Origin of the sequence: Natrinema altunense (assembly GCF_000731985.1) — an archaeon.
Lineage (GTDB): Archaea > Halobacteriota > Halobacteria > Halobacteriales > Natrialbaceae > Natrinema > Natrinema altunense.
Genome location: NZ_JNCS01000013.1, coordinates 1 through 55716, shown reverse-complemented (window position 1 = coordinate 55716; position 55716 = coordinate 1). Strand labels below are relative to the sequence as shown.

The window sequence follows — 55716 nt, the reverse complement described above, 5'->3', positions numbered from 1 at the left end:
CAGACGAACGCCGTAAATACCATCGTCAGTGCGTACGCCGTCACTGCGGGAGCGCCAGCGAGCGTGTAGAACATCAGCGCGAGGACGACGACCGTGGTGACGGCTCCGGTGCCGCCGATCAGTCCGAGCATCGGCCGATCGACGATGCCCCGATCGGGATCGCGCGGCGGTCGCTCCATCACGTCGTCGCTCACCGGATCGGCGCCCAGCGCCAGCGCCGGCAACCCGTCGGTCAGGAGGTTGATCCACAGCAACTGTACGGCCGGCAGGATGAGGTAGCCGGACAGCGAGGCGAGGAAGACGATCGCAACCTCGGCGACGTTCGCGCTCAGGAGGTAGGCGACGAACTTCCAGATGTTGTCGAAGATCCCTCGCCCGCGTTCGACGGCGCGTTCGATCGTCGCGTAGTCGTCGTCCAGCAGGACGATGTCCGACGCCTGTCTGGCGACCTCCGTTCCGCGAACCCCCATCGCCACACCGACGTCGGCGTTTTTCAGCGCCGGCGCGTCGTTGACGCCGTCGCCCGTCATCGCGACGTCGTTTCCCCGCTTCTGTAACGCCTGCAGGATTCGAACCTTGTGCTCCGGCGACGTTCGCGCGAACACGTCGACGGAGTCGACCCGATCCCGGAGCGTTTCGTCGTCCAGTCGTTCGATCTCCCCGCCCTCGAGGACGGCGGTCCCGAGCCCCAGCGAGTCGGCGATCGCCCGCGCGGTCCGGACGTTGTCGCCGGTGACCATCTTCACGCCGATCCCCGCGTGCGTCGTCCGGGCGATCGCGTCGGCGACCTCCTCGCGGGGCGGATCGATCATCCCGGTCAGTCCCACGAACGTCAGCCCGTCGGCGAGGTCGTCGGCGTCGGCGACCGCCTTGCGGTAGGCCATCGCCAGCACCCGGAGCGCGTCGTCGCCGAACGCCCGAACCGTCGCCTCGACGCGCTCGCGGCGCTCGTCGGTCAGTGGTTTCGGCCCGTCCGCGGTCAGAATCCGATCGCAGTGCTCGACGAGGACTTCCGGCGCGCCCTTGACGTAGCCGATGTCGTCGTGGACGGTCCCCATCCACTTCCGTTCCGAGGAGAACGGCACCTCGCCGGTCCGCGGGTTCGAGTCCCGAAGCCCGTCGATGTCGAGTCCGCGGCGGTCCGCGGCCGCGAGCAGCGCCTGCTCGGTCGGGTCGCCGTCCTCGAGCGTCGAGTCGTTACAGAGCACGCTGATCTCGAGGAGGAGTGCCTCGCGGTCGCCGATGTCCTCTCTCTCGACCGCGTCCCCGTCGGTCTCCCTCGAGTCGAGGGCGATGACCGCATCGTTGACCCACAGTCTGCTGACGGTCATCTGCCCCTGGGTGAGCGTGCCCGTCTTGTCGGTACAGATGACGTCGACGGCACCCAATGCTTCGACCGCGGGGAGCCGCCGGACGAGCGCGTTCTCTGCGGACATCTTCCGGACGCCGAGCGCGAGCGTGAGCGTGACCACGGCCGGCAGCCCCTCCGGAATCGCCGCGACGGCGAGTGAGACCGCGGTCAGTGCGGCCTGGACTGCGGCCGTTCCGCGGAGGAGCAAGAGCGGCGCGACCAGCGCCGAGAGGACGATGACCCCGAGTCCGAGGGTCCGACCCAATTCGTCGAGTTCGTCCTGCAACGGCGTCCGCGTCGCCTCGGTCGCGGCGAGTTCCCGAGCGATTCCGCCGACTTCGGTTTCCATTCCCGTCCCGGTAACGACCGCGACACCCTTCCCGCGGGTGACGCTCGTCCCCTTGTAGACCATACTGGCCCGCTCCGCGAGCGGGGTCGCCGACTCGACCGGCGATGGCGACTTCGAAACCGGAACGCTCTCACCCGTCAACGACGCCTCGTCGACCTCGAGATCGGCCGTCTCGAGGAGTCGCCCATCCGCGGGGACGACGTCGCCGCCGCGTAGGACGACGATATCGCCCGGGACGAGCCCCGTCGCATCGATCGGGCGCTCCTCGCCGTCGCGTCGAACCGTCGCCGTCGGCGCGGCCAGTTCCCTGAGCGACTCGAGGCTCCGTTCGGCCCGGTAGTCCTGGACGAAGCCGAAGACCCCGTTCGCCACGACGATGATCGCGATCAGGATCGCGTCGACGGCGTGACCCGCCCAGATCGAGAGGCCGGCCGCGGCCAGCAACACCCAGATCAGGGCGCTGTTGAACTGCGCGACGAGGATGTCGACCGGCGACCGGCCGCCGCCCCGAACGATGTCGTTCTCGCCGTACGCCTCGCGCCGCCGCCGCACCTCGTCGCCGGTCAGTCCGTCGGTTCGGGATTCGAGGGACGACACGACGCGCTCGGCTGGGAGTTCGTGTGGCTTCTCGGACACTACTCGCGGGTTCGCTCCGAGCCCCTATAGCTGTACACGCCGGACCGAGCCGCTGAGACGCGGACGACCCGCGACGACGGCGGTGGCCGCATTTCCCTCCCGGTGGGACGTAACAGCGTTTTTATACGACTCGCCGGCGAACCGTCGCTCGAATGGAGTCGCTCGAAATCGGAGTCCGGTTGCTCGCCGGCATCGGACTCATCCTGGCGAACGCCTTCTTCGTCGCGATCGAGTTCGCGCTCACCCGGGTCCGTCAGTACCCCGAGTCAGCGTTCGACGAACCGGGACTGCGGCGGGCGTGGGAGATGACCAACGAACTCGAGATCTACCTGACCAGCTGTCAGGTGGGCATCAGTGGGACGAGCATCGCCGTCGGCATCGTCGCCGAACCGGCCCTCGCGACGATCATCCGTCCCGTCTTCGAGAACACCGCACTCGCCTCCGCGGGTGCCGGTGCCGTCCTCGCGTTCGTCATCATCAACCTCCTGCATCTCACCCACGGCGAACAGACGCCGACCTACCTCGGCGTCGAGCGAACGAAGTTCGTCGCGAGGTACGGAGCCACCCCGCTGTACTGGTTCGCAAAACTCCTCTCGCCCGTGATCTGGTTCGGAGACGCCGTCGCGAAGTGGACGCTGCGCCGGTTCGGGGTCGAGATGACCGGTGCGTGGCTCGAGACCGAAACCGAAATCATCGAGACGCGGGCCGAACTCCGGACCCGACTCGCGTCGGTCCTCGAACGGGGCGACGTCCCCGACGACCGCCGGGAGGAGATCATCAACGCGTTGACCGTCGGCGACCGGCCGGTCACTGACGAGATGACCCCCGTCGAGGACGTCACGTTTCTCTCGACGACCGCGTCGGTCGAGGAGAACGTCGACCGGATCGGCTCGAGTCCCCATACCCGGTTTCCGCTGATCGAGGGGACGCCCGCGGCGTTCGTCGGGATCGTCTACGCGCCGACCGTCGTCGACCGAATCGACGACCTGCGGACCGGCGACGTGTCGTTCGCGGACATCGCGACCCCGCCGATGACGATTCCGGCCGAGATGCACGTCAGCGACGCGATCGACGAACTGCAGGCGGCTCAGCAGGAACTCGCGCTCGTCGAAGCCGACGGCGACGTCGTCGGCCTGCTGACGGCGACCGATGCCCTCGAGGCACTGGTCGGTGATTTCGACGATCCGCTCGACGGGAACGGCATCCTATCGGAGGGACGATAGTGACGCCGCCACAGTCACCGGCCTCGTCCGGCGGACGCGTCGAGCGCCGTTCGACTCGCGGTCGCGTCCGCCGGGTCACCGCCATATTTGTGGTCGGTGTTCGAAGGCGAGGTATGGACGAGCAATCGATCGCGTGTCGCGTCGCCGATACATGACGGGCTACTATCGCCGCTACCTGCAGGTTCTCCTTCGGTTCCTTCCCGTCGCGATCGCGTTTCTCAGGGATCGGCGGCGGTTCCTGCTGTTCGGCCCGTCCCGGCACGTGTCGGCTGCTGTCCACCGCGACCGCGCCGAACGGCTCACCGAGACGATGCTCGAGCTCGGTCCCGCGTTCATCAAAGTCGGGCAGGTGCTGTCGACGCGGCCCGATATCGTGCCCCCGACGTACGTCGAGGCGTTCGCCACGTTACAGGACGAGGTCCCGGAGGACGCGGGCGGGGACCCGCTGACGGTCGTCGAATCGGAACTCGGCGACGACCTCGATCTCGACACCCTCGAGCCGGTCGCCGGCGGGTCGCTCGCGTTCGTCTACACCGTCGACTACGAGGGCGAGCGGATCGCCCTGAAGGTCCAGCGTCCCGGTCTCGCCGCGGTGATCGAGCGCGATCTGCGGGTCATCAGGGGTCTCGTGCCGTTGCTGGTGACGTTCGCCGACGAGCGCCAGCGGTATTCGATCGAGAACGTCGCCGACGACTTCGAGGAGATCATCCTCGAGGAACTGGACTTCGAGCGCGAGGCGTCGATCATGGCGACGATCGAGGACAACTTCGCGGACGACGAGCGGATCGTCGTCCCCACGACGTACCCCGAACTCTGCTCGGAGCGCATCGTCGCGATGGAGCACGTCGACGGCGAGAAGATCACCGACGAGGACGTGCTCGCCGATGTCGGTATCGAACCGACCGAGATGGCGACGCTGATCGCCCGCACGTACCTGCAGATGGGCCTCGTCGACGGCGTCTTCCACGCGGACCCACACCCGGGCAACCTCGCAGTGACCGACGACGGCCGGCTCGTCATCTACGATTACGGGATGAGCCAGCGTCTCACGCAGCAGGAACAGGACGATATCACGAGTCTCTACCGGACCCTCGTCCGTCGCGACGTCGACGGCCTGTTGAACACGCTGATCGCACTCGACGTGCTCGACCGGTCGGTCGATCGGGTCGCCGTCCGGCGGGTTCTCGAGTTGGTCATCGAGAACCTCGAAGGAAAGTCGGACGTCTCCTGGCGGGAGATCATCACCGAACTCTTCGCGACGCTTCACGAGTTCCCGTTTCGGATTCCGCCGAACGTCATGTTACTCGTGCGAGTCGGGACGGTCGGCGAAGGCGTCTGCCGAACCCTCGACCCGGAGTTCGATTTCATCGCCGTCACGCGGTCGTTCCTCGTCGAACAGGGCGTCATCGAGAGCGAAGTCGAAGCGCTGCTCGCGGACGTCCGGACCGATCTGCAAGACTCAGCACCGGCCTTGGCACGTGCCCCGGCGCGGTTCGATACCGTCTTCGGCCAACTCGAGCGGGGCGAACTCGTCGTCAGGACCGATCCCGTCGAGCCGACGACCGGTGGAGTCGCCGCGGCCGGGGACGCGATCATCGCCGGTGCCCTGATCGTTGCGACGGCCCTCCTGACGTTTCACCACCAGCCGCTCGAGGTCGCGAGCGCGGTGCTGGCGGTCGCGTTCCTCGGCCGATACGTCCGTCGGTAGCGTCACCGACGGTCGTCCGTCCGCTCACCGAACGGCGCTACGGGCTGTCTCCGCTCCGACGCGACGACGGCCCCGCGACTCCCGCCTCGCGTTCTCCGAGCCCGATGGCTCGGAGGATGGACGGTAACAGCGTCCCCTGGACGAGCGCACCGATGATCGCGACGCCGAAGACGACCGCCTGAACGAACTCGCGGTGGGGGACCCACGGCGGAAGCCCGAGCGCCAGCGCGATCGGGACCACGGTGTGTAAACCGCCCGAGACGAGGACGTGCTGGTAGCTGCGGGGCAGCGGCTTCGAGACGATCTCGTTGACCGCCCCGACGAGGACGTAGACGACCACGGCTCGGACGAGCAACACGAACGCGGCGACGAGCAACGCCGCCGGCAGATAGACGGTGAGCGTGTCGATCGGCACCTGGACCCCGATGAGTACGTAGACGACGGTCGACAGCAGGAACGCGCCACCCGCCCAGATATCGCGTACGAACTCGAGCGCGTCGCGGCCGATACCGTCGTCGGCGTCCAGTTCCACGAACGCTCCCGCTCCGACCGTCGCGAGGATGCCGCTCACGCCGACGCTCTCGGCGAGGACGTAGCTTCCGTACGCGACCAACACCGTGACCAGCAGGATCGCCATTCGCTCGGGGAGTCGGTGGACGAACCGCGTGGCCCCGTATCCGAGGCCGCACCCGAGGAGGAACCCGCCGAGACTGACGACGAGGAGGTCCGTGACAACGAACTCGGTAATCTCGAGCCCCGACATCGGCTCCGTCCCCGCGGCGAGGAGCGCGAGTATCACGTCGACGATGACGATCGCGACGCCGTCGTTGAACAGGCTCTCACTGTCGATGACGATCGTCAGCCGCTCGGGGACGTCCAACTCCTCGAACACGGAGAGGACGGCGACCGGATCGGTCGGGACGAGGATCGCAGCGAGCAACAGCGATACCCCGATCGACAGTCCGAACGCGAAGTCGATGACCGGTCCCAGGAGCACGACCGCCAGCGGAATTCCGAGAACGACCAGCGTGAGCGGCACGGCGACGTTCTCGCGCAGCGCCGCTCGATCGAGTTCGACGACCCCGTCGAACAGGATCGTCGGCAGGACGAGCCCCATGATGACGTCCGTCGAGAGCCGGATACCGACGTCGATGCGTAGCAGCGAGATCACGACCCCGACCAGAACGAGGAGCACCGCGTACGGGACGTCGAGCCAGACGTCGACGACGACTCTGACCGCCAGCGCGATCGCGAGCAGACCACACACCCGGACGAGGGTCTCGAGAACGGCAGTCATGGGTTCGCACTCGAAAAACGGGCCGGTAGCTTCTGACGCGGCGCGGAGCGAGTCGCGGCGCTGTCTCCCCGGCTCGGTACCAGTCGCCGTCTCACGGTCGCATCTCGGCTGCTCACGCTGTACTGCGAACTGTCGGCCCGGGCACACATTGTTTTATCTCCATCTCTCGTACCGTGTCCCGATGACGGTACGCTCTGGTCGAGTGTCGTTTCGATCGGTTCGCGTCGCGGTTCTGGTTTGCGTCGCGGTGGTCTCGTTTTTCGTCGCCATCCAGTTGTTGAGCGCGTCGCTGCAGACGCTCTCGTCGGTCGTCCGGCCGATCCTCTCCCGACAAACGGGCCCGCTCTCGTACGTCGGGACCAGTTGGCTCTCCGCGTACGTGATGTTGAACGGATCGATCGTCGCAGCGATCGCCCTTTCGCTGTTCTCGGCCGACCTGATTACCGTCCTCGAGCTGTTTCTGCTCGTTTCGGGCTCCCGCCTCGGCGCTCCGGGGATCGTCCTGTTGATCGGTGCGCTGGAGTTCCTTCGCGCCCCGTCGTATTCGCTCCCCGAAGCGATGCGGCTCGGGACGTTGACGTTTCTCGTCGGTCTGACGGTCTACGCCCCGGCGACGGTGATCGGGGCGGTCGTGATCTGGGTGACCGAGCGGAGCACGTGGGCACGCGACGTGCCCGTCGACGGTCGCGCGGGCGGTGTCAGTCTCTTCGAACCGCTCACAACCGCGATAATCGACCAGTTGGGCGCGGCCCCCAGCGCCCTGGTGGCGATGCTCGTTCTCGTCGGGAGTTTTCACCTGTTAGATACCCTGTTAAACCGCATCTCCGTCGATTGGCTTAGAGAGCACATGTTCGTCTTCCTCCAGCACCGCTGGCTGTCGCTCGGTCTCGGATTCGCCGTCACCGCCGTAACGACGAGCGTGGCGTTCTCGATGGGCGTGATCGTCCCGATCTACAATCGGGGATACATCCGTCGAGACGAGATCGTCCCGTACGTCATGGGTGCCAGTCTCGGAACGCTCACGGATACCCTGTTGGTTGCTCTCATCCTCGAGTCCGGGACGGGGATCGCGATCGTCCTGCTCCTCTTCGGCGCGGCGGCCGTCAGTACGATCGCCGCACTCTCGGTCTACGACGCCTACTACGCGTTTCTCGAGGCGGTTCAGAACGCCCTCCTCGAAAACAATCGTACGTTTGCAGTGTTCGTCGCGATGCTTGTCGCCGTTCCGTTCGCGTTGGTGGTCGGTCCCGGTTGAGATGCACGCGACTACGAGTCCGTCGCGATCGGCTCGCGCACCGTTAGCACCGGGACCGGGGCCGTTCGGACGAGATGCTCGGTGATGCTGCCGAGTACGTACCGATCGAAGCCCGTCCGGCCGTGTGTCCCGACGACAACGAGGTCGATGTCGTGGGCCTCGATATGCGAGCGGATCTCGTCGGTGACCGACGACCCGTACGCGACCGTTTCGGCGGCCGGCGCGACGCCGCGGGTTTCCGCGATCGACGACGCCTCGTCGATGATCTCGTCCGCGGCCGCTTCCAGCATCGCCGTCTTGATCTCCGAGCGGACGTCAACGCCGACGCTGACGGTGTCGACGACCGTAAGGAGGTGCAACGCCGCGCCAGTCGTGTCCGCGATGTCGACGCTCAGCTCGACCGCGTCTCGCGCACACTCGCTGCCGTCGGTCGGGGCCAGCACGCGTCGGTAGGGATACGTGGCCGGGGTCTCAGCGTCCGGCCGAATCGTCAGCACGGGGCCGTCCGCGCGTCTGACGACTCGTTCGGTGGTACTGCCCAGCAGGAACCGCTCGAGTCCGCGGCGTCCGTGCGTCGGCATGACAGTGAGATCGATATCGTGTGCCGCTGCGTAGTCGAGAATTTCCCGATATGGGTCCCCCGACCGGACCTCGGTGACCGTCTCGACTCCGTGGTCCGCCGCGCGGTCAGCGGCCTCGCGGACGATCCGATCACCCTCCTGCTCGAGGGCGTCGACGACGGCCCCCTCCCGCTGAAACGGGCTGTACAGCGCCATATCGATCACCGTGAGGACGTGAACCGTCGACCCGTGTTCGGCGGCGATCTCGAGGACGTGATCGAGCGCGACGGCCGCCCCCTCGCTGCCGTCGGTGGGAAAGAGGAGGTGATCGAACGCCGTGTCCGTTGCGGCAGCGGTCATGCTCGGCCGTCCTCCGTCCGGTTCCGGGGACCGCGTTCGATTCCTGTCCGTCCCGATCGCCCGTCAGTCTCACAGCGTCCCATACCTGTCCGATACGTGGGAGACCGGAATAAACGGACGGGAAGGCCCCGATAACACGGAACGACCGATCGACGGGTGCGTTCCGGCCGTTCTGGCTCCTGCTGACGACGTCCCGGTGAGCTACGTCGACCGGCTGCAGGATCTCAATCGTCGTCAGTGGTCGCTCGAGCGGGTCCACGAGGATCGCGCGGTCGGGACCCGTTGACTGTTCTCGACGGCGGAGCCGATGTCGTCAGCCGGGGCGATCAGTATGACGAGTACTAAGTAACCGACTCGAGTCCGTCCGAACAGAATGCCGCCGGAGTGGTTTGCCGAGGTCCGTCCGCTAGTCGAAGACGGCGTGCGGACCGTCATCGAACGTAATCGCGCTGTTATCGAGGACCCCCCAACGAAGACGTTCCACCGCCTTCGCTCGGATGGCGTCTTCGATAACACGACGGAATTCACAGTGCCAGTCCCGGGTCGCGCGTTCGCGGACACGGATGCCTTCGATACGCTCTATACCCACGAATTCGAGGATGCCGCTCGTCGCATCTACACGCGGCTTCCCGATCCGTTGGCGGATACCGACTCCGCTGACGCAGCACGCATCGAATCTATCGAACGCGGATTGTTCGAATTCGTCGGCGTCGTGTTGAATTATGCCGGGACCACGCGGTTCGACGGGGCCGCATTCGACGCCGCGTTCGCCGACCAGTTCGACCCACGATTCACGGACCGGGAATACGCCCGGTATCTCCTCTGCCTGAAAAACACGACTCTCGAACCCGACGTCACTATCGACCTCGAGACAGCGATTCACGGCGAGCCGGACTATCTCGGCCCGTACGACCTGGACACGCTACGGCTTCGGCCGCTTGACGAATTGGAGGAAGTCGGCATCACGACTTACGAGGCACCGAGTACGGGTGTCCTCGAGCCGGTCGAACCGGTCACTGCGAGCGGACCAACCGCCGCGGTCGAGATCGTCCTCCGCCGTCGCCGCCCGTACAGCGAGATCGCTCGAGAGATCGACGACAATATCGTCACCCCGTGGAATCAACCCGAGTTCGATGTGACACCGAACGACGTTCACCCGTGGCAGCAACTCATCGACGTTATTCGATACATCGCGACGACCGTTCGCCGGTGTCTCCGTCTCTGCCGTCCGGCAGGCACCGTCGGATTCGACACGGGGTATCACGTCGTCCCCGGCTGGGAAACGTACCGCGGCATCGCTACACCCGTCACGTTCCCGCTCGAGTTCGATTGTCCGGCAGCGACGGTCGGAACACACATCGCTGCGAATCGCGCGGCGGACATCCGGCGGTTCTGGAGCGCACACCGAGATCGCCTGTCAACTGACGATGCCACGTTCCAGAACCTGCTCGCTCGGTTCGAGCGGATGTTCAGTCGAGACGCCCTCGAGGATCAAGTAGTCGACTGTGCCGTCGGCTGCGAAACGACGCTGTTGAAAGGCGGGTCTCCGGGCGGCAACAAGTATCGACTCGGCGTTCGCGCAGCAGTCCTCCTCGGCGAGCAGAACTCGCAGGAGTGGCCGCCGGAGCAGGTCGGGGAGTTCTTCAGGGCGATATACGACGCCCGGAATACGGTCGTCCACGAGGACAACTCCTTGCCGGACGCACCGAGCGACGCCGATCGAATGACCGTTGGCGACGACGAATTCCTGGCACCGTCGTTTCTCGTTCGCGCCCGTGAGCTCTATGCCGATGTCATTCGGGGCTATCTCGACCTCGTTGCTACCCACGACGACTCGATCGACGATATCAATCAGCGGATCGACGAGACCGTCCTCGCCTCCGGAAACGACTTGCGCGACCGACTCTCCTAGTTAGCCGATTCGTCGTTTCTTCGACTCCGGACCCGTCTGCCGACCAGGGTCGAACGCCGCCCGTGCGTTGTCCGGGTGTTCGATCGCCGTCCCACGCAGCGGCGATCACCGCCTTTCGGGGCGCTTGGCGGCGGTCACTGCCGGACGCCGTCGACGACGAACGGATCGATGTCGCGCTGCCGATCGGCGTCACCTCGAGCGACGCTTCCGGACACGCCGATGTCGGTGGCTACAGCCCGCACGACCGACGATTGGGACGTAGCGTCGGCCGTCTCGATGCCCATGATCCGGTCCGGTGAGCAATATTGTCTTATTGAGTCATAGGTATACAATCGGGGTAAGCGGTTCTCGAACTCCGCGTTTCGGGGTGCGACCCGGACCCGCCCGTCAGTTCTGGGGACGGCGGCTGAATCGTCGTGACGCATACTGCCACCATTGGCGCGTCCGACGGGCACCCAGTCGACGGCGAGTCGCTTCGCGAGCGAGTCCCGGAGCGGCCCGACCGCAACAGGTAGTCATGCGTTCGGACGGGAGCCCCAGCCCGCCGTTGCGATCGTGCGACTGCATCGTGTCGTGGCTGTTGCCTCACGCTGTGCGTATGCCGATCGGGGCCGGCGAACCGCCGGTCAACCGCGGCCCGTTGTGGGTCCCCTCTCGAGATGTCGCGAATCCGGGTCGTCGACCGTGGCTCGAGACCGACCGGGACCTCGTCACCGCGTGCCAGTGACGAAATCCGGAAGCTCTTTTCGTTGTGGGCACAATACTGGACACGAATGACGTTGCCTATCGACCCCGCTCAAATCGATCCGGACGACATCGGTACGACACAGACGACCCTCGAGATGGCCCACGAGGAGGCGATCGAACACGTTCGCGAGGTGTTCACCGACGCCGGCTTCGGCGTTCCCGTCGAGTTCTCCCCGTCGGAGTTGCTCAACGAGAAGGTCGACGCCGACCGCGATCCGTATTACGTGCTCGGCGCGTGTAACCCGGCGGTCGCGGACCGAGCGCTCGAGGCCAGCGACGGGAAACTCGGTGCGCTCTTCCCGTGCAACGTCGTCGTCTGGGAGGAAGAACCCGGCCGCCAGCGCGTCTATCACGTCTCGATCATGCGGATCGCGCGGCTCGTCGGGGTCGCGCCGGACGACGAGGAGATGGCGGATATCGTCGCCGAGACGGGCGACCTCGTCGACGCCGCGTTCGAGGAGCTGTAGCCATGGGCTACCATACGTTCGACGCCGAGCGAGCGGACAAGCTGGAACGGGCGGGTCAGCGATACCGCTTCGTCTCGGCCGAGGAACTGCTGTGGGCGCTCTCGCTCTCGCCGGCCGACACCGTCGCCGACCTCGGCAGCGGAACCGGCTTTTTCACCGACGACGTCGCGCCCCACGCCGGCACGGTGCACGCGGTCGACGTTCAGGAGGCGATGCACGAGTACTACCGCCAGAAAGGCGTTCCGGAGAACGTCGATCTCGTGACCAGCGACGTGAGCGACCTCCCGTTCGACGACGACGCACTCGAGGCCGCGTTTTCGACAATGACCTACCACGAGTTCGCGAGCGACGACGCGCTCGCGGAGGTTCGACGGGTCCTCGCGCCCGACGGCCGACTGGTCGTCGTCGACTGGGCGGCGACCGGTACCGGCGCGGACGGGCCGCCGGTCGACGAGCGCTACAGCGCCGCCGAAGCGGTAGCGGCGCTCCGCGATGCCGGCTTCGCGATCGACCACGAGGCCGTCCGCCCCGAGACCTTCCTGGTGATCGCGACGCTCGAGTGAGGGCCTGCCGCTCAGCCTCGAGTGCAACGCTGCTATCGTGCCAGTAATGTAATCAGTCCCCGCGAATGAACGGCCGATACACGATGGGAACCGAGACGACGACTCCGCTCGAGGCGATCACGTTCGATCTCGACGGAACGCTGCTTCGATACGAGCGGTCCCCTGGAACGGTACTCGAGGCGGCGTTCGAGCGGGCGGGTGTCGAGCCGCTCTTTGCCGTCGATGAATACTACGCTCGATACGACGACTTCGCCGAGCGGTGCGATTCGATGGCGGCCCTCCGGTCGGAGTGCTTTGCCGCCCTCGCCGCGGCGAACGGCTACGATCGACGGCTCGGACGGGATGTCGCGGCGGCCTTCAACGACGAGCGCGACCAGTCGAACGTCGAACTGGTGCCGCCGGCCGCTCGCGTGCTGGATGAACTCAGCCGAGAGTACCGGCTGGCCGTCATCACCAACGGTGCGCGGGACGCCCAACGGCAGAAGATCGATGCCGTGAACCTCGAGCGGTGGCTCGACGAGGTCGTCGTCGCCGGGCATGATACCCCGCCGAAACCGGACCCGGAGCCCTTCGAGCAGGCGATGCGACTCCTCGACGCGACGCCGGCGACCGCGGTACACGTCGGCGATTCGCTCGAGACAGACATCGTCGGCTCGGCCGCCGCCGGACTCGAGTCCGTCTGGGTTTCTGACCGCTCCGACGGTTCGGGGGCCGAGCCGACGTACCGCGTGGCGTCGATCGGCGACCTCCTGACGCCGCCGTGGCTCTCGCAGTCGGAGACGGAAGGGCAGTGAGCCGGTCCGAACCGTCGCCCGACGGAGTCGAGCGGACTCTTCCGACTCGAGAAATCACCCGCCGCTACGTTCGCAGTTCGGGCCGCCGGGTATCGCCAAGGCGACAGCGCCAAAAAATCACAGCGCCCCGCCCTGCTTTCGTACGCAGAGTTGCAGTTGAAGCACATGAAACAGGGGTTGCTGAAGTGTTGGAAACTAATCGCTTTCGCCTAACTCAATACTGTCTCTCTATTCTACGTTTCTACCTCTCTTCCACGGTTTGATCGCTTCTGATGCAGTATGATACTCAGTTCTGCTGCTTCCTCCTTCTCATAACTCCTGTCTTGCTACTGATGACAAAGACTAAGTTTGCAAGTCTCTAAGTCAGATTCAGGTTGAAGACAATGGGACAGCTAGCTCGGCAGTTAATGAGGTCGGATGAACAGGAGAACTATGATGCTTATGTTGCTATGGGAGAAGTCCAGTTGGACGAAGATCGTTCTCAAGACTAATCATCTTCATTCTAGCTGTTCTATTGCCTGATCTAGCCTTTCGTAATCTGGCGAGTGGTGGCTAAAGTCAGAAATGTCGTAGAAACGATCAACGAAGTATCGATGCCATAAGAAGTACAGTTCATCCTTGCTCCAGAGATTATCAAACCGGACATCAATAATGTGTTTTCGGATTAATTTTGATTTGAAGATTGTTTCCTTATATTGATCATCACTCCATCTGAATTTCTCAATACCGTTCAACGGCAGAAGAGTGTTGAGGGTAGCCATTGCCGTTCTATGATTAGCATCAGGAAAAAAATGCAACCCAATAATTGCCCTTACCCAGTGTGCACATTGCTGCGTCAGCGGCTCTCTTTTTGGGAATTCATTCATAACGCGATTGAGGTCCCCGTTCCGAACTACTGATATCTTGTGTTTAACCTGGTGGTACGAAAGTACATCTCCATGATCATACCTGTGATCTGAATTATTGAAATACTCTCTATTTCGCCACTTAATGTCCTCTGGATCTAATTCAGTAAAGTCGGTAATCCGATCAACCTCCGGATCAGGAAAGCTCTCACGGAACTCATTCAACTGATTGTCAGAAGATACATATTCTTCGCCTTTGTCAGAGAGATCATAGAGGTCATGAGTAACCTCTGCTATCAAATTTTCACGGATCAATTGCTGACAGCGGAGACGAATAACATTCTCTCGGAACCTATCTTTGCTTATGTCTTTAGGGGTAGATGGCGAACTTTTCTTGAGAGATGTAAGAATATGTCTATCGACATCTTCAATAGAGCGTTTAGTACGCATTTGTATAATAGCTAGTACAGTGTAGATGACGTTAAATGTAGGGTAGGAGTGTATTCCGGGGGATGTATATTAAGAAAGCCTGTTGATTGTTTTTGCCCTAGTTGAACTCGCCCGAGAGCATAAGCGAACTCTAACGGAGGCTCGCGCAAGCGACCTTGCTGCCGAGATCGCTAACCAGCATGGGCTGACTACAACTGATGTAATTCAGCAACTCGAAGAAAGGAGTAGGTACCGCTGTTGAGACGGAATCGTGGCTAAGGCTAAGATCCCAAACTAATCACCCGACCTCCACACTGCAGGTTTCGTCAATTTTGTACTTGGAACGGTCAAGATGTCATTAAGATAAATACGATGGAGACGAATCTCAGTCTATGACTGACGAGAGAGGTCCGCTCCCCCATTGATCGGGTTGATGAACAATATCTAGTCGAAGAAGGAGACGTAATTGAATATGACTCTGAGGGAAGTGAAGCAGTAGAATTAGCGTATAAGATGAGTGTGCTATCGATGCAAGACGATGAAGAACTCTCTGAAAATCACCAGGAGATAGTCGATGAAAGTTGGGGAATAGAGATGATGACGTTGGGAAGGGTGCATAATGATATCATGGATGAATTACAGGAGATAGACGAAATTCGAAGTGAAATCATTGAGGACCATTCAGATGCAGACATCAAAGAAATTGATAAGAAAGTTGAAAATCTCATTAGTATTGAAACATCAGACTCTGTGGTTTTATTCTTCACACTTGCCCACGAAGTTCTCCGAGGTTTATCTGGAGACATAATATGGCAGAAAGTATTTGATGATGACATCTCTAAAGACAACGCTAGAGAATATGCTAGAAACATCGATAGCGAAGACCAAGAGAATATATTATACTATATGGGGATTATTGATTCGGGCGAAAAAGGAGAGATAGCAAATGTTAGAAAAACTAGGAATAAATTAGTTCATGATATGAGATCTAGACAATACCTTGATGGGATCGGCAATATTGAATCACGAGTCAGACGTGCAGTAAAGACTGTCGATAAAATGCATGTAGAAGCACATAACCTTTCTCTTCTAGATTAGACCCATCATGGGGCTTTATTCTCTTCCTCTCTCTCTCTCTTTTGCTCAAACATAGCTCTCCCCCTGGGATTGCACGCTGACAAAATTCGTTTTCCGAATATGCACACGAACGCCGCCTGATCGTGTGTATAACCGAAATCCACCGTAGAGACCTTCATAGTATTGCCAAGTTCTATCTTTCTCAAGGACTGTAGCTCAAAGTAATTGTCCGACAGCACAAGATCCAAAGATTGTGTTCACCAACAGGGTAACCGCGTCCTGAGTAGGGAACTCAAACAGAGATCTTTACTCGGTGTCTTGGACTGGCTCGAGTTCGCTCGCATCGAGTTCTTCAGTGAGATATGCTTCACCGGCTTCAGTAATCCCGTAGAGGCCACGCGAGATTCGGTCGAGCAGCCCGTACTCGGCAAGCACAGGACACCGGTTTCGGGCGTGGCCGGCACTGGGGCCGCCGAGATCTTCGATCGCTGTTGGAGTCAGGTTCCCGTACTCGCGGATAAGCTCGAGAATTTTGTCGTCTGATGGAACCATCCACTCGGCTTCCTGGCGCATCTCATTCGAGGAATCGGGAGCAATAGACATACGCATACTGGTTGTGGGTGTTTTCTGGCTATAAGTCCATAAGTGATTGTATTAGACAACTGCCTACTGACGACTCGTCAGTAAATTATATTAGCAGCCGGTGACAATTAGCTGTTGATCCGACCCTTCTGGGCCGCAAAGGTCCAGCGTGCTGGAGACACGCCGGGGTCGGGTCATCCTCTGCACGAGGGTTCCGACCATGCGAACCGAACGCTCGAGGGGCAATGAATATTGCTCCACAGACGACGGTATAGCCGGCCAGTCGACTGGCCGCGAGAACACCCCAGCCGCCACCGGTCGCGCCGACCGCACCGCGATCGGCGTCGATCTCGGGGAGCACAACCTCTACACCGCGTGTCCGTCGCCCATGCCGGACTGGAAGGGTGCCTACGCGATCCCCGGCGACGACCTCTGCGCTCGCCTCGACGCGCTTCGCGACCGCGTCGCCGCGTTGCTCGCCGGCGACGCCGATCGCGAGACGATCGTCGCACACGTCCGCCACCGTCGGGCGGCCCTGCTCGCGGCCCTCGACGACGCGGCGCGGGAGATCTGCGACTACGCGAGCGCGTACGACCACCCCGTGCTGGTCACCGAAGACAGCCACTACGAGCCGGACCTGTGGGCGTGGCTGACCGATCCGAACGCCCACCGCGGCACGGCGTGGCTCCTCCCGACGGCCCATCTGCGCCTGCGCGCGGTCGCCGCCGAGTACGGCCTCGAGGCCGCGACGGTGCCCGTCGCCTACTCCTCCCAGGAGTGTCACGGCTGCGGGACCATCGGCGACCGACGGCTCCACCAGACGTTCCGCTGTACCAACCCGGACTGTCGCGTCGACACCGTCTACGCCGATTACAACGCCGCGAAGGTCCTCGCACAGCGGTACTACCCCAACCAGCGGTGTGCGTACCGCCCCCCGCGCTCGCTCGCGACGGACGAGCGGGCGGCGTTCGTCGCCCCCCGTTCGGACGCCGTGGACCGCTGACTGCACCGGCTTGCCAACCACTCCGTCTCACCCCACAGCCCCCACCGATATGAGCACGAACGCCGACCACTCCGAACCGACCGCATCGACCGTCCGGACGCTCGCAACCGAACTCGAGTCGCTTCGCGAACGGGTCGACGCGCTCGAAGCCAGCCTCGCGCGGAAGACCGATCGCATCGACCGCCTCGAGTCCGCACTCGAACGGGAGCGGGCGACGAACGAGCGTCTCGAAGCCCGGGTCGCGGAACTCGAGCGAACGCGACCGCCGCTCGAAGCGCGGCTCGACGCCCACGAAAAGAAACTGAACGCGAACAAGGACCGCATCGGCGAACTCCAGGCCCGCGAACTCGAGAAGGGAGCCCACCTGCTCGCGGCGAACGTCGACGAGAGCGAGCTCGACGTCGCCGGCGGTCGCCTCGAACGGGTCAGCAAGGACGACGGCGGACAGTACTTCCGACTGCCCGACAGCGACGACCCGCTCGAGCGCGGCGGCGACGTCGCGTTAGCACACGGCGACCTCCTGCCGATTCAGCAACTCGCGAGGATGGACGACGACGGCCTCCGTGCAACCACGTCCTCGCTCCCCTCGCGGCTCGCTGCGACGCTCTGGAAGGCCCGCACCGATCCGGCCGTCGGAGACGACCCGTGGCAGAACGGGTCCAAAACCGTCCGGGAGTACGTTACGGCGAGCGATATGAAACACTGGATTCGCCGTCAGGAGACGGGGATCAGCGACGGCTATGCGAAGAAACTCGTCTCGAGGACGATCGACGCGTTGCTCGACCTCTCGAAGAACCGACTGGCGATCGAACGACACCGGCAGCGCAAGAACGGCCTCGAGTACACCGAGCGCCGCGTCCTGCTGATGGCGGATGCGGACCTCCCCGGCGACCGACCGAGTGCAACTGAACGGGACGGTCCGGAGACAGGTGACGTCGACGGCTGACGCTGTCCCCGGGTCTCCCACCCCGCCCTGAGAAGGGAGTCACTCTCCACGACTACCAAAACTCCCGCGCGAGTGCGGTCGTGAACGCGTCCGCGTACTCGTTCGTCCGTCCCTCGATCGGTCGTCGACGGTCGACGCCCACCGACTGCTCGAGCCGGGTCACCGAAGACGTCAGCTGTCACCGGAACGAGTGGTGGTCCACCCGTGAACGCGGTCCCGGATCGATTCGGCAGTCGTCCGGCGACGCGTCGGATCGTCTCCCCCATCTCGGCCTCGGGAGCGAGCGCCTCGAGCGTGCGGACACTACCGCGGAGCGTGCGATCGACACTGCTCTGGAGGAGTGCCCTGCCGTTCCCCAGGAGTCGCCACCGATCGATGTCGATCTCGGTGTGCGCGACGAAACGGTCGTGGGGCGGTCGACTGCGGACGGTCGAACGGTGGCCGAATCCGAGACTGGAACTGTACGGTCAGGGGTGGCTCGGAGCCCGATGCACGCCGCTTCGATCTCGCGGGCTCGCGCCAGCCGTGTGCGCGGTGCCGTCCCGGCGGTTCGGCGACGGACTGGACGCGCGACCTCGAGACGTATCCCGTGTCGGACTGACGAGCGGCCGGACGATCGTCGACGTGAGGCGAGCGTGGCTCACATTGGACACACGACAACCGCTAAGTGGACTGGCTCACAATGTACACATAATGAGCAGCGACAAAAAGCGCGTTCAGTTCCGGGCACCCCACCGACTCATCGACCGGACCGATGCACTCGCGGCTGTCCTCGGGGAGGACCGAACGGCTGTCCTCGTGACTGCGCTGCGAGAGTACCTCCAGGAGGCGACGCACGACGACGCGCTCATGCAGGAAATCGCGGCTGCCTACTACGACGATGAGATCGCTTTCGAGCAACTCAAGGCGCTCGTCGGTGCCGAAGAGGCGGCGAACCTCCGAGTGTTGAAACAGCAACTGGACGAGGACTTCATCGACGAGGTCGCCGACGCATAAATGTCGACGCTCGTCGCTGACGCCTCCGCCCTCGTGAGTCTCGGGGTCGTTGCTGACGACGACCCCGATCCGCTCGCGCTCTGTCTGTCCTGCTACGAGGTCGTCGTCCCCACAGTGGTCATCGAGGAACTCCGAGAGATCGCCTCGTACGATGACGTACACGGTCGGGCTGCAACGACCGCCCTCGACCGAACTGAGACGCTCGAGACCCGATCGGTCGATCTCGATGCCGAATTTCCGCTCGATGACGGCGACAACGCGGCTGTCACCCTCGCGAATGACCTCGACGCCGCACTGTTGCTCTGTGATGAATTCAATCAACTCGGTCTGGTCCACGCCTCGCTCGCCGATACGCGTCTCGTGACGACGCCGACGCTGCTTTCGGTACTCGTTCGCACCGACCAGCTGTCAGCTGCCGATGCTCGCGCTATTCTCGACGAGGTCAGCGACGCCCGTAGCTGGGACGCAAACAGCTACGTACAACGGGCTCGGTCGTTGCTCGAAGCATCCTGATACCGACGCTGTCGCCCATCGGTTATCGTGTACGTGACCGCCGGCCAGAGCGACCCACACCGTCTCGCGATCGAAGCTGTTCGTCCAGCCGTTCCTCGAGCGTCGAGGCGAAGCGAGCCGCTACCCCACCCTCGTCGAGACGCCGACCGAGACCCGCCGAGCGGAAATTAGTATTGCTCAGTAGACCTACGTCACGGCGATAGCGCTACGTTCGGCGGTCAGGTGCACGTCCAGTCGATGTGGACGGTCTCGACAACGAATACGGAACCAGGACGGGAGAGGGCGATGGTCGACCCGAAGTCCGGCGGTCGTGTGTGTAAACGAGGGGGAGCCGAGGGACGATCTCCTAGCTCTGCGCGGGGATTTCGGTGTCGGCCTCGGCGTGTTCGTACTTGTCCTCGAACTCCTGGATGAGTTGTCCCATCTTCGCGTACCAGTCGTTGAGCATCCGCTGCATGTCGTTCGCGATCTGGGTCGGATCCGTCGGGTAGTAGACGTGGTAGTAGCCGCCCTGATCGTAGTTGATCTGCTCTTTCTGGATGAACCCGCTCTGGAGCAGTCGCTGAATCGATCGGTACGCGGTCGAGCGCTCGCGGTCGACCCGCTCGGCGACTTCGTCGATCGTCAGTGCGTCCTCGCTGTCGACCAGCACGCGGAAACACTCCTTGTCGAGTTGCTTGAGTCCGTGGATGCACTCCAGGAGTCCCTCGCATTCCATGTCCTGTTGCAGTTGTTCCGCCATCGAGTTGGCCATGTTACTATCTCGAGGTAGGGACCGCGGCGGTATAAGGGTTGTGTGGATATTGTACAATGTCGATGAGCCGAGGCCGGAACGGGGTGAGCGGCGTCGCCGGTGTCAGTCCGCGGCCGTCGCGGACGCGTTCGACCGCGCTCGCATCGTCGTGATCGTGTTGTAGATCACGGCCCCGCTGACCATGAACGCTGAGAGCATGATCAGGACGAACCCGATCGTGTCGAGTACGGGCACGCCGAGGTAGCCGGCCGACTGCTGGAAGGCGACGGCGACCGAGCCACCCAGGAGCATCAGCCCGAAGTAGATCTTGATGTCGTCCTCGTTGACGACGCTGGTCGCTGCCGAGCCGATACGGGCACCGAGTGCGCTCCCGGCCAGCAGCGGGACGACGATCGAGAGATCGACGCCGCCGTTGAGTCCGTAGGTGTACGCACCGAACCCACCCGAGATGACGATCTCGAACAGGTCGGTCCCGACCGCGATCGGCACCGGGACGCCGATCAGGTAGAACAGGGCGGGCATGCGGATGAAGCCGCCGCCGACGCCGAGGAACCCCGAGAGGAGCCCCGTGGCGAACGCGACGCCGAGGATCATCCACAGCGACACCTGAATGCCCCCGGAGAGGGTCATCATCGGCGGGACCCGGTAGGACTGGATCCGCTTTGCGATGTCCGGGATGTCGTCCGGATCGATGTCCTGGTTTGCGGCCTCGTGGTGGCCTCCGCCGCTGTCGTCGGCCCCGTCGGACCGCAACGCGTTGTAGCTGACGAACACCCCGATACCGCCCAGCAGAAAGACGTATGTGACGCCGATGACGCCGCCTGCGAGCCCGAGTTCTTCGAGGGAGTACACGAGGTGACTGCCGACTTCGATACCCGCGGTCGTTCCGACGACCATCAGGCCGCCGAGTTTGTAGTCGACCTGCCCGAGGTCGCGGTGTTTCAGCGTCGCGATCACGGCCGTCCCGAAGACGAAGGCCATACCGCTCCCGACGGCGACGCGGGTGGGGTACCCCATCACGAGTAACGCGGGCGTGACGAGGAACGACCCACCCATGCCGAAGAAGCCGAACAACACCCCGACCATGAAGCCGAAGCTCACGAACAACGCGAGCATCGTCAGCGCGAGTCCGAAGAACTCCATCTATGTGTGAGTGATCCGCTCGACGAGTGGTTTTGCGACCTGCTCTACGGCGCCGTACCCCACGTAGAGTGCGACCGCCTCGAGGAGGACGGCGCCGACGAGTGCGCCTGCCTGTACCGCCGGTGAATACGCTGCGAGGTCGATCATCGGGATCGACCTCCGCCGTGCAGTTGTGTTCGAGTCATGGATTTCTGTTCAGTATCGTCTATCCGGAGGATAGCTATAACGCTTTTGGGGATATTGAACAATATTACTGTCGTCTATCTCACGGCTATCCAACGGGAATATTCGAATACGTTATACCGATACAGAGGGGGCTCGGCTATCGGGCGCTACCTCTGGCGCGCGGCTGGAACGAATGGATTGCACTCTTGCCACGACATACCAGGGGCGATATAACTATCGCACCGACCGTCGTCCTCGTTGAACGGCTCACCCGCAACCGATAATTCGATGTTAGTATTGACTCACCCAAACAACATTATGGTGTCGCGTCCTCCGTTCGGTATGAAAGCGATCTGTGCGACCGATCTCTCCGCCGCCAGCGAGGCGACGATCGAGAACGAGACCTGCCTCGAGTGTCTCGGGCGAATCGGCGTCGCGGAGATCCATCTCGTGACCGTGATCCCGTCGAACGTACACGCCGGCATGCCCGGCATCGACTTCGAGGAACGTCGCGAGCAGGCGCTGGCTCGCTACAAGCGCGTCATCGAAAACGCCGGCTTCGACGCCGAGGCACACGTCGTCCGCGGCACGCCGCATCGACGGATCAACGGTATCGCCGACACGATCGGTGCCGGCCTCACGGTCGTCGGCTCGCGCGGGAAGAGCCCGCTCGAGAACCGCGTCATCGGCTCGACCGCGCGTAACCTCGCGCGGACGACCGTGACGCCGCTGCTCGTCAATCGGATCGAACGCGAGGTCGATGAGCCAGATGTCGTCCGGGAACACCTGTTCCAGCGGATGCTATATGCGACGGACTTCTCCGAGAACGCCGACCGGGCGTTCGCGGCGTTCTCATACCTGCGCCACGCCACCCAGGAGGCGACGCTCGTCCACGTCGAGACGCCGACGGATCCAGGGCTCCCCGAGGAAGACGAGGACCCGAAAGCGCGACTCGAAGAGCTGGCCTCCCAGCTCGAGGACTGGGCGATCGAGACGCGAACCGCGGTCCGGCAGGGCGATCCCGCCGCCGAGATACTCGCCGCGGAAGCCGAGTACGAGCCGACCACGATCCTGCTCGGCTCGCGCGGGCACAGCCGACTTCGACGATTGTTGCTCGGGAGCGTCTCCGAAGACATCGTCGCACGGGCGGACGGCAACGTCATGCTCGTCCCACCGGACCGAATGGCCTGACACTGACGGCGACCGGACTCAGCCGACGTGTTGCAGGCCCGAATCGGCCGGATCAGTGGTCGTCACGTGTTCGTCTGCGAACCAATGTGCGATCGTACTCTCAGCACGGTGGAGCACGTCGCTACACGTCGACTTGGTTACTCCGAGCGTCGACGCGACGTCCGTCAGCGTCGCTTCGCGGGGAACGTCGTAGTACCCCGCGTCGAGCGCAGTCAGGAATACCTCGAGTTGCCGATCAGTCACGGGAGTCTCCTCACGCCTCGCGTCGACGGCGTGGACGGACTCGATGTGGTATTCGATCCCGTGTTCATCGAACGTGTCGCCGAGCGTTGAGAGCCGGTCCGCGCTCGTCGTCAGTTCCCAGGTCACCACGCCGTCGTCGACCGTGAACGGCGTCTCCATCGGAACGCCGGCCTGCTGCATGGGAACGAGCAGCGCCGCGTTCGCCGTCTCGACCTGCAGGAGCGCCGTCTCGTCGTGTTTCCAGAGTAACTCGAGATCCCGGATATCGGACCGGTCGTCGATCGCGGCAAGTATCGGGACCGGATTCGGTGCTGTCAGTTCGATGATGCCGATCGCGACGTCCGATCCCGGCAGCACCGAGGTAACTCGAAACGTGGTGTCGGGATAGGCGGTCGAGACCTCGTAGATCCAGAGCGGTTCGGGGAGGTGAACGGTGAGTTTCGCCCGTGGCATCGGTATCGATAGATGGCGATCGAACACCGTAGCAAGAACTTCGAACATGTTCGAACTATACCCCGATGTTCGCGATAACCGATACACGGCGGCCGAGCGAACGAACGTGTATGGCCGATACGAATCCAGGTGACTCACGTCCGAACGACTCCGAGCGGCGATCCGCTCGGGCCGACATCGAACGGCAGTCCGCTCGCCGATCGATGGACGGGCCGCCGCTCTCGATGACGCCGTTTCACGTCGCCGGCATCGGCTTCCTGTTCGTCGGCTTCGCGCTCGCCTGCTACCAGGGCCTCCAGGGGTTGGAACTCGTCCCGCAGGTGTCGTGGATCACGTGGACGCACATCCACTTCGTCACGATCGGTGCGTTCACACAGTTGCTCTTTGGCACACTGCCACAGCTGACGGCGTGGAAACTCGAGCGCCCGGGGCCGTCGGCGCGGGCGTTCGGAGCCGTCTTCCTCGGACTGAACGGCGCTTTGCTGCTCGCCTGGTACGGGCGCGCCTACGGCGAGCCGCTCTTGTTCGACGTCGGTCTCGGGACGATCTGGCTGCTCACGGGTTGGCTGTTCGCCGTCGTTCTCGTGATGGCGATCAGAAGCGACAGCGGGCGAGCGCGCGACCCGACCGTCGGCTTCTCCCTCCTCTCGCCGTTCGTCTACCTGGTCGGGCTCACGCTCGCCTTCGGCCTGTACAGCCACGGCTGGGACGTCCCCGGCGGCTGGTACGGACTCCGGGAAGCACACGTCCACGCCAACGCGTGGGGCTTTCTGGGCCTCGCGGCGATCGGCACGCTGTACGATCTCGTTCCGCGGCTCGTGGACGCGGAGCTGTACAGCGACCGCCTGAAACGCTACTCGTTCCCGCTGTTCACGCTCGGTATCGTCCCGCTCGTCGTCGGACCGGTCCTCGGCATGGGAACGACGGTGACTGCGACCGGACTGGCCCTGTACGCCGCCGGCTACGTCCTGTACGTCTACACGCTCGCCCGGACCTACCGGGCTGGCACGTCGAACGGGACGGCGCTCTCGATACTCGTCGCCCAGCTGTGGATCCTCGGCCCGGCGAGCTTCGCGCCGTTCATCCTGTTTGGCGTCCCGCTGGGCATCCCCGACCCGTGGATCGAGACCGGCGCGTTGCACTTCTTCTTCCTCGGCTGGGCGCTGCCGGTCGCGCTCGCGGGTTCGTTGCTCGTCGCCCGCTCGCTCAAGTGGGCTCCCGGAACCGACGGCGGCGACGCAGGCGACGATCGGGCCGCGGGACTCGTTCCCACCACGGATCTCCCGTCGCCTCTCGGCCCGCGGTCAGTCCTCGCCTGGAACCTCGCGGTGCTCGCCGTCGGGATCGGCTTCTTCTATCAGGACCAGTCGTGGTCGGTGCTACTGCACGGTCCGGGATACGCCGTTGTGCTCTCGATCTGGGGGTACTATCTGGTCACGATCGTCGATCGACGGTGGTCGGTACGCGCGTCGAAGCGTGTTTCGTAGCCGCCATTCGGTGCCCGCTCGAGCTACTCGGACTCCCTGCGAGTCGGTTCCGATCCGTCGAATTCCATCCTCGCGTTCCTCCTGGGTGTGGCGAGGGGTTCCCTGTCGTCACCGGTCGGTCGAATCCGACGCTCGGGAGTGGCTGTCGACGGAACTGGCGTGGACGGATGATCGATTCCCGGCGATCGGTATCCCCCACACCGTTCAAGACTCCGGCGATCGAAGGACGACGTATGGCAACCGATGAGTCACTGATTCGGACACTGGTGGTCGTTATCGCCGTGATCCTCCTGCTGCCGGTTCTCATGATGGTGCTCGTGATGCCCATGATGGGCGTCTGGGGCGGCGGTCACATGTGGCGGGGCGGGATGTGGGGCGGCACCGGAGCTACGTGGATGTGGCTGCTCATGTCGATCGTGCCGTTACTGGTGCTGCTCGGCCTCGGATATCTCCTGTACCGCGCCGTTCGCGGAGCCAGCGGCCGACGGACTGACCCCGCCCTCGAGGAACTGCGAACCGCCTACGCTCGCGGTGACCTCACCGACGAGGAGTTCGAAAACCGGCGTGAACGCCTGCAGCGGGAGGAGAAGCGGTAGGCGTGGTCCACCGCCCGTGAGCATCGTCACTCGGCACTCACTCGATCGCGCTCCCGTTTTGCGAGGCTCGGAGCCATGCTTTGACGAGTTCGTTTACGTTGTGGAAGACGACACCGACGGTGAGCAGGGTCGTCGCTAGGTAGATCACGAACCCGGGCGGGCCGCCGACCGTCGCACCGAGGAGGCCGCCGGTGATGCCGACGATCGTGAGTTCCAGCCACGTCACCAGGATTCGGGAACCCAGTCGCGGCGGCGACGGCTCGGTCCCCGACCCGCTCGTCGCTCGAGCGTCGTTGCGAGCGGCGGCGTCACCGTCGCTGCCCGTCGGGAACCCCTCGGTGTCACCGTCGTCGATGGCCGGCCGCTCGCCGCGATCGTCGTCGGAGCCCATTAGTACGACTCACCTGCCTCGATCGGGCCGCTGAACGCGGAGTAGAGGACCACGAAGTAGACGAACACGAGCGGAAGCAGGATCGCCGCCCCGATCGACATGAGGTTGAGCGGCAGCGTCGAGACGATGGCCGTCTCGACCGTCAGCCCGCCGGCGCGGTCGATGATCGGATACATCAGACCCGCGACGATACCGACCAGCGCGAAGACGAGGCCCGCGACGGCACCGAACGCCACGTAGTAGCGGTCGGCCCACGTTGCCGCGGCGTACACCCCGGCGAGGACGAGCGTGGCGAGGACGAGCGCGGCGACCGGCGCGGAGAACAGGGCCGATCGCAGGGCGGGGGCCGCTCCGTAGACGTATCCCAGCGTCACCACGATCAGGAGGAGATACGCCACGAGCGCGCGGTAGCCGTCCGTCCGGAGACCCTCGCGAAGGTCGCCGCGCGTCTTCAGTCGCAGGAACGCCACGCCATCGACGATGGTCAGCGCGACGACGGCTAGGCCGACGACGACTCCCGGGAGCGTGACGATCGTCGTCGCGCCGAGCAGCCAGTTCGCGGTGAACAGCCCGAGAAAGAACGGTGCCGTGAGGCTGCCGACGACGAACGCGCGCCCCCACCACCGTTGCCACGCCTCGTCGTGGCGCTGTTCGTACATCTCGGGGGCGAGCCCACGAAGAATGAGCGCACCCAGGATCGCGAACAGCAGCAGGTAGTGGCGACTGAACAGGTTGGCGTAGACGGCCGGGAACGCCGCGAACATGGCACCGCCGAAGACGACGAGCCACACCTCGTTGCCGTCCCAGAACGGCCCGATCGCGGACAGTAACTGCTCGCGTTCGTCGGTGTCCTCGCGCGTCGCGAACAGTACGCCGACCCCGAAGTCGAAGCCATCGAGGAACAGGAACGTCGCGAAGATGAAGAACAACAGTCCGAACCAGAGGTCCGCGAGGGGGAGCCCGAACAGGGGGTCGGTCGCGAGCGAGGCCAGGTCAGTCATCGGCCTGCACCTCCGACGCGGGCGTCCCCGTCCCGTCCAGTTCGGGACCGTCCACCTTCGGCGGGCCGGCACGGACGATTCGGACGACGACGTACGCATAGAGCGCGAGCAGTCCGAGGTAGACGACGGCGAACCCGGCAAGCGTCGTCGTCGCTTCGACAGCCGTCAGTCCCGTCGAGACGCCCTCGCTCGTTCGCAAGACGTCCTGGATGAGCCACGGCTGGCGACCGACTTCGGTGACGACCCAGCCGAGTTCGACCGCGAGAAGTCCCAGCGGCGTCGAGATCATCAGGGCCTTCTGGAGGAGGTCGTCCTCGAGGAGTTCGCCCCGCCACCAGCGGTAGCCGCCCCAGACGGCGAGCAGGACGAACCAGAAGCCGAGCGCGACCATGATCCGGAACGCCCAGAAGACGATCGCGACGGGCGGCTGTGGGCCACTGAACTCCTCGAGTCCCTGGATGGTCGCCTGCGGATCGCCGCCGCTGGCGAGCCACGACGCCCCGCCGGGGATGCCGATGCCGAAGATGTCCTTGGCCCGCGGATCGAAGAGGTCCTGGATGCTCGTCGGGAACGCGACGATGTACTCGGGGACGTAGGAGTCGGTCTCCCAGACCGCTTCCATCGCGGCGAACTTCTGTGGCTGCGTTTCGACGACGTGTCGCGCGTACAGGTCGCCGTGGAGCACCTGCAACGGCGCGGTGATGAGTAGCGCGAGGAGGCCGAACTTGAGCGTCGTCTCCCAGAAGCCGATGCGCTCGACCGGATACCCCCAGACGTGGTGTCTGAAGACGAAGTACGCGCCGAGGCCGGCCATGAACAGCGCGACGGACTCGACGGCGGCGTTTTGCATGTGAACGAACATCCAGGGAAACCGCGGGTTCGCGTAGGCGGCCACGGGATCGACCAACTGCACGATCGTCTGGCCGTTCTCCGTGGCCAGTTCGTAGCCCCGCGGGGTTTGCATCCACGAGTTGGCGATCAGGATCCAGAGCGCCGAGAGCCACGTTCCGAGCCCGACGGCGATCGCCGAACACATGTACAGCACGTTTCCGACGCGCTCGCGGCCGAAGACGAAGATCCCGAGAAACGTCGCCTCCAGCATGAACGCCATCATCCCCTCGAGCGCGAGCGGGCCGCCGAACAGTTCGCCGGCGGTCGTGGAAAACGCCGCGAAGTTGGTCCCGAACTCGAACTCGAGGACGATCCCGGTCACGGTGCCGACGACGAAGCTGACGGCGAAGATCCGCGTCCAGAACCTGCGTAACTGCTCGTAAATCGGTTGCCCGGTACGGATGTCTTTCCACGTGAAGTAGACGAGGAAGGGTGCAAGCCCCATGCTCATCACGGGAAAGACGATGTGGACGATGGTGGTAAGCGCGAACTGTAGCCTGCTTGCGAAGACCGGGTCGATCATGGTGTGTCGTGGGGAATGCTGGAACCGCGATTCGTCAACCGGTGCTTTTCGATCCGAACGAGTCGCCCTATTCGTGTCTGAGAGACGGGAAAGCGGTAATATTTGTGGTCGGAGCGTCGAAAGCGACGCTGGTCTCGAGGTGAAGGGGCCGCGGTTCGAACCCACCCGGAACAGGCCGGTGTCTCGGCCGTCGCTACGGGCCGACGAGACACATCGAACCGTAGCCCAGCCCGAACGCGAGCACGAGCGAGCCGATCCAGGCGGCGACGGTGAGCCCCAGTTTGCGGGGGCTGACGCCGGCCCCGCCGGCGACCGCGAGCCCGCTGCCGACGATGGCGCTCACGACGATCTCGTTGAACGAGACCGGTACCCCGAGCAGGACCGCGGTCTGGGCGATGAGAAACGAGGGGACGAGCGTCGCGATCGAACGGCGCGGGCCCAGCGACGCGTACTCCTGTGAGATCGACTTGATCATCCGCGGTGCGCTCGTCCAGGAACCGACGAGCATCCCGACGCCCCCGCCGAGCAACACCGCGATCGGTGACACCATCGGCGTGTCCGCGAGCAGCGGGAACAGCGGCCCGACGGCTAGTCCGACCTGGCTCGCGCCCGCCGAGAACGCCACGAGCGCGCCGAGCGAGAGCAGGAACCGGCGCAGGCCGTCGGCCTGATCGCGGCCGATATCCCAGCGGACGGCGGCCGCGATCACGACGCCGATTCCGAGCGAGATCGCGGCCGTTACGGCAGTCCCATCCGCCGAGACCGCAGCGGTCCCGGCGGCGGCGAGCGTTCCACCGACCGACGAGAGGAAGGCGAACTCGAGGTTCGCGACGACGGTGCCGACGACCCCGGCGAGGAGCGGCACGCTGACGGCCTCGGGCACGTCCGGCCGCGGGAGGACGCTGGCGATCCCGTAGGCGATCCCCCCGCCGACGAACGGCGTGAGGACCCACACCGCGCCGATTTCGGCGTACTTCCCCCAGGCCGGATCGCCGCCGAGCGCGACGCCGACGCCGATGACCGAGCCGGTCACGGTAAACGCGGTCGCGATCGGATAGCCGGTGGCGATGCCGATCGCCATCAGCCCGGCACCGATCAGCAGGACGACGATGACGCCGCCGACCGGGAGCGTGACTCCCTCGACGAGACCGGTGCCGACGGTTTCCGAGACGCTTGCGCCCTGCGTTACCGCCCCGGCGAAGCCGAGGATGCCGACGAGAAACGCCGCGCGCATCGTCGGAATCGCGTTCGCGCCGACGGCCGGCGCGAAGGGCGTCGCACCGCTCGAGCCGGCACCGATCACCCAGGCCATGAACAGGCTCGCGACGGCCGCGGTGGCGAACAGCAGTATCGTTGTGAGCTCCATTCGTATCTGTAAGCCGTGTTTCGGTTCTCGAGACTCGAGGGGCGTCAGTCGGCATCCGACGGGACGATATCGGTCGTGGCGCGCGTGCTCCGCCAGACACCCTGTAGGTAGGCACCGACGAACATGCCGGCGAGCGCCCACAGGATGGAGACGTTACCGACGCCGAGGCTGGCGTAGGCCGCGCCGGGGCAGATCCCCGAGAGGCCCCAGCCGATGCCGAAGATCGCGCCGCCGATCAGGACGTTCCGATCGAACGGCTTCAGCCGGCGTTCGTACCGGTCGCCAGTTAGCGGCGCGCTGTCCCGGAGTCGGGGCATCACGGCGAAGGCGATTCCGGAGACGATCGCCGCGCCGAACATGACGAACAGCAGTCCGATGTCCTCGAACTGCAGGAACTGCAGCACGACCTCCGGGCGCGCCATCTGGCTGAACCCGAGCCCGAACCCGAACAGCAGGCCGCCGACGAGGATCAGCGGCATGAACAGGGGATGGCGGTCCGCCATTACGGACTCACCCCCAGTGCCGCGACGATCTGTGCGGTCGCGATCGCGACCGTCAAGAACGTCATCACGCCGACGATCGAGGTCTTCGACGCCGAGCCGACGCCGCAGACCCCGTGGCCCGACGTACACCCTTTGCCGATTCGGGTCCCGATCCCGACGAAGAGGCCGCCGACCAGCAGCCGCCAGGCCTGCACGTCGGTCGCCCAGAGCGTCACGCCGCCGACCTCGTATCGCTCGCCGGTCGTTCCGGCTTCGTAGAGCGAGGTCGTGATCACTCCGGACTGGACCGTCGCCGCGAACGCCAGCCCGCCCAGGATGATCCCGAGCGTGAACACGACGCGCCAGTCCCGGGACGCGACGTACCGTTGGAACCGCGACTGCCCGGAGACGTACGACAGCGTCGACTCGAGGAACGTGCTCGCCCCGGCCGGAATGCCGGTTCCGACGTAGATGACGACCGTGCCGAGACCGACGAGCATCCCGCCGACGGCGTAGCGACTGATCCCGTTGGGGAACAGCTCGGCGGTCAGCTGGAGTGGGACTGGATCAGCTACCATTGGGGTTAGTCACCGGCGAGCGACTCCTGGCTCGCGGCACAGTTGTTCGGGCCGAGTTCGAGTTCGAACGCCTCCTCGTCGCCGGCCGCCTGCTGACCGAGGTTCGTCGGGATGATGTCCTCGTAGTTGGCCGGTCGAGGCGGCATATCCGAGAGGATCAGCTCGACGAACGCGTCTTCGTCCATCGTCAGCGCGTCCATCTCCGCCTCGAGTTGCCCGATCGGTGCGGTGTAGGTCCCGTCTTCGGCGGGCTCGGCGGCGTCGCTGACGTGTGCGCCGCCGATCAGCGTGTCGTCGGGCAGGGGCAGCACGCGCTCCTGGAGCGACTCGTAGAGCTGTGCGGCCGCCTCGGGAGCGCCGTCGTCGCCTTCCTCCAAGTCGGGGCGGGCGACGCTCTCGACGAACAGCCCGTCACCGGTCGCGAGCAGCGAGCCATCGAGCAGGTACGCTGTCATGCCGGAGGTGTGGCCGGGCGTGGAGACGGTCTCGATCGTCGCCGACCCGACCTGGAACTCGTCGCCGTCCGCCGCGAGGGTCATCTCGTCGGCGTAGGTGACGCCGCGGTCGACCGACGCCTCGGGGACGACGCCCTCGACGCCGACGGCGTCGAGCGCGCGGACCCCGGAGATGTGGTCCGCGTGAATGTGCGTGTCGATCGCGTACTGCAGATCGGCACCGAGTTCGTCGGCGTCCTCGAGATACCGATCGGTGAACGCACGCAGCGGGTCGATCACGGCCGCGTCGCCGCCGTCGACGACGAGGTAGCCGAGACAGCCCGTTGCGGGGCGCTGGTACTGGTAGAGCGTTCCGTGCCCGTCGTAGCGCTCGACTTCGACGCGGTCGTAGACGCGCGCCCAGCCGTTCATCCCGTTCTCGAGGTGGTCGACGTCGTAGCCGCGCTCCGTCAACGTCCCGGCGACGTACTCGCTCGAGCCGCCCTTCGCACACACGACGGTAAGTTTGCGGTCGTCGGGAAGCCGTGCAAGAACGCCGTCGTCGATTTCGTCGTCCAGGAACTCGAAATACGGGATGTTGATGGAGTCGACGTTCCGGCCGTCGATTTTCCACTCGTCATACTCCGATTCCATACGGGTGTCGAGGAGCGCGATATCCGCTCCCGCGTCGATTCGGGTCCGCAACTCGTCGGGACTGACCGATTCGATCTCGGCGTCCGGCGTTGGAAAGTCCATGTCGTCCATGTTGTACAGTTCCCGATATCGGCTCCTCGCACTTAAGGGTTTGCGTAGTATTTTCTATACCCCACAATATAGTGACCCCTCTCTAGAGATAAAACGTCTATAGGGGGTGTACTGAGCCATTTAAGACAGGTACTGCCTACCCATCGGATATGGATGTTTGCATATTGTACAATAACCGGCACTCTTTTATGCGTAGCGGCTATATTGTGTAATAGCTCCAATACGGAGCACAGACAAAACCCATGAGTTCGGAATATCAGACCACGGACACGCTGGACGTGACAGGACAATCCTGTCCGATGCCCGTCGTGAAGACCAAACAAGCGATCGACGACCTCGAGGCCGGCGACGTGCTCGAGGTCGTCGCGACGGACTCGGGCAGCATGAGCGACATTCAGGGATGGGCCGACGGTACCGACGGTGTCGCCCTCCTCGAGCAGGTCGCGGACGACGACCGGTACATCCACTACGTGGAGAAGACGGCAGAATGAGCACGGAGCACTCGCCGCCGCCGACCGACGACGCGGAGCGCGCGTTCGACCCCGCCGAGTTACAGGCGCTGCGCGAGCGCGTCGCGGAACTCGAGGAAACGGTCGCCGATGATGGCGACGGGACGAAGATGACCATCGTCGCCACTCAGGGCAGTTTCGATATGGCGTACCCGCCGTTGATCCTGGCGAGCACGGCCGCCGCCTTCGGCTGGGACGTCGTCGTCTTCCACACGTTCTGGGGCCTCGACATCCTCCACGAGGAGAAGTCGGCGGACCTCAAACTGAGCGCCGTCGGTAACCCGAACATGCCGGTCCCAAACGCCATTGCCGCGCTTCCCGGGATGGACACGGTGGCCACGAAACTGATGCAAAAGCGGATCGACGACAACGGGACCGCCACCATCAAGGAACTGATCGATCTCTCGCTCGAGAGCGGCGTCGATTTGCAGGCCTGCCAGATGACGATCGAGTTGATGGACTACGACGAGGACGACTTCTACGACGGCGTCACGACCGGTGTCGGCGCGGCCACTGCGTTACAACATATGGCCGACTCCGACATTCAACTCCTCGTCTAGACCGCGACCCGTCCACTCGGGACGCGTCAGGACCGTTCGGTTTCACTTACGGTGTTGCGATATCGGTCTCGTGAGAGCCGTCATCCGGTGGCGCTATCTGGTTTCGAATTTGGAATTTGCTCCGTCAGATGACATCGTGTGTCAATCATGATCTATAATTCCCCCTTTGCATTCTGAAACAATTTATCAGGTAGATATTTAACACATGAATTTCCAACCACTGCCGTATGGCAGTTCAGAGCGACATGACGTTGCTTTATATCGTGGCTGGATATCTGGCCGTGATGCTCGGCGTCGGTGCCTGGGCGTACGGCGAAACGGAGACGGCTGAGGACTTCATGGTCGCCGGTCGAAGCCTCGGCGCGGTCGTCATCGCCGGGACGCTACTGGCGACGTGGATGGGGTCCGGGACGGTGACCGGCGGCGCGAACTCGATCGCGTACGACAACGGCTTGATCCCCGCGATCCTTATGGGGACGGCTTCTCTCATCGGTATCGGCGTTTTGAAGGCACTTGCACCCCGTATCAGGCGGTTCGACAAGCTCACGGTCCCCGAAATGATCGGTGAAGAACTGGGCGACGAAGGGCGGATCATCAGCCTGCTCGTGATCGCGTTCGCGTACGTCGGGATCGTCTCCTACCAATTCATCGGTATCGGGTTCGTGTTGAACGTGACGACCGGGCTCTCGGTCACGCACGGAACGCTCCTCGGAACGGCCCTCATCATCGCACTCGCGGCGATGGGCGGTCTCATGTCGGTCGCATACACGGACGCGATCAGCGCGTTCCTGATGCTCGTGGGCCTCGTCATCGCGGTCCCGTTCGTGTTCTTCGAGGCCGGCGGCTGGTCGGGCATCACCGCGGACGTCCCCGCAACCCACCTCGATACGTTCGGTAACCTGTCGTTCCTCGAGTTTTTCGCGCTCTGGGCGCCGCCGCTCCTGTTGATCCTCGCCGACCAGAACATGTACCAGCGGATCATCGCCGGCGAAACCGACGACGGAACGAACGCGGGACTGATCGCCTGGTTCGTCGGCGCGATCGCGACGATGACGCTGGTCCCCCTGATCGCGTTCGCCTCGCGGGCGATGTTTCCCGAACTCGACCCGGGAATGGCCCTGATCGCGACGACGACCACGCTCCCGACGTGGGTCGGCGGTATCCTTCTCGCCGCCGCGACGGCGTTTATTATCACGACCGGGAGCTCGTACCTGCTGTCGGCCTGTACGAACCTTTCCCAGGACCTCTACAAAGGGTTCGTTAATCCCGACGCGCCGGACGAACGGATCTTCTGGCTGACGCGGATCCTCGTGGTCGTCCTCGGACTCTTCGCGTTCGTCCTCGGCCAGTACTTTCCGACCATTCTCGAGGTCCAGATGTACTCGTACACGGCGTACGGGGCCGCGATCACGCCGCCGCTGCTTTCGATCTTCCTGTTCCGGGATCGCCTGACGAAAATCGGCGGGCTCACCGGGATGGTCACCGGTGCCGTGCTCGCGGTTTCCTGGGACACGGTTCTCGGCAGCCCGTACGGATTGGACGCGGTGATCGTCGCAGCACCGATCGGGTGCGTACTCATCGTCCTCGTCAGTTACCTCACGAGCGCGCGGTCGTCGCCGTCGCCGACCCGGGCCTGAGCGTTTGCCGACGAACGCTTGGCCGTTTCATCTTGTGGTAGCGAGGAAACCCTGTGCTTTAGCACGGGGAGGAATCGCGTTCGTTCGTGTCCCGACTCGTCCTACAACGGCCCCTCGGTGTCCAACGATTTCGCGCCTTGGAGTAGCACCCCTTTCCAGGTGAGGCCGTGTGCGTCTTTGATTTCGCTCAGGCGGTCGTACTCGTCCTGATCCACTTCGATGTTCAGGTTGGGCATCTACACACATAGTTAGTTTTTCGTTAGTTTTTACTATTACGCTCCCGTACTCGTAGCTGTGACGACGACCGCCACGAAAACGCTCGAAGCCACACTCGCTCCGCCCACTACGGGTAAAGAGCAACGTCTCGAGCGAACCGTGGCGACCTACCGCCGCGCGCTCTCGGACGCTTTCGAGAGTGGCGCGGATACGCAGGCGGCGGTCAACGACACCGTCACGTCGTACACGCTCACGTCCTACGCCAAGGACGCGCTCAAGAACTACGTCCCACAACTCCGGCGGACGTACAACGCCTCGGAACTCGAGGACGACCATCCGGTTCGGTTCACGAATCGTGGCTTCCGGATCGATCATTCCGACGAGAGAGCGCGCGAGTTCTGCTGGCGTGTCCCTCAAGCCGGGCGTGGGAACGCCTTCTGGATTCCGCTTCGGATCAATCCCGAGCAGGAATCCCTGTGGTTCGACCTGCTCGACGGAGATGTATCGGTCGGCGAGTTCCGACTGCAACAGTACCGAACCAACTGGGTGTTGCACGTCACTGTCGAGTACGAGATAGCTGAACCGGAAACGCCGGACGATCCGACTCGAATCGGCTTCGATATCGGCGAGTCCAAACTTCTGACGGGCTGTGCCTGTCAGAACGGCACTCCGACCCGACCATACATCTACGGCGGTGGTCGTGCGCGAGCACTCCGCAAGGAGATGTACACGACACTCAAGCGTCTGCAAGAGCGCGGCGCTGCCGAGTGGCGTGTGGACGAACGCTTCGATCACTTCCAGAACGCACTCACGGATATCGTCGAGAAGGCGTCCCGCGAAGCCATCGAGTACGCCGAGTCCTTCAACGACCCGATAATCGTACTCGAGGACTTGACGGACATCCGTGAGGACCTGGATTACGGGAAGTACATGAACCGGCGCCTTCACGCGTGGGCGTTTGCCCGACTCACCGGCCGCATCGAGGACAAGGCCCTCGAAGCCGGCATTCCGGTCGAGTTCGTGAACCCGCGTTACACGTCCCAGACCTGCCACGCGTGCGGATACATCGGTAGTCGTGGGTCGCAAGCGGCGTTCAAGTGTACGAACGCGGCGTGTCACGTTTCGACGTTTCAGGCAGATATCAACGCAGCAGCGAACATCGCTGCTCGCGTTGATCCGTGGGGAGAGAGCGTTCCTTGGAAACCGGAGCGCGATGACTCGCCACGGAATGGGAGCCGTTGTGACACGGCCACAGGACACCGCACGCCGAGTCGGCGGTCCCGACAGACGACGCTTGCGGCTTTCGAGTCCTGAAACCTCCCTCGACACGAGGCTTCCCTTGTAGGAAGCCCCGCCCTTTAGGGCGGGCGAGGATGTCACTGACGGCTGTGGCTCTCCGTCTTCTCTCTCCGAGTGAGATCGGAATGCCGATTCGACTGTGTCGATCGAAACCGACCGGACGTAGTTTGACGCTGTCACTCACTCTGGCGTGTCTTCACCGATCCGCGAATCCGTGTGAAGACGAGTCCGCTCGGATGCTCGTAATCGAAATGGACCGCGACTGACGGACGCACGGCGGCTCCCTCACGCACGGAGCGTCTCGAACGTCTCGACGACGCGCTGCCAGTGATCGCTGTCCGCCTCGGCGTAGCCGGCTGCCGACCCACCCATGACGAACTGCCCCGTTCGCTCGCGGTTGGCCGTCGGGAGATACGGTGCTGTGATCGCGTGTCCGGCATCCGGATACACCAAATGTTCGTACTCGCAATCGTGCTGGTCGAGTCGGGTGGCCGCGACCTCGTGGAGTCTCACGGAGTCCCACATTCCGTCCGCGCCACCCGAGACGAGGAGTACCGGCCCTCCTATCGACTCGACGGCTATCGTCGCCTCGGCGATCGTCCCCTCGTCGGCGTCTTCGAACGACTGCGAGTAGCCGGGTTCCATCTCCATCGGCGGTTGTACGTCCCAGACCGAGCGGTCGTCAGTGTACGGAACGTAGGAAACCGGCTCGCCGTCCGTGGTCCACGACGGGCCTGGCGGAAACTCCCGCCGGGAGATCCCCGCCCAGACGACGCCGCTTCCGTTGACCGAGACGACGGGACCGACTGATTCGAGTCGGCTCCCGACGAGGAGCGCGAGTTCACCGCCTTTCGACGATCCCATGAGTCCCACGTCGGGTCCGCGAACGCTGTTCCTTTCACGGACCCATTCGACCGCGTTCTCGACGGTCTCGAGCGGTACCTCCACGAGCTCTGCCGGGAGGCTATCGCGTCGGCCCTGCCAGTCGAAGTACTGCATCGCGAGCGCGACGAATCCGTGGGACGCCAACAACTGTGCTATCCCGTCCGCAGGCGTGCCATCCGAGCCGTGGAGCACGACCACTGCTGGTGCTGGTTCACCCCCCGGTGGCTCGTAGATCCTGCCGACGATCGACTCACTCGTCACCGCCTCGGACGTGATTTCTCGGCTTCCGAACGTGCGTTCGATCGTGGTCGAACCGAGCGTCTGTCCGTCGTATTCGACGTGAACGGTCAGTTCATCACCGTCGCGTCCCGGTTCGTACGGGCCCGAACCCTCGGCCGGTGTCGCCCGCTGAATGAGATCGGTTATCCCGCCCGTCGTCCCGCCGTTTGTCGATGTCGCGGATTCGAGGTCGAGCCGTCCGTCCGGCGTGTCGTAGGTCGCATTCGATTCCCAATCGCGATCGCTCTGGCCGGCCAACACGACCCGAACGTCGACGGTATCGACGGCAATGCCCGTGATCGTGAGCCCGATCGAGTCGTCCACCGAGACCGTGGTCGGATGCTCGAACCCGAACTCTGCTCGAGTGATCTCGTTCGTATCTTTTCGTCCGGTCCCGAGAGACGCGCTGTCGTCAGGGTCCGTTTCTTCGGTCATCCGTTACGGGGACAGTGTACCGCCGGTTTGGACATAAGCGAATGGAGAAGTATACTTTGGTAAGCGAACGTACAAGAGCGGGTCGGTTGCAGCTGCACCGGAACTACCGAAACCACTCGTCGTAACGGCTAGCGAGCGACAGGACAATGGAGGGCGCTCGTGATGGTGGCGTATGGGCGGAGACGTGGACCCGGAGACGGTTGCGGAAAACCTCGCTGCACTGGCGAACCCGTTGCGGATTCGGATTCTGCTGGCGCTCGCGGAGACGCGTCGACCGAGTTGGGAGCACCGAGGAATGCGCTACAGCGACCTCCGGTCGGCGGTGGCCGTCGAGGACGGAGGGCGGTTCAACTACCACCTCAACGAACTCCGCGACCAGTTCGTTCGGGGAGCGGAGGGGAAGTATTGGCTGACCACCGCCGGATCGCGTATCGTAGACCAAGTCTACGCCCGGACGTTCTCGGGCGCTCACGAGGCGATCTCGGGACCAGTCGAGTGGCACTGTCCGGCTGGCGAGGCCCGGTTGGACGCGACGTTCGAGGACGGAATACTCACCGTGTCGTGTCCGAATCACGGTGTCCTGTTCGACATGCGACTCTCGTTCACTGCTCCCCGAGGCCGTGACCTCGACGAACTGTTTGCGTGGGCCAACCGGCGGGCGCTGTGGTACCTCGAATCCGTCTCCTGGGACGTCTGTCCCCACTGTGCGGGACATTTCGAGGAGTTGACATTCACCACGCGTAGCCTGGAGCCCGATACCCGGCTCGAAACGCTCAGGTGGGACACTTCGACGATGGTGATGGCCGGTCTGCGCTGTCGGCAGTGTGGCGTCTCGTTCCGGATTCCCGCGTTCCACTACGCACTGACGCGAGCGCCCACTATCGCGTTCCTGCACGACCACGACATCGACTACAGGACGCTCGAACTGGAGTACGGGTCACCCTCGTGGGCCTGCGAGAGCGAGGTACTCGACGACGGCGTTGTGATCCGATTCGCGATCGACGACGACCAACTCGAGATCGAACTCGACAGCGAGCTGTACACTCGATCGTACCGACGCACGTCGCTGACCGGGGAGCGGTGACCGCTCCGGGAAGACCCCTTCGAGGAGGCGAACGGATCAGTCGTCTCCTCGACCGAGAGTGCGAATCGGGCGTTCATTCGCCAGACCCTACCAGGCCCCCGTTCGATACCCTGAACGCCGATTTTTCACAATTACACCAGAAATTTTTATACTGAAATCGTTGCCACGTCGAGTGGGTGTAACACCCATGTCAGAATACGACATCGAAGAGGTCGACGACGACGAAGAACCGGCGCTCCATCAGCATCACAAGGTCGTCGAGTCCGACGACTGACGACTTTCGGATGATCCACGAGGACGCTACCGAGCGTTATCGGACGCCGGCGGCCGGCGAAATGACGTCGGCCCGGTAGCGCCCGTGGGTTTCCGATTTTCGCGACCGGACGAGAGAAACTGAACGATTCGACGATACTATGAAGGTTAGAACGAACAACCTCGTGCAGTTTGATTGGAACGGACCCGCGAACAGTGGAATACGCGGGACCGTGTTCGTCGACGGAACGGCGAACACGTACGAACTCGACGACGTCGACGTCGTCGCAGTCCTCGAGTATGCGTTGACGGCCCGTTCGAAGGACGACCTTCGAACGTTCGCTCGCGACTCCCTCGAGTGCGATACGACGGCGGCCGACGACCTCCTCGACACGCTGATCGAGACCGGCTTCCTGCTGCCGGACGATCACGAGAACTTCGTCGCGTATCGGACGTGGATGGAAAAGGGCTGGCAACGGGCGCTTTTCTACCATCTCCGTACCCGGACGGCGGACGTCGAACGGCCGACGCCCCCTGACGACCGGGAGGGGACGACCCGGAGCGGCGAGCCCCTCGAGCCGCCGTCCGCGACGGCTCGAGACGGGCCGCGTATCGACCTTCCCGATCCCGACGAACTCCCCGACGAGTCGTTTCGAGCGGTCGCGTTGCGGCGACGCACCCATCGAAACTTCAGCGGTACCGAGATGGACCTGACGACGCTCTCGACGGTTTTACACCACTCTTTCGGGCCGGTGAGAGCGGCCTTCGATCACCTCGAAGAAACGCCGCTCGCCGAAACCGAGCCTGGTGCCCTTCGGCGAGCGGGACTGCGCGTGTATCCCGTCGTTCAACGGTGTCGGGACGTTCCGCCTGGCGTCTACGAGTACGCCATTCGAGAGCACGCTTTGTTCCGAATCCGGAAGTTCGATACCGTCGAAACGGCCGACGACGCGGTTACCGACGCTGCACACCGGCAGAATCACCACACGGATGCGGCCGTCTCGCTCTTTTTCGGTTCGGTATTCGACCACGATCAGCAGTGGTGTCCGAAATCCCGCGGGCTTCGGAACAGCTACGTTCACGTCTCGGAACACGCGCATCGGCTCATCCTCGTCGCGACGGCACTGCGATTGCGGAACTTCGTGACGCCGGCGCTCAAAGACACGCGAATCGACGCGCTCGTCGGGGTCGACGGGGACGACGAAGCGATCACGTACATGGTCGCGATCGGTGAGTGATATGACGGGCTGCGTTCGGAGTGATCCGCGATGAGTCGAGTCGTGGTCGTCGCCGGCGTCGGGCCGGGGTTGAGCGCCTCCGTCGTCCGCGAGTTCGCTGACCACGGATGGTCGGTCGGCTTGCTCGCCCGAACCGCCGATACGATCGACTCACTCGCGCTGGAGGTCGAAGACGACGGTATCGCGGCGCTTCCCGTTCAGGCCGACGTGACCGACCCCGGAGATGTGACCCGGGCGTTCGAGGAGATCCGGACGGAACTCGGGGCCGTCGATGTCCTCGTCAATCACGCGGCCGCCGTCTACGCCGGGGGCGTGTCGGACATCACCGCCGCGCAGTTCGAGGAGATGTGGCGGGGTTGCGTCTTCGGCGCGTTCCTCTGTACACGGGCGGTCGTCCCGAACATGCGCGATCGGAACGACGGGACGATCATCTTTACCGGTGCCGACGCCGGAACGCGTGCTCGAGGGGACGCAGTCGGGTTCAGCAGCGCGAAGTTCGCCGTCCGCGGACTCGCCCAGGGAATGGCAAAAGAGTTGGGTCCGGACGGGATTCACGTCGCTCACGTCGTTCTCCACGGCGGAATGGAGACGCCGCGTACCCGACGGGCGATGCCGGATATCGATCACTCGTCCCTTCTCGATCCGGACGACATCGCGACGACTTACCGACACCTCGCCCGTCAACCGCTGCGATCGCGGACGACCGAAGTCGACATCCGGTCGCACTGAGCCGCGCGTTGGGCCCGCGAAACCGATCACTCGGTTACCCGGCTTCGGTGCCCGCTCCATCTCCGGAGCCGGCGGACGGAACGACATCCTTCGGGACGGGCGATTCGACGACGACGAGGAGCCACAGTCCGACGAGCATCGCGACGTTCGTAATCACGATCATGGTGATCGGAGACGTGACGTTCGCGATCAGCCCGCCGAGAGCCCTAAACCCGATCATAAACGCCATCGAGATCATACCGACCGTCGAGAGGATCGTCGCGCGGCCGATCGAATCGGCGTGGGCGTTCAGATACTGCTCCCGGAGCGGTTTGCTGACGTTTCGAGCGACCCGACAGGCGAACAGGGCGAACAGCGCCACGAGCGGGGACGACGGGGCGACGACGAACAGGACGCCGACGCAAAGCGGCGCGCTCAAAAACCACCACCTGATCCCGACGATCCGTTCGATCGCTCCCGAAAAGAACGTGACGACGGCGGAGACGAGCGAAAACCCGGCGTAGAGCCAGCCGAGTTGGCTGATGTCGATACCGATGCCCGTCGCGATCGGTTGCGTAAACGTCGCGACGAGACCGAGGTACGCCGTAAACAGACCGCTGTAGACGACGAAGGACCTGAGACCCGGAATCGACAGGAACTCGCGGACGACCGGGAGTGCATCCACCGGCGTGAACGTCTCGGCGTCGGACCGACCGCCGCCCGACGTCGACAAGCCGAAGACGGCGACGATACTGCAGAGATAGAGGCCGGCGTTTCCGACGAACGGATAGAGCCAGTTTTTCGTCGCCATCCACGCCCCGAGCAGGGCCGTAACGGCGCTCACCGCTAGCTCGAGTGCCTTCGCTCGCCCCTGAACGACGGTGAACGCATCGCCCTCCCCGGCTCGAGTCAACGTGTCGTACAACCAGGCGGCGGCGACTCCGGAGCGAAGGACGATGCCGACCGCCCACACGACGTACGCGGCGAGAAAGCCGGCGAACGTCCTCGAGACCCCGAACGTAAGCATGGCGACGATCGTGAGCGCACTTCCGGCGACGAGCATGCTCCGTCGGCCCAGCCTGTCGCCGAGGTAGCCTGCGGGCACTTCGCCGAGCAACGTCGTGAGCGTAAAGAGCGCAGTCAGGAGTCCGATCGCCGAATAGGACAGCCCGCGGTGCCGAACGTATTCGATGATGACCGGGGCGATGAACCCCTGACTCATCGTCGCCCGATAGAGACAGTATCGACGGACGTCGCTTCGTGCGCGTTCGACGGTAGTCGCGAACAGTGTCTCGGCGAGCACGGGTGTCAGGGCTCGGCGGACAGCGCGGCGTAGGCGAGCAGCGGTTCTTCGGCGTGGTCGACGCCGAAGAACTCCTCGAGGTACGCGTCGTCGAATTTGAACCCGGCCATCGTCGACAATCCGTACGCTCGAGCGGCGATCCTGAGCGTCTCGAGGACGTGCCCGAGATCGTGCAACAGGACGCGATACGTTCGCGGCTCGCGGTACCGCCACATGCTCCGTTCGACGACCGACGTACAGCCGATGAGAGCCGCCGGATCGGAGTCGATTCCCCACAGCAGGGGTTTTTCTAGGTCGGTGTCGGTCGGGAGCCGTTCCAGCGCGTGGTCCCGAACCGAATAGTGGTAGATGCCGGCAGGGAGGTCCGTCGCTTCGAACACGGCCACGTACCCTTCGGTTGGGTGACGTGCGCCGCCCGACGGGACCGGCTTTCTGAGCTTCGGTCCCTGGTGTTCCGTCTGCAGTTTACCCGTCTCCCCGAAGGCGAAGTACAGGATCGCGGAGAGGGTCCGCGCGTCGAGCGCGTCCCGTGTCGAATCGGCGCGCCCGAACAGCGACGTCGACAGTGCGTCGGCGACGGACACCCGTTCGGCTTCCTCGACCGGCGGTAACTCGATCCGCTCGTCGACGTCGTAATCCTTGTAGATCGCCGGCGGTTCCTCTCGCGCCCGATACTCTTGTATGATCTCGGTTTCCATTCCCTCGACGTCCTCGTATTCGGAGTTCTCGACCGCCTCGTCGATGAACGGATAGTCGCGGACGTACTCGTGATACTCCAGCGCGGCCCGCCAACCGGTGGCCGCCCAAGAGGCGGTTGGATCTCCGTGCCGGTCTGCCGGGCGGAGAAATCCGACCTCGATCAGGTCCGCGACGAGATCGGCGGCGGCGTTCGTCGGGAGATCGAGCGTCTCCAGCAGCGTGTCCTCGAGTTCGTCCCTCGAGTACCTCCCGTCTAGCTCGGCGAGACCGCGAATGATATCGGCGCTCGAGAGTTCGGACGTTCGGGTGGCAAGCGGGTCGACGGCCAGTAGCGACGGCTCCTCTTTCCGACCCGCCTGTTCGGTCGTCACGGACAGGAGTCCGTTTCGCGTATATTCGATTGTTCCTGTCATAAGTTTCCGGTCCACAATTAATAATATAACGCTTCTGGTGCAACTCTCACAACGGCGGCCGGGACGATACTCGACGGATCGGACGGTCGATCCGGTCGAGATAGCTGGACGTCCGATCCGTCCCGCCGCGGTTGGTCGCTAGGCGATCGGGTAGGAAACGCCGCTCACCACGCCGACGGCGAGGCCGAAGGTGCTGATCGTCATCAGCGCGAAGTGCGGGGCAAAGGCCTTCGCCGCGCGCCGTTTCGAGTCGGTCAACGCCGTCGCGACTTGCCAGGCGACCGCTCCGCTCCAGAGGACCGCGAGCCAGAGCCAGCCGGTGACGAAGAACGAGACCCAGGCCGAAACGATCCCGGCGCTCGCTCCCGGGGGGAGCGACAGGGGAATCCCCAACCCCTGCGCGACGACGTTCACGGTGTGGCCGCCGTTTTCCAACAGTCCCGCGATAACGAAATCCCCGAGCGCCCACATCAGGCCCAGCGGCGCGTAGCTGAGTCCGAACTTCGTGAACGACGGTTCCCAGTCGAGGCCGCTCCAGTCGCTCGCCAGTTTGTTGGCGACGGCGAACCCGACGAGTGCCGCGACGACGCTCGCGAGATAGGCCGTCGTCGAGACGAGCAAACCCGGCAACTGTCCGCCGAGGGCGGTCAGGATAGCGCTGCTGAGGACGAAGTTGATCGGGATCGCACCCCAGATGACGAGTGCGATGATCGCTTCGTCGACCAGCGGGATCCGCTCGGTAATCACCGCGGCCCCGGGCCAGCGAAACCGGAGCTCCACGTCTTCGTCCGGCTGTTCCGACGTACACTTCATGCAGGCGGTACACCGGCGATCGGTGCTCAGGTAGTCACTTTCGTACTCGAGCGTGGCACACGTGACGCCGGTGTCCTTGTTCTGGGCGACCTCGAGCGGGGAGAACTTCGCGGTGACGCTCATCACGCCCGTGGCGGGGCAGACGTACCGACAGAACGCCTGCCGCTGGTAGACGAGGCTCACGACCACGGCGACGCCGACGATCGCGAGCCAGTAGTACGGAACGCGACGCGGCATATACGAGACGCCGAGGTCGGCCATGCCCCACCGCGCGAGGACGAACGTAAGCGTCGTCAGTGATAGGATCGAGAGCGGCAGGCCGAACGCGACCCGCTTCGATCGCGTGTACATCGGGAAATGGCGCTGGAGACCGAACCGCTGCGTGAACCGGACGATCGCACCCAGCGGACAGAAGTAACACCAGATCCGGCCGAACAAGAGGAGGCTAAGTATCATAATCGGTGCCCACCAGAACCCGAAGAACACGACGCTACCGAAGTTCTGCCCGGAATCCGTCGGTCCGACCGCGGCCCGGTAGAGCGCGTAGAAGAACACCGCGACGGTGAGCAGATTGACGGCGTGTTGTACGTTCCTGTTCGTGAGGAGGAACCGGACGACCCTGTTTTTCGTGATCGTGATGCCCCGCTTCCGGGATCGATCTGCTGTCATCGGCGGTTTTTTTCTCCGAACGTGTGTCAATCATTTGGTGCGACACTCGAAGGCACTCGAGTGAACGGATCGGTTCCCCTTTCCGGCGACGGTTGCGTGGACGAGCGAGACGGTGCGGGTGGTGGAGTGGCGAGTGAGACGGCACGAGATCGCCTCTCCCCCAGACCGAGGGATCGATATCGATCAGCGGTGATCGCGGGACAGGGGCCTGGCCGGTGATCGATATGGAACCAAACCAGAATGTTTACAAACAAAGTTTCAGTAGAACAATTCAGGTTTCACATGGCCAGCATCGAACCGTTTGCACGGAGTGGCAGCCGCGTCTGCCACGGCGTATCGGCATCGTCGGCTGATCGATCGTCCCGCGGCGGGGAGCGCTTTCGACGGAGTGACCCTCGTAACAATCGTCGAACCCGGCATTCGGCGGGACAATACTGATGTACAGTTCACGTCGACGATTTCTCGCCGGCGTCGCCGGCGGCGGACTCGCGTCCCTTGCCGGGTGTGCGGGGGACAGAACAGCCGACGAGACCGCATTTACGATCGGACTCGCGTCCGATCCGACCGACACCAGCCGGTACGACAATTGGGGCGGCATGGCTCCGTACTGGACGCGCGTCATCGAGCCGCTGGTCTGGGGCACCGACGACATGCAACCCAAACCGTGGCTCGCGACCGACTGGACCGCGACCGACGACACCACCTGGGTGTTCGATCTCCGGGAGGGCGTTTCCTTCCACAACGGCGAGGAACTGACCGCCGACGATGTCGTCCACACGTTCGAAGAGAACATCCTCACCGAGCGCGGCGACTTCGTCTACGGCTGGCTCCACCTCGAGCCGGGCAGCGTCACGAAGATCGACGACTACACCGTCGAGTTCGAGACGACGGATCCGTTCCCCGGGTTCCCCGGAACGATCGCCCACAACATGATCGACATCCAGCCCCCGGACGCCGACCGGCGGGCGGGGAAGATCATCGGCACCGGACCGTTCACCCTCGAGGAGGTCCGGCGTGGCCAGCACGTCCGCGTCGAACGGTTCCCGGACTACTGGGGCGGCGAACCGACCCCGACGGAACTCACGTTCCGGGCGGCCGAAGACGAGACGACCCGAACCGACCTCCTCGAGAGCGGCGAGGTGGACCTGATCTATAACCCGTCAAAGGGACGTCTCCCGGCGCTTCGCGAGCGCGACGACGTTCGCGTCGATGCCCAGCAGTCCGCGGGGGCGGTATCGACCTGGATCAACATCCACCGCGAACCGACCGACGACGTGGACCTGCGGCGCGCGCTCAACCACGCGATCTCCCAGGAGGAACTCGTCGGGACGGTACTCGAGGGGGTCGGCGAACCCGCCCGCGGCCCGATTTCGCCGGTCATCGACTGGGTCGACGAGGACGAACTCCCGACCTACGAGCGCGATCGGGACACCGCCCGCGAGCTCGTCGACCAGTCTGCCTACGACGACGAGGAGCTGACCTGCCTCGTCAGCGCCGACATGGACGACGGCAGGACGATCAGCCAGGTCCTCGAGTCCCAGTTCGGCGAGATCGGTGTCACTGTCGACATCGAACTGCTCGAGAACGCGTCCGTCAAAGACCGGACGAGCCGCGGCGAGTTCCACCTCCACGTCGGAAGTACGGGGTCGAACAGCCCCGGCGCGGACTACATCATGTGGGAGAACTTCCACACGATGGGCGTCGACAACAAGGACCTCTACGAGGCCGAGGGGACCGGGTTGTACAACCTCGGCGGTGAGGTCGACGCCCTCATCGAAACCGGCTACCAGTCGTACGAGCCGGCCGCAAAACGCGACGCCTACGTCGAAGCTCAGCGGCGGATCATGGACGCGGCCGTCGTCGTCCCGCTGTTCTACCAGGAGTACGTCGTCGCCGCCGACGCCGCGGTCGAGGGCCTCGAACTCCACCCGATCGAACGGTTCGCCGAGTGGCGCGATCTGACGCGAACGGCCTGACGAAGCGATGATCGACTACGATTACCTCGCGTCCCGGCTCGCGACGTCGCTCGCCGTTACGTTCGGCGTCTCGGTCGTCACGTACGGCCTGATCTTCCTCACACCCGGCGACCCGGCCGAGATCATTCTCTCCCAGCAACTCGACCGCCAGCCCTCCGCGGCTGAGATCGAGGCGTTCCGGGCGGATCACGGGCTGAACGATCCGATCCCGGTTCAGTACCTGCACTGGCTGACCGACGTCTTCAGGGGCGATCTGGGAACCTCCTACTACAGCGACACGCCGGTTTCGACGCTGATCGTCGAGACGGTGCCGCTGACGCTCGAGTTAGCCCTCGCCGCGATGCTCGTCGCGCTCGCGATCTCTATCCCAGCCGGCGTCGTCAGCGCCGTCCACCGCGGGACCCCAATCGACCACGCGAGCCAACTGGGCGCGCTGCTCGGCGTTTCGATGCCGAACTTCTGGCTCGCGTACCTGCTGATCCTGCTGTTCCCGCTGACTCTCGGCGTGCTCCCGGTCGCCGGTGCCGGCAGTTTCGGCCACCTCGTGTTGCCGGCGATCACGCTCGGGACCGGCATGGCCGCCGTCGTCACGCGGCTCGTCCGGAGTTCAATGCTCGAGGTCCTCGACGAAGCGTACGTCGACACCGCCCGCGCCAAGGGGTTGCGCGAGCGGATCGTCGTCTACAAACATGCGTTGCGAAACGCGCTCGTACCGGTCGTGACGATCCTCGGGCTCCAGTTGGGGACGCTGCTGAACGGGGCGGTCGTCGTCGAGATCATCTTCCAGCGGCCGGGGTTGGGTTCGTTGCTCGTCGACGCGGTGTTCGAACGCAACTACCCGGTGGTTCAAGGTGTTACCCTCGTCACCGCGATCGTCTTCGTCGCGACGAACCTGCTCGTCGATCTCACCTACCGGTACCTCGATCCCCGCGTCCAACTCGGGGGTGAGACGGCGTGAGCGGTGCTCTCGATACCGTCGTGACGGGCCTTCGACGCCGGTACCGGGCTGTTCGCACGTCCCGGACGCTCGCGGCGTTTTTCGCGAATCCGCTCAACGTCGCGGGGCTCGCGATCGTCGTCACCCTGTCGATCGCCGCCGTACTCGGTCCCGTCGTCGCCCCGTACGATCCGGCGAGTCAGGACCTCGCGAACCGGTTACAGCCACCGACGCTGGCCCACCCGATGGGAACCGATCAGCTCGGCCGGGACGTCTTCTCGCGACTCCTGTACGGGGCCCGGCTCTCGTTCGGCATCGCCGTCGCCGTCACCGCGATCAGGCTCGTCCTCGGGACGGCGATCGGTCTGCTTGCGGGCTACGTCGGCGGCTGGGTCGACGAGTTCCTGATGCGACTCGTCGACGTCCAACTCGCGTTCCCGGGCCTGGTGCTCGCGCTCGTGGTCGCCGGCATCCTCGGCCCCAGCCTGCGAAACGTGATGCTCGCGCTCGCGGTCGTCGGCTGGGCCTCCTACGCTCGTCTCGTCCGCGGCAGCGTCCTCTCGACGAAAGAACGCGAGTTCGTCAAGGCCGCTAGGCTGATGGGCGTCTCCCGGGTTCGCATCGCCGTCCGCCATCTCCTTCCGAACGTCGTCGGCCCGGTTATCGTCCTCGCCACGATGAACCTCGGGACGGTCATTCTCGGAACGGCCGGCCTCTCGTTTATCGGCCTCGGCGCACAGCCGCCGACGCCCGAGTGGGGAACGATGCTCTCAGCCGGCCGCCACCACCTCCGCGGGGCGTGGTGGATCGCGAACGCCCCGGGTGCGGCGATCATGCTCACCGTCTTCGGGTTCAACCTGCTCGGCGACGGGCTCCGCGACGTGCTCGATCCGAACCACGATGCGACCCTCGAGAAACCGACATGACTACAACGATGACAGATCAATCACCGGATTCCGCGCTCCTCTCCGTCGAGAACCTCCACACGCGCTTTCGAACCAGCGAAGGCCCCGTCCACGCGGTCGAGGGCGTCTCGGTTACCGTCGACGAGGGTGAGATCGTCGGCCTGGTCGGCGAGAGCGGGAGTGGCAAGTCCGTGACCGCACGCTCGATCGTCGGCCTGCAGGACCCGGGCGAGATCGTCCGGGGATCGATCCGCCTCGACGGCGTGGACGTGACCGACGCGACGGACCGACAGCTCCGCCGGCTCCGCGGAGACACCGTCTCGATGGTGTTTCAGGACCCGACCGAGACGCTCAATCCCGTCTTCGACGTCGGCGAGCAGATCGCCGAATCCCTCAAGGTCCACAATCAACTCGACTCCCAGTCCCTGCTCGAGTACCTCCACGTCCCGCCGTTCAGTAGCCAGTCGGAGTGGCGCGAGTACCGCGAGCGGGCGATCGAACTCATGGCGCAGGTCGGCATCGCGAACCCCGAAGACCGCGTCGACGCCTACCCGCACGAACTCTCCGGCGGGCTACGCCAGCGGGCCGGCATGGCGATCGCTCTCGCATCCGACCCGGACCTGCTGATCGCCGACGAACCGACGACGGCGCTGGACGTGACCACACAGGCACAGCTCCTCGAACGACTCCGGCGGCACAACGCCGAGCGCGGAACGGCGATCCTGTTGATCACGCACGATCTGGGCGTCGTCGCCGACATCTGTGACCGCGTCGTCGTGATGTACGCCGGCGAGGTGATGGAAACCGGCCCGACCGACCGCATCCTCGAGGCCCCTCGCCATCCGTACACGAAGGCGTTGCTCGACTGTCTCCCCCAACGCGTCGATCGCGGCAGCCGCTTGCCGACGATCGAGGGATCGGTTCCCGAACCGACCGGCGACCGGACGGGCTGTCCGTTCGCCCCTCGGTGTGACCACGCGACCGACGCCTGTCGGCGCGGCGAGATCCCGACCGTCGATCTCGGCGACGATCGCGGAACCGTAACCTGTAGCGAGTCGAGCACGCTCGAGTCGCACCCCGCGCGTTCGGCGACGGCCGCCCTTGACGGATCTACCGAACCTGGTTCGGCGACCGCCGGGGGCGCTCCCGGCAACGGTCCGGACCAGTCGACGCAGCCACTCGTCGAACTCGAGGGGGTCTCCAGACGCTACTCGCTCGCGAACGGGCCGATCGAACGCCTCCTCGGGACCGACGACACGCTCCGGGCCGTCGACGACGTCGATCTCGAAATCCGGGCCGGGGAGACGCTCGCGCTCGTCGGCGAGAGCGGCTGTGGCAAGTCCACGCTGGCCTCGCTGCTCACCGGCCTCGAGGCACCGACGACCGGCACGGTTCGAATCGACGGCACGCCGGTCGGACCCGCCGCCGACCGCGATGCCGATACCCTCGCCGACGTCGGCGTCGTGTTTCAGGACCCGCGCTCCAGCCTCAACCCCCGACTGACCGTCGAGCGGGCGATCGGCGAACCGCTACGGAGCAACGGCTGGGACCGGTCCCGTCGTCGGGAACGCGTTCGGGAGTTGCTCGAGCGCGTCGGCCTGGCGGACCGACACGCGACGAGCTATCCGCACGAACTCTCGGGTGGCCAGGTTCAGCGCGTCGCCATCGCACGCGCGATCGCGCTCGATCCGTCGTTGGTCGTCCTCGACGAGCCCGTCTCCGCGCTCGACGCCTCCGTTCAGTCCCGTCTCCTCAACGTGCTCGCGGACCTCCAGGCCGACCTCGACCTCGCGTATCTGTTCATCTCGCACGACCTGACCGTCGTCGAACACATCGCGGATCGCGTCGCGGTGATGTACCTCGGGGAGTTGATGGAGGTCGGCCCCGCCGACCGCGTGTTCGACTGTCCGACCCACCCGTACACGAGGGCGCTGCTCGAGGCGATTCCGTCGCTCGACCCGGGCGGTTCGACGGGAACCTCACTCGAAGGCGATCGCCCGAGCCCGGTCGATCCGCCGGGCGGGTGTGTCTTCCGGAGCCGCTGTCCGATGGCCGAGCCGAAATGTGCGGAGACCGACCCCGACCAGCGCCAGTTCGGCCCAGTACGAGCGAAATGCCATCTGCCCGTGATTGACGACCGGACGGCGTCTCGCTAGGCCGGTTTAACGAACGGGTCGGTCGTGGAACGCTCCGACGGGTGTCGCCGTCCGCTCGTTCTCCCACGATTCTTCTAGATCCCCCTCACAGCACTCGCCGAGCAGGTCGACGAGCATTAATCAACTCGACCTCACGACCTGATTGCTTCTCAAACTATCTCAGTTAGACAGTGCCCTGAAACTCAATACACGATAGTTGTGATCTCTCGACAGAACCCCTTACCCAAGCGAACAGCGGTCGTCTCGACCTCACCCGCTAGTCGGACCCGTGTTCGTTTCGGAAAACCGTACGGCTTAATCGGGAGACCTGCCAACGAGTACTATGGTTCGTCGAAGCGTTTTGTTCTCGCCCGGTAACAAACCCGAGATCATGCGGAAAGCGGCCGAGAGCGAGGCCGATGTCGTCGTCTTCGACCTCGAGGACGCAGTTGCACCGGCGGACAAGCAGGACGCACGCGAGGCCGTCCGCGAAGTGCTCGCCGAGATCGACTCCGAGCGGGAAATCTGCGTTCGCGTGAACCCGATCGGGACATCGGCCGCCGCCGATCTCGAGGCGATCCTTCAGGGTGCACCCCCGGACAGCCTGATGCTTCCGAAGACGGAGTCGGCCGCTGACGTCCAAGCGGCTGACCGACTCCTCGCAGAACACGACGCTTCGCTCCCGGTTCTGTCGCTCATCGAATCCGCGGCGGGCGTCCTCCGGGCCGATGCGATCGCAGCGGCCGATGCGACCGCCGCGCTGTTGTTCGGGGCTGAGGATCTCGCGGCCGACATCGGCGCGACGCGGACGAGCGAGGGAACGGAGGTGTTGTACGCCCGCGAACGGACCGTGCTCGCGGCCAGCGCCGCCGGGATCGACGCCATCGACATCGTCTATACCGACTACACGGACACGGACGGCCTCCGCGAGGAGACGGCGTTCGCCGCACAGCTCGGGTACGACGGCAAAATGGCGATCCATCCCGATCAAGTGCCGGTCATCAACGACGCCTTCACGCCCAGTGACGAGGACATCGAGTGGGCGGAGCGCATCCTCGATGCCCGCGATCGGACCGATTCGGGCGTGTTCGAAGTCGACGGCGAGATGATCGATGCGCCGCTCATCGCACAGGCCGAACGCATCCTCGAGCGCACCAGACGATCGACGTAACCGAGTCGGGAGCAAAGCGACGTCCGTTCGCTACCGCGCGTTCCTGATCCCCGCGAGCGCGTCAGGATTCTCGATACTGCTCATGTCGCCCAGATCCTCGCCGGTGTAGAGCGCCTCGACGACACGCCGAACGATCTTGCCGGATTGTGTTTTAGGAAGTTCGTCGACGAACAGCACCTCGCGCGGGCGGAACGGTTTGCCCAACTCCTCGCCGACTTGCGCGCGCAACTCCTCGCGAAGGGCGTCGGTCTCGTCGACTCCGTCCTCGAGGACGACGTAGGCGACGACGGCGGTGCCGGTGGTGTCGTCGGGTGCGCCGATGGCGGCGGCCTGAGTGACCGCGGGGTGGTCGATGAGCGCGCCCTCGACCTCGGCGGGACCGACCTTGCGGCCGGCGACGTTGAGGGCGTCGTCGGCCCGGCCGTGGAGGAACCAGAAGCCGTCGTCGTCGGTCTGGGCCCAGTCGCCGTGGTCCCACATGTCGTCGAACGTCGACCAGTACTCCTTGAGGTAGCGGTCGTCGCCGGCCCACAGCGACTTGGTCATCGAGGGACAGGAGTCGCGGGCGACCAGATAGCCGCGTTCGTTGTTCGCTTTGACGGAGTTGCCCTCGCGGTCGACGATGTCGATGTCCATGCCGAGACCGGGACCGCCGAGCGTACAGGGTTTCAAGGGTTGAGTGGGCAAGGGCATCAGGAAACAGCCACAGATCTCGGTCCCGCCGGAGATGTTGATGATCGGTGCCTCGCCGCCGCCGACGGTCTCGTGAAACCAGTGCCAGGACTCGGGGTCCCAGGGCTCTCCCGTCGAGCCGAGAACGCGCAGCGAGGAGAGGTCGTGACCCTCGAGCCAGTCGTCACCGTGTTTGCGCAGCGCGCGGATCGCGGTCGGCGAGATGCCGAACTGGGTGAGCTTGTGGCGATCGATCATCTCCCAGAACCGGTCGGGCTCGGGGTAGTCCGGCGCGCCCTCGTACATGAAGACGGTGCCGCCGAACGTGTGGGTCCCGATCAGCGTCCACGGCCCCATCATCCAGCCGATGTCCGACACCCAGAAGAACCGGTCCGACGGCTTGAGATCCATCCCGAAGTGCAGTTCTTTGGCGGGCTGGACGAGCGCGCCGGCGTGGGTGTGGACGATCCCCTTCGGCTTGCCGGTGGTCCCCGACGAATAGAGCAGCATCGATTCCTGCGCACTCGGGAACGACTGCGTCTCGTACGTGTCGTCCTGGGACGCGACGGCCTCGTGCCAGTGTTCGTCGCGAGCCTCGTTCCAGGGTGTGGCGTCGGCATCGGCGAGACCCAGTCGATCGTAGACGATGGTGTGTTCGACGTGGCCGACCGCTGCGATGGCCTCGTCGGCGGTCTCCTTGAGGCGGACCTCGCTCCCGCGGCGGGAGAAGCCGTCGGCGGTGAACAGGACCGAGCACGCCGAATCCGCGATCCGGGTCGCCGTCGCGTCCACCCCGAAGCCGGAGAAGATCGGCACCGCGATCGCGCCGACTTTGAAACAACCGTAGAGGATCGAGATCACCTCCGGGACCATCGGCATGTAGAGGCCGACGGTGTCGCCCGTACCGACGCCGCGCTCCTCGAGCGCGTTCGCGACCCGATTCGACTGGCGGTGGAGTTCGTGGTACGTTATTTCTCGAACGTCGCCGTCTTCGCCCTCCCAGAGGCAGGCGACGTCGTCCCGCGTCTCGCCGTCGACCGCGTGACGGTCCACGACGTTGTGGGCGATGTTGAGTTCGCCGCCGGGGTACCAGTCGGTGAACTGCGGCCCCTCGCTGTCGTCCCGGACCACGTCGTAGGCCTCGTCGAACTCGATTCCGAGGTAGTCGACGATCTCGTCCCAGAACCACTCGAGGCCGGATTCCGGCACGCCGTCGATATCGGTCGTCGTCCGCGCGATGAGTTCCTCGTGGTCGTCGATTCCGTACTCCTGCATGAACTGCCGGACGTTCGTCGATTCGGCGAACTCCTGGCTCGGTTCGTGTGCGATGTCGTCGATCTCCGATAGCTCTGTCATTCGTCTTTCGTTTGCGCAGTGGGACTGCTGGTTGGCGGGCGATACATCGATGCGAGTGGTCTGGGGCGATGGGAACACGTATTCCCTCGCCGCCCGTTGCCGCGCGTATGAAGGCCGTCGTCCGAACGAACTTCGACGACAGCGTCACCGCCTACGACGCCTACGAGCAGCGAACCGGCCGCTTCACCGCACTCGCAACGCTGCTGGCCGCCGAACTGTCGGCTCGAGCCGACGGTCCGTTCGAGTCCGTCCTCGACGCCGGTGCCGGCACGGGCGCGAGTACGTGCGTTTTCGCCGAGCGGGCACAGCGCACGGTCGCGCTGGACATCAGCCGCGAGATGCTGCGCGAACTCGAGGCCGCGCCGCGGGTGCAGGCGGACTTCGATCACCTGCCGTTCGTCGACGGCTCGTTCGACGGCGTCGCGTTTACCGCGTCGCTCTTTCTCGGACCCGATCCGACGGTCGCAACGCGGGAGGCGGCCCGGGTCCTGCGTCCGGGCGGGGTCGTCGGTGCCGTCGCGCCGCTCGGCTGGGTCGACGCCGACGGCACCGACGTCTTCGCGGACCTCGAGCGGGAATCGCGCTCGCCGACGGGTGCCGACGCGGTCGAGACGGCACTCGCCGACGAGTTCACGGTCACGACGGGGACCTGGCGGTTCGCGACGACTGCCGCCGACGTGCGGCGCTTTCACGCGATTCCGGCGATGGCGGCGCGTCTCTACCCGACACTCGCCCCCGAGGAGCGCGTCGCGAAGGCGCGCAACCTGCTTGGCGGCCTCGAGGGGACCGTCGAACAGCGGTGGCGATGGATCGTCGGCGTCGCCGACTGAGGTCTCCCCGGCGTTCACGCCCAGGGGGGATGTCAGTCAGCGTGCTCGCGTTTCAGCGAGAGTGCGGTCCGGTCGAACTCACAGACCAGCGGTTCCTCGGCACCGTTGGACTCGTCCGACGAGGTCCCGTTCGCGTCGCTCTCGGGACGATCGTTCACTCTGAACACTTCGACGTGCATGGTGACGATGCCGCGCTCGCCGTCGCTGGTCTCTCGCTTGTCGGTGACGGTCGACTGGACCCGGATCGTGTCGCCGTGGAAGACCGGGTTCGGATGCTCGACGTTGTCGTACGAGAGGTTCGCGACGATCGTACCGTCGGTGGTGTCGGGAATCGTGAGCCCGACGGCCAGGCTCATGGTGTAGAGCCCGTTGACCAGCCGCCCGTCGAACTGCGTCTCCGACGCGAACTCGGCGTCGAGATGCAACGGCTGCTGGTTCATCGTCATGTCGCAGAACTGCTGGTTGTCGCGTTCGCTGATCGTCCGTCGCTTCTCGTGTTCGATGGTCTCGCCGACCTCGAACTCCTCGTAGTAGCGTCCTGTCATGGCTGATCCGTAGCTGAGTTGTAGCCGTTCGGGCGGTGATTAGAGGACGGTGCCGTGTTTCTTATCGGGCAGGTCCTTCTCGACGGTCTCGTAGAAGGCAAAGCGGGCCTCGAG

General features: G+C 64.2%; 53 protein-coding genes and 1 pseudogene (1 of these 54 only partly in view). 29 read left to right on the top strand and 25 right to left on the bottom strand.

Features of this window, described 5'->3' with window-relative positions; all coding sequences use genetic code 11:
- On the bottom strand, positions 1 to 2336 hold the 5' portion of the coding sequence (locus ALTAJ2_RS17000; protein WP_007107580.1) for a cation-translocating P-type ATPase. 250 nt of this gene lie to the left of the window's left edge; the window shows 2336 of its 2586 coding nt (coding positions 1-2336); its start codon is at positions 2334 to 2336; the stop codon falls past the left edge of the window.
- Between the two features lie 152 nt (positions 2337 to 2488).
- Between ALTAJ2_RS17000 and ALTAJ2_RS16995 the strand changes: the two genes are divergently transcribed.
- Together ALTAJ2_RS16995 and ALTAJ2_RS16990 are read left to right on the top strand one after the other, a co-directional pair.
- Positions 2489 to 3559: a CNNM domain-containing protein gene (locus ALTAJ2_RS16995; protein WP_007107581.1), complete on the top strand. Its 1071-nt coding sequence runs from the start codon at positions 2489 to 2491 to the stop codon at positions 3557 to 3559.
- Positions 3560 to 3710: 151 nt separating this feature from the next.
- Positions 3711 to 5267 carry an ABC1 kinase family protein gene (locus ALTAJ2_RS16990; RefSeq protein WP_007107582.1) on the top strand — a complete coding sequence of 519 codons (1557 nt, stop codon included), beginning with the start codon at positions 3711 to 3713 and terminating at the stop codon, positions 5265 to 5267.
- A 37-nt stretch (positions 5268 to 5304) separates the two neighbouring features.
- On the opposite strand, the gene ALTAJ2_RS16985 is transcribed toward ALTAJ2_RS16990, so the two are convergent.
- Positions 5305 to 6564, bottom strand: coding sequence for a cation:proton antiporter (locus ALTAJ2_RS16985; RefSeq protein WP_007107583.1), 1260 nt, complete (start codon positions 6562 to 6564; stop codon positions 5305 to 5307).
- A 181-nt stretch (positions 6565 to 6745) separates the two neighbouring features.
- On the opposite strand from ALTAJ2_RS16985, the gene ALTAJ2_RS16980 reads away from it, so the two are divergent.
- Positions 6746 to 7819: a hypothetical protein gene (locus ALTAJ2_RS16980; RefSeq protein WP_049899574.1), complete on the top strand. Its 1074-nt coding sequence runs from the start codon at positions 6746 to 6748 to the stop codon at positions 7817 to 7819.
- Positions 7820 to 7830: 11 nt separating this feature from the next.
- Here the strand turns inward: ALTAJ2_RS16980 and ALTAJ2_RS16975 are convergent, their stop codons facing one another.
- A complete protein-coding gene (locus tag ALTAJ2_RS16975) occupies positions 7831 to 8739 on the bottom strand; it encodes a universal stress protein (protein ID WP_007107585.1) in 909 nt (302 codons plus the stop codon).
- Positions 8740 to 9268: 529 nt separating this feature from the next.
- Here ALTAJ2_RS16975 and ALTAJ2_RS16965 point away from each other — a divergent pair.
- A complete protein-coding gene (locus tag ALTAJ2_RS16965; protein WP_204367393.1) occupies positions 9269 to 10651 on the top strand; it encodes a hypothetical protein in 1383 nt (460 codons plus the stop codon).
- Between the two features lie 134 nt (positions 10652 to 10785).
- On the opposite strand, the gene ALTAJ2_RS19900 is transcribed toward ALTAJ2_RS16965, so the two are convergent.
- Positions 10786 to 10935, bottom strand: a complete 150-nt coding sequence (locus ALTAJ2_RS19900) for a hypothetical protein (protein ID WP_193365041.1) — start codon at positions 10933 to 10935, stop codon at positions 10786 to 10788.
- 314 nt (positions 10936 to 11249) lie between these two features.
- Between ALTAJ2_RS19900 and ALTAJ2_RS20340 the strand changes: the two genes are divergently transcribed.
- The 4 genes from ALTAJ2_RS20340 to ALTAJ2_RS16950 all read left to right on the top strand — a co-directional run bounded on the left by ALTAJ2_RS20340 (position 11250) and on the right by ALTAJ2_RS16950 (position 13222).
- A complete protein-coding gene (locus ALTAJ2_RS20340) occupies positions 11250 to 11378 on the top strand; it encodes a hypothetical protein (RefSeq protein WP_275039493.1) in 129 nt (42 codons plus the stop codon).
- Positions 11379 to 11424: 46 nt separating this feature from the next.
- A complete protein-coding gene (locus ALTAJ2_RS16960) occupies positions 11425 to 11865 on the top strand; it encodes a DUF302 domain-containing protein (RefSeq protein ID WP_007107588.1) in 441 nt (146 codons plus the stop codon).
- Between the two features lie 2 nt (positions 11866 to 11867).
- On the top strand, positions 11868 to 12428 hold the full coding sequence (locus tag ALTAJ2_RS16955) for a class I SAM-dependent methyltransferase (protein ID WP_007107589.1): 561 nt from the start codon (positions 11868 to 11870) through the stop codon (positions 12426 to 12428).
- Between the two features lie 83 nt (positions 12429 to 12511).
- On the top strand, positions 12512 to 13222 hold the full coding sequence (locus tag ALTAJ2_RS16950) for an HAD family hydrolase (RefSeq protein ID WP_007107590.1): 711 nt from the start codon (positions 12512 to 12514) through the stop codon (positions 13220 to 13222).
- 497 nt (positions 13223 to 13719) lie between these two features.
- Here the strand turns inward: ALTAJ2_RS16950 and ALTAJ2_RS19290 are convergent, their stop codons facing one another.
- Complete coding sequence (locus ALTAJ2_RS19290) at positions 13720 to 14517, bottom strand: hypothetical protein (RefSeq protein WP_144240266.1); 798 nt, start codon at positions 14515 to 14517, stop codon at positions 13720 to 13722.
- Positions 14518 to 15024: 507 nt separating this feature from the next.
- Between ALTAJ2_RS19290 and ALTAJ2_RS19285 the strand changes: the two genes are divergently transcribed.
- Positions 15025 to 15594 carry a hypothetical protein gene (locus ALTAJ2_RS19285; protein ID WP_144240265.1) on the top strand — a complete coding sequence of 190 codons (570 nt, stop codon included), beginning with the start codon at positions 15025 to 15027 and terminating at the stop codon, positions 15592 to 15594.
- 285 nt (positions 15595 to 15879) lie between these two features.
- Here the strand turns inward: ALTAJ2_RS19285 and ALTAJ2_RS16940 are convergent, their stop codons facing one another.
- Positions 15880 to 16146 (bottom strand): hypothetical protein, encoded by a 267-nt coding sequence (locus ALTAJ2_RS16940; protein WP_007107592.1) that lies wholly within the window; start codon positions 16144 to 16146, stop codon positions 15880 to 15882.
- Positions 16147 to 16375: 229 nt separating this feature from the next.
- Between ALTAJ2_RS16940 and ALTAJ2_RS16935 the strand changes: the two genes are divergently transcribed.
- The 4 genes from ALTAJ2_RS16935 to ALTAJ2_RS16920 all read left to right on the top strand — a co-directional run bounded on the left by ALTAJ2_RS16935 (position 16376) and on the right by ALTAJ2_RS16920 (position 19613).
- Positions 16376 to 17158 (top strand): zinc ribbon domain-containing protein, encoded by a 783-nt coding sequence (locus tag ALTAJ2_RS16935; protein WP_007107593.1) that lies wholly within the window; start codon positions 16376 to 16378, stop codon positions 17156 to 17158.
- Between the two features lie 49 nt (positions 17159 to 17207).
- The gene (locus tag ALTAJ2_RS16930; RefSeq protein WP_007107594.1) at positions 17208 to 18104 is read left to right on the top strand and encodes a hypothetical protein; all 897 of its coding nucleotides are present in this window, start codon (positions 17208 to 17210) and stop codon (positions 18102 to 18104) included.
- Positions 18105 to 18797: 693 nt separating this feature from the next.
- Positions 18798 to 19100 carry a hypothetical protein gene (locus ALTAJ2_RS16925; RefSeq protein WP_007107595.1) on the top strand — a complete coding sequence of 101 codons (303 nt, stop codon included), beginning with the start codon at positions 18798 to 18800 and terminating at the stop codon, positions 19098 to 19100.
- Positions 19101 to 19613 carry a PIN domain-containing protein gene (locus ALTAJ2_RS16920; RefSeq protein ID WP_050031492.1) on the top strand — a complete coding sequence of 171 codons (513 nt, stop codon included), beginning with the start codon at positions 19101 to 19103 and terminating at the stop codon, positions 19611 to 19613. It begins immediately after the preceding gene.
- 346 nt (positions 19614 to 19959) lie between these two features.
- Here ALTAJ2_RS16920 and ALTAJ2_RS16915 read toward each other — a convergent pair whose 3' ends face one another.
- The 3 genes from ALTAJ2_RS16915 to ALTAJ2_RS19855 all read right to left on the bottom strand — a co-directional run bounded on the left by ALTAJ2_RS16915 (position 19960) and on the right by ALTAJ2_RS19855 (position 21657).
- A complete protein-coding gene (locus tag ALTAJ2_RS16915; RefSeq protein WP_007107412.1) occupies positions 19960 to 20367 on the bottom strand; it encodes a helix-turn-helix domain-containing protein in 408 nt (135 codons plus the stop codon).
- 102 nt (positions 20368 to 20469) lie between these two features.
- On the bottom strand, positions 20470 to 21510 hold the full coding sequence (locus tag ALTAJ2_RS16910) for a sulfite exporter TauE/SafE family protein (RefSeq protein WP_007107413.1): 1041 nt from the start codon (positions 21508 to 21510) through the stop codon (positions 20470 to 20472).
- Entirely contained in the window at positions 21511 to 21657 is a 147-nt protein-coding gene (locus tag ALTAJ2_RS19855) for a DUF7512 family protein (RefSeq protein ID WP_007107414.1), read from the bottom strand.
- A 360-nt stretch (positions 21658 to 22017) separates the two neighbouring features.
- On the opposite strand from ALTAJ2_RS19855, the gene ALTAJ2_RS16905 reads away from it, so the two are divergent.
- Positions 22018 to 22866 (top strand): universal stress protein, encoded by an 849-nt coding sequence (locus ALTAJ2_RS16905; RefSeq protein ID WP_007107415.1) that lies wholly within the window; start codon positions 22018 to 22020, stop codon positions 22864 to 22866.
- A gap of 18 nt (positions 22867 to 22884) precedes the next feature.
- On the opposite strand, the gene ALTAJ2_RS16900 is transcribed toward ALTAJ2_RS16905, so the two are convergent.
- Entirely contained in the window at positions 22885 to 23610 is a 726-nt protein-coding gene (locus tag ALTAJ2_RS16900; RefSeq protein WP_007107416.1) for a helix-turn-helix domain-containing protein, read from the bottom strand.
- Between the two features lie 17 nt (positions 23611 to 23627).
- Between ALTAJ2_RS16900 and ALTAJ2_RS16895 the strand changes: the two genes are divergently transcribed.
- Together ALTAJ2_RS16895 and ALTAJ2_RS16890 are read left to right on the top strand one after the other, a co-directional pair.
- The gene (locus ALTAJ2_RS16895; protein ID WP_007107417.1) at positions 23628 to 25049 is read left to right on the top strand and encodes a hypothetical protein; all 1422 of its coding nucleotides are present in this window, start codon (positions 23628 to 23630) and stop codon (positions 25047 to 25049) included.
- 233 nt (positions 25050 to 25282) lie between these two features.
- Positions 25283 to 25645 carry an SHOCT domain-containing protein gene (locus ALTAJ2_RS16890; protein ID WP_007107418.1) on the top strand — a complete coding sequence of 121 codons (363 nt, stop codon included), beginning with the start codon at positions 25283 to 25285 and terminating at the stop codon, positions 25643 to 25645.
- A 37-nt stretch (positions 25646 to 25682) separates the two neighbouring features.
- Here ALTAJ2_RS16890 and ALTAJ2_RS19955 read toward each other — a convergent pair whose 3' ends face one another.
- From ALTAJ2_RS19955 to ALTAJ2_RS16855, 7 genes are all read right to left on the bottom strand, one after another.
- Entirely contained in the window at positions 25683 to 26036 is a 354-nt protein-coding gene (locus tag ALTAJ2_RS19955) for a hypothetical protein (protein WP_007107419.1), read from the bottom strand.
- On the bottom strand, positions 26036 to 27037 hold the full coding sequence (gene cydB / locus ALTAJ2_RS16880; protein ID WP_007107420.1) for a cytochrome d ubiquinol oxidase subunit II: 1002 nt from the start codon (positions 27035 to 27037) through the stop codon (positions 26036 to 26038). Before cydB ends, ALTAJ2_RS19955 begins: the two co-directional genes overlap by 1 nt.
- Positions 27030 to 28451: a cytochrome ubiquinol oxidase subunit I gene (locus ALTAJ2_RS16875; RefSeq protein ID WP_007107421.1), complete on the bottom strand. Its 1422-nt coding sequence runs from the start codon at positions 28449 to 28451 to the stop codon at positions 27030 to 27032. The genes cydB and ALTAJ2_RS16875 overlap by 8 nt, the downstream gene beginning before the upstream one ends.
- Positions 28452 to 28644: 193 nt before the next feature.
- Positions 28645 to 29817: an inorganic phosphate transporter gene (locus ALTAJ2_RS16870; RefSeq protein ID WP_007107422.1), complete on the bottom strand. Its 1173-nt coding sequence runs from the start codon at positions 29815 to 29817 to the stop codon at positions 28645 to 28647.
- A 44-nt stretch (positions 29818 to 29861) separates the two neighbouring features.
- The gene (locus ALTAJ2_RS16865) at positions 29862 to 30320 is read right to left on the bottom strand and encodes a YeeE/YedE family protein (RefSeq protein ID WP_007107423.1); all 459 of its coding nucleotides are present in this window, start codon (positions 30318 to 30320) and stop codon (positions 29862 to 29864) included.
- Positions 30320 to 30877 (bottom strand): YeeE/YedE family protein, encoded by a 558-nt coding sequence (locus ALTAJ2_RS16860; protein ID WP_007107424.1) that lies wholly within the window; start codon positions 30875 to 30877, stop codon positions 30320 to 30322. The genes ALTAJ2_RS16865 and ALTAJ2_RS16860 overlap by 1 nt, the downstream gene beginning before the upstream one ends.
- A gap of 5 nt (positions 30878 to 30882) precedes the next feature.
- Complete coding sequence (locus ALTAJ2_RS16855; protein ID WP_007107425.1) at positions 30883 to 32076, bottom strand: MBL fold metallo-hydrolase; 1194 nt, start codon at positions 32074 to 32076, stop codon at positions 30883 to 30885.
- Between the two features lie 242 nt (positions 32077 to 32318).
- On the opposite strand from ALTAJ2_RS16855, the gene ALTAJ2_RS16850 reads away from it, so the two are divergent.
- From ALTAJ2_RS16850 to ALTAJ2_RS16840, 3 genes are all read left to right on the top strand, one after another.
- Positions 32319 to 32567, top strand: a complete 249-nt coding sequence (locus tag ALTAJ2_RS16850) for a sulfurtransferase TusA family protein (protein WP_007107426.1) — start codon at positions 32319 to 32321, stop codon at positions 32565 to 32567.
- Positions 32564 to 33145, top strand: a complete 582-nt coding sequence (locus ALTAJ2_RS16845; RefSeq protein WP_007107427.1) for a DsrE/DsrF/DrsH-like family protein — start codon at positions 32564 to 32566, stop codon at positions 33143 to 33145. The genes ALTAJ2_RS16850 and ALTAJ2_RS16845 overlap by 4 nt, the downstream gene beginning before the upstream one ends.
- Positions 33146 to 33372: 227 nt before the next feature.
- A complete protein-coding gene (locus tag ALTAJ2_RS16840; protein WP_007107428.1) occupies positions 33373 to 34782 on the top strand; it encodes a sodium:solute symporter family protein in 1410 nt (469 codons plus the stop codon).
- A 101-nt stretch (positions 34783 to 34883) separates the two neighbouring features.
- Here ALTAJ2_RS16840 and ALTAJ2_RS20335 read toward each other — a convergent pair whose 3' ends face one another.
- The gene (locus ALTAJ2_RS20335) at positions 34884 to 35018 is read right to left on the bottom strand and encodes a hypothetical protein (RefSeq protein WP_006088820.1); all 135 of its coding nucleotides are present in this window, start codon (positions 35016 to 35018) and stop codon (positions 34884 to 34886) included.
- A gap of 58 nt (positions 35019 to 35076) precedes the next feature.
- On the opposite strand from ALTAJ2_RS20335, the gene ALTAJ2_RS16835 reads away from it, so the two are divergent.
- Positions 35077 to 36312, top strand: coding sequence for an RNA-guided endonuclease TnpB family protein (locus tag ALTAJ2_RS16835; protein WP_007107429.1), 1236 nt, complete (start codon positions 35077 to 35079; stop codon positions 36310 to 36312).
- A 270-nt stretch (positions 36313 to 36582) separates the two neighbouring features.
- On the opposite strand, the gene ALTAJ2_RS16830 is transcribed toward ALTAJ2_RS16835, so the two are convergent.
- Positions 36583 to 37896 carry an acyl-CoA thioester hydrolase/BAAT C-terminal domain-containing protein gene (locus ALTAJ2_RS16830; RefSeq protein WP_007107430.1) on the bottom strand — a complete coding sequence of 438 codons (1314 nt, stop codon included), beginning with the start codon at positions 37894 to 37896 and terminating at the stop codon, positions 36583 to 36585.
- Positions 37897 to 38068: 172 nt separating this feature from the next.
- On the opposite strand from ALTAJ2_RS16830, the gene ALTAJ2_RS16825 reads away from it, so the two are divergent.
- The 3 genes from ALTAJ2_RS16825 (at position 38069) to ALTAJ2_RS16815 (ending at position 41199) form a co-directional block, all read left to right on the top strand.
- Positions 38069 to 38980, top strand: a complete 912-nt coding sequence (locus ALTAJ2_RS16825) for a DUF7351 domain-containing protein (protein ID WP_007107431.1) — start codon at positions 38069 to 38071, stop codon at positions 38978 to 38980.
- A gap of 413 nt (positions 38981 to 39393) precedes the next feature.
- A complete protein-coding gene (locus ALTAJ2_RS16820; protein WP_007107432.1) occupies positions 39394 to 40470 on the top strand; it encodes a nitroreductase family protein in 1077 nt (358 codons plus the stop codon).
- A gap of 30 nt (positions 40471 to 40500) precedes the next feature.
- A complete protein-coding gene (locus ALTAJ2_RS16815; protein WP_007107433.1) occupies positions 40501 to 41199 on the top strand; it encodes an SDR family NAD(P)-dependent oxidoreductase in 699 nt (232 codons plus the stop codon).
- A 34-nt stretch (positions 41200 to 41233) separates the two neighbouring features.
- Here the strand turns inward: ALTAJ2_RS16815 and ALTAJ2_RS16810 are convergent, their stop codons facing one another.
- From ALTAJ2_RS16810 to ALTAJ2_RS16800, 3 genes are all read right to left on the bottom strand, one after another.
- The gene (locus ALTAJ2_RS16810) at positions 41234 to 42481 is read right to left on the bottom strand and encodes an MFS transporter (protein WP_007107434.1); all 1248 of its coding nucleotides are present in this window, start codon (positions 42479 to 42481) and stop codon (positions 41234 to 41236) included.
- 5 nt (positions 42482 to 42486) lie between these two features.
- Positions 42487 to 43593, bottom strand: coding sequence for a SagB/ThcOx family dehydrogenase (locus ALTAJ2_RS16805; protein ID WP_007107435.1), 1107 nt, complete (start codon positions 43591 to 43593; stop codon positions 42487 to 42489).
- Between the two features lie 138 nt (positions 43594 to 43731).
- Positions 43732 to 45075, bottom strand: coding sequence for a 4Fe-4S binding protein (locus ALTAJ2_RS16800; protein ID WP_007107436.1), 1344 nt, complete (start codon positions 45073 to 45075; stop codon positions 43732 to 43734).
- A gap of 437 nt (positions 45076 to 45512) precedes the next feature.
- Here ALTAJ2_RS16800 and ALTAJ2_RS16795 point away from each other — a divergent pair, with 437 nt between their 5' ends.
- Genes ALTAJ2_RS16795 through ALTAJ2_RS16780 form a run of 4 tightly spaced genes read left to right on the top strand, consistent with a single transcriptional unit; the run spans position 45513 to position 51049 of the window.
- The gene (locus ALTAJ2_RS16795; RefSeq protein WP_007107437.1) at positions 45513 to 47051 is read left to right on the top strand and encodes an ABC transporter substrate-binding protein; all 1539 of its coding nucleotides are present in this window, start codon (positions 45513 to 45515) and stop codon (positions 47049 to 47051) included.
- Between the two features lie 7 nt (positions 47052 to 47058).
- A complete protein-coding gene (nikB, locus tag ALTAJ2_RS16790) occupies positions 47059 to 48009 on the top strand; it encodes a nickel ABC transporter permease (protein ID WP_007107438.1) in 951 nt (316 codons plus the stop codon).
- The gene (gene nikC / locus ALTAJ2_RS16785) at positions 48006 to 48914 is read left to right on the top strand and encodes a nickel transporter permease (protein ID WP_007107439.1); all 909 of its coding nucleotides are present in this window, start codon (positions 48006 to 48008) and stop codon (positions 48912 to 48914) included. Before nikB ends, nikC begins: the two co-directional genes overlap by 4 nt.
- On the top strand, positions 48911 to 51049 hold the full coding sequence (locus ALTAJ2_RS16780; RefSeq protein ID WP_081603310.1) for an ABC transporter ATP-binding protein: 2139 nt from the start codon (positions 48911 to 48913) through the stop codon (positions 51047 to 51049). Before nikC ends, ALTAJ2_RS16780 begins: the two co-directional genes overlap by 4 nt.
- 27 nt (positions 51050 to 51076) lie before the next feature.
- Here ALTAJ2_RS16780 and ALTAJ2_RS19275 read toward each other — a convergent pair.
- A pseudogene (locus ALTAJ2_RS19275) lies at positions 51077 to 51166 on the bottom strand (IS6 family transposase); the annotation flags it as partial.
- 205 nt (positions 51167 to 51371) lie between these two features.
- Here ALTAJ2_RS19275 and ALTAJ2_RS16775 point away from each other — a divergent pair.
- Positions 51372 to 52199: an HpcH/HpaI aldolase/citrate lyase family protein gene (locus ALTAJ2_RS16775; RefSeq protein WP_007107442.1), complete on the top strand. Its 828-nt coding sequence runs from the start codon at positions 51372 to 51374 to the stop codon at positions 52197 to 52199.
- A 30-nt stretch (positions 52200 to 52229) separates the two neighbouring features.
- Here the strand turns inward: ALTAJ2_RS16775 and ALTAJ2_RS16770 are convergent, their stop codons facing one another.
- Positions 52230 to 54227 carry an AMP-binding protein gene (locus ALTAJ2_RS16770; protein ID WP_050031491.1) on the bottom strand — a complete coding sequence of 666 codons (1998 nt, stop codon included), beginning with the start codon at positions 54225 to 54227 and terminating at the stop codon, positions 52230 to 52232.
- A gap of 107 nt (positions 54228 to 54334) precedes the next feature.
- Here ALTAJ2_RS16770 and ALTAJ2_RS16765 point away from each other — a divergent pair, with 107 nt between their 5' ends.
- Positions 54335 to 55057, top strand: a complete 723-nt coding sequence (locus ALTAJ2_RS16765; RefSeq protein ID WP_007107444.1) for a class I SAM-dependent methyltransferase — start codon at positions 54335 to 54337, stop codon at positions 55055 to 55057.
- 32 nt (positions 55058 to 55089) lie between these two features.
- Here ALTAJ2_RS16765 and ALTAJ2_RS16760 read toward each other — a convergent pair whose 3' ends face one another.
- Positions 55090 to 55602 (bottom strand): MaoC family dehydratase, encoded by a 513-nt coding sequence (locus ALTAJ2_RS16760; RefSeq protein ID WP_007107445.1) that lies wholly within the window; start codon positions 55600 to 55602, stop codon positions 55090 to 55092.
- Between the last annotated feature and the right edge of the window lie 114 nt (positions 55603 to 55716).

What these genes read in the sequence shown, in the direction of transcription:
- ALTAJ2_RS16975 (WP_007107585.1), bottom strand. Translation starts at nt 8,739, where the DNA reads ATGACCGCTGCCGCAACGGACACGGCGTTCGATCACCTCCTCTTTCCC.
- ALTAJ2_RS16910 (WP_007107413.1), bottom strand. Translation starts at nt 21,510, where the DNA reads ATGGAGTTCTTCGGACTCGCGCTGACGATGCTCGCGTTGTTCGTGAGC.
- ALTAJ2_RS16930 (WP_007107594.1), top strand. Translation starts at nt 17,208, where the DNA reads ATGAGCACGAACGCCGACCACTCCGAACCGACCGCATCGACCGTCCGG.
- ALTAJ2_RS19900 (WP_193365041.1), bottom strand. Translation starts at nt 10,935, where the DNA reads ATGGGCATCGAGACGGCCGACGCTACGTCCCAATCGTCGGTCGTGCGG.
- ALTAJ2_RS16895 (WP_007107417.1), top strand. Translation starts at nt 23,628, where the DNA reads ATGTTCGCGATAACCGATACACGGCGGCCGAGCGAACGAACGTGTATG.
- ALTAJ2_RS16905 (WP_007107415.1), top strand. Translation starts at nt 22,018, where the DNA reads ATGAAAGCGATCTGTGCGACCGATCTCTCCGCCGCCAGCGAGGCGACG.
- ALTAJ2_RS16960 (WP_007107588.1), top strand. Translation starts at nt 11,425, where the DNA reads ATGACGTTGCCTATCGACCCCGCTCAAATCGATCCGGACGACATCGGT.
- ALTAJ2_RS16875 (WP_007107421.1), bottom strand. Translation starts at nt 28,451, where the DNA reads ATGATCGACCCGGTCTTCGCAAGCAGGCTACAGTTCGCGCTTACCACC.
- ALTAJ2_RS16805 (WP_007107435.1), bottom strand. Translation starts at nt 43,593, where the DNA reads ATGACAGGAACAATCGAATATACGCGAAACGGACTCCTGTCCGTGACG.
- ALTAJ2_RS16990 (WP_007107582.1), top strand. Translation starts at nt 3,711, where the DNA reads ATGACGGGCTACTATCGCCGCTACCTGCAGGTTCTCCTTCGGTTCCTT.
- ALTAJ2_RS19290 (WP_144240266.1), bottom strand. Translation starts at nt 14,517, where the DNA reads ATGCGTACTAAACGCTCTATTGAAGATGTCGATAGACATATTCTTACA.
- ALTAJ2_RS16860 (WP_007107424.1), bottom strand. Translation starts at nt 30,877, where the DNA reads ATGGTAGCTGATCCAGTCCCACTCCAGCTGACCGCCGAGCTGTTCCCC.
- ALTAJ2_RS16830 (WP_007107430.1), bottom strand. Translation starts at nt 37,896, where the DNA reads ATGACCGAAGAAACGGACCCTGACGACAGCGCGTCTCTCGGGACCGGA.
- ALTAJ2_RS16820 (WP_007107432.1), top strand. Translation starts at nt 39,394, where the DNA reads ATGAAGGTTAGAACGAACAACCTCGTGCAGTTTGATTGGAACGGACCC.
- ALTAJ2_RS16760 (WP_007107445.1), bottom strand. Translation starts at nt 55,602, where the DNA reads ATGACAGGACGCTACTACGAGGAGTTCGAGGTCGGCGAGACCATCGAA.
- cydB (WP_007107420.1), bottom strand. Translation starts at nt 27,037, where the DNA reads ATGACTGACCTGGCCTCGCTCGCGACCGACCCCCTGTTCGGGCTCCCC.
- ALTAJ2_RS16890 (WP_007107418.1), top strand. Translation starts at nt 25,283, where the DNA reads ATGGCAACCGATGAGTCACTGATTCGGACACTGGTGGTCGTTATCGCC.
- ALTAJ2_RS16865 (WP_007107423.1), bottom strand. Translation starts at nt 30,320, where the DNA reads ATGGCGGACCGCCATCCCCTGTTCATGCCGCTGATCCTCGTCGGCGGC.
- ALTAJ2_RS16940 (WP_007107592.1), bottom strand. Translation starts at nt 16,146, where the DNA reads ATGCGCCAGGAAGCCGAGTGGATGGTTCCATCAGACGACAAAATTCTC.
- ALTAJ2_RS16980 (WP_049899574.1), top strand. Translation starts at nt 6,746, where the DNA reads ATGACGGTACGCTCTGGTCGAGTGTCGTTTCGATCGGTTCGCGTCGCG.
- ALTAJ2_RS19285 (WP_144240265.1), top strand. Translation starts at nt 15,025, where the DNA reads ATGCAAGACGATGAAGAACTCTCTGAAAATCACCAGGAGATAGTCGAT.
- ALTAJ2_RS16920 (WP_050031492.1), top strand. Translation starts at nt 19,101, where the DNA reads ATGTCGACGCTCGTCGCTGACGCCTCCGCCCTCGTGAGTCTCGGGGTC.
- ALTAJ2_RS16795 (WP_007107437.1), top strand. Translation starts at nt 45,513, where the DNA reads ATGTACAGTTCACGTCGACGATTTCTCGCCGGCGTCGCCGGCGGCGGA.
- ALTAJ2_RS16780 (WP_081603310.1), top strand. Translation starts at nt 48,911, where the DNA reads ATGACTACAACGATGACAGATCAATCACCGGATTCCGCGCTCCTCTCC.
- ALTAJ2_RS16900 (WP_007107416.1), bottom strand. Translation starts at nt 23,610, where the DNA reads ATGTTCGAAGTTCTTGCTACGGTGTTCGATCGCCATCTATCGATACCG.
- ALTAJ2_RS16840 (WP_007107428.1), top strand. Translation starts at nt 33,373, where the DNA reads ATGGCAGTTCAGAGCGACATGACGTTGCTTTATATCGTGGCTGGATAT.
- ALTAJ2_RS19855 (WP_007107414.1), bottom strand. Translation starts at nt 21,657, where the DNA reads ATGATCGACCTCGCAGCGTATTCACCGGCGGTACAGGCAGGCGCACTC.
- ALTAJ2_RS16915 (WP_007107412.1), bottom strand. Translation starts at nt 20,367, where the DNA reads ATGGCCAACTCGATGGCGGAACAACTGCAACAGGACATGGAATGCGAG.
- ALTAJ2_RS16765 (WP_007107444.1), top strand. Translation starts at nt 54,335, where the DNA reads ATGAAGGCCGTCGTCCGAACGAACTTCGACGACAGCGTCACCGCCTAC.
- ALTAJ2_RS16870 (WP_007107422.1), bottom strand. Translation starts at nt 29,817, where the DNA reads ATGGAGCTCACAACGATACTGCTGTTCGCCACCGCGGCCGTCGCGAGC.
- ALTAJ2_RS16845 (WP_007107427.1), top strand. Translation starts at nt 32,564, where the DNA reads ATGAGCACGGAGCACTCGCCGCCGCCGACCGACGACGCGGAGCGCGCG.
- ALTAJ2_RS16800 (WP_007107436.1), bottom strand. Translation starts at nt 45,075, where the DNA reads ATGACAGCAGATCGATCCCGGAAGCGGGGCATCACGATCACGAAAAAC.
- ALTAJ2_RS16825 (WP_007107431.1), top strand. Translation starts at nt 38,069, where the DNA reads ATGGGCGGAGACGTGGACCCGGAGACGGTTGCGGAAAACCTCGCTGCA.
- ALTAJ2_RS16995 (WP_007107581.1), top strand. Translation starts at nt 2,489, where the DNA reads ATGGAGTCGCTCGAAATCGGAGTCCGGTTGCTCGCCGGCATCGGACTC.
- ALTAJ2_RS16955 (WP_007107589.1), top strand. Translation starts at nt 11,868, where the DNA reads ATGGGCTACCATACGTTCGACGCCGAGCGAGCGGACAAGCTGGAACGG.
- ALTAJ2_RS19955 (WP_007107419.1), bottom strand. Translation starts at nt 26,036, where the DNA reads ATGGGCTCCGACGACGATCGCGGCGAGCGGCCGGCCATCGACGACGGT.
- ALTAJ2_RS16850 (WP_007107426.1), top strand. Translation starts at nt 32,319, where the DNA reads ATGAGTTCGGAATATCAGACCACGGACACGCTGGACGTGACAGGACAA.
- ALTAJ2_RS16775 (WP_007107442.1), top strand. Translation starts at nt 51,372, where the DNA reads ATGGTTCGTCGAAGCGTTTTGTTCTCGCCCGGTAACAAACCCGAGATC.
- ALTAJ2_RS16770 (WP_050031491.1), bottom strand. Translation starts at nt 54,227, where the DNA reads ATGACAGAGCTATCGGAGATCGACGACATCGCACACGAACCGAGCCAG.
- ALTAJ2_RS16985 (WP_007107583.1), bottom strand. Translation starts at nt 6,564, where the DNA reads ATGACTGCCGTTCTCGAGACCCTCGTCCGGGTGTGTGGTCTGCTCGCG.
- ALTAJ2_RS16815 (WP_007107433.1), top strand. Translation starts at nt 40,501, where the DNA reads ATGAGTCGAGTCGTGGTCGTCGCCGGCGTCGGGCCGGGGTTGAGCGCC.
- nikB (WP_007107438.1), top strand. Translation starts at nt 47,059, where the DNA reads ATGATCGACTACGATTACCTCGCGTCCCGGCTCGCGACGTCGCTCGCC.
- ALTAJ2_RS20340 (WP_275039493.1), top strand. Translation starts at nt 11,250, where the DNA reads ATGCCGATCGGGGCCGGCGAACCGCCGGTCAACCGCGGCCCGTTGTGG.
- ALTAJ2_RS16935 (WP_007107593.1), top strand. Translation starts at nt 16,376, where the DNA reads ATGCGAACCGAACGCTCGAGGGGCAATGAATATTGCTCCACAGACGAC.
- ALTAJ2_RS16855 (WP_007107425.1), bottom strand. Translation starts at nt 32,076, where the DNA reads ATGGACGACATGGACTTTCCAACGCCGGACGCCGAGATCGAATCGGTC.
- ALTAJ2_RS20335 (WP_006088820.1), bottom strand. Translation starts at nt 35,018, where the DNA reads ATGCCCAACCTGAACATCGAAGTGGATCAGGACGAGTACGACCGCCTG.
- ALTAJ2_RS16925 (WP_007107595.1), top strand. Translation starts at nt 18,798, where the DNA reads ATGAGCAGCGACAAAAAGCGCGTTCAGTTCCGGGCACCCCACCGACTC.
- ALTAJ2_RS16950 (WP_007107590.1), top strand. Translation starts at nt 12,512, where the DNA reads ATGGGAACCGAGACGACGACTCCGCTCGAGGCGATCACGTTCGATCTC.